Raw genomic sequence first — 57,671 nt, 5'->3', positions numbered from 1 at the left:
CGCTTCGCTCCCTTATTTAATGTCCTACAAGAATCTGCACTAAACTTTTGGTCGTTGGGCCCGGAGGAAAGATCACAAAGAGCATCAAGAACACGGCAAGACCGGTCAGGGCCGAGACAAACCAAAACGTTGCCGTCCATGGCGCTATTTTCTTGTGCTTGTTAAACCGAGCTCTTAAAGCCCAACGCAGGGTAATGACGCCCATGACTGCCGCGGCCGTCGCTAAGATAACGTGAAACTGCAAAAAAACTTGATATGGAGCATTATATTTTTTAGGCCCTCCAAAATATGTGTCGCCAATGGTAAAAGTGCTCAACACATAACTGACAAAGAAAGCGGCACCCAAACTCGCGCCCGTTAACATAAACTTACGGTGCACATCGATGCGCTTGTGTCGAATAAAATACCATCCAAAGGCGACAACAACCGCACTCGTAATCATCAATAATTCATTAAAAAGGCCCCAATATCCCGCGATACCCATAACTTGTCTCCGCCTTTCTTTTACATCCTGTCTCATTCATCATGATCAGCCAGATTATCCTTGTCAACTAGCCCTTCTGGCCAATGTTTGTACGGGTTTTAGCTTAACCCATTTCAAAAATTCGAGGGATATCATGCTGAATACACATGATATACTATGACATGTTTCGCCTAGATCATTTTACACTTTACGTGTAGTGAGAAATTGACTGAGTCCGTCCACGTACACTTGTTGATTGTGATAGGTTCTCGTGGGAAATGGTAATACCAGCACATAAGGCGTGATGCCAGCATAAAGAATGGCCTGGGTCACGTGGTGTTCCAAACTTTTCATGACAACAATAATGGAACCAGGACGGTATTGTGCTAGCCGATCAGCTAAGGAAGGGATCCAGCGAATCCGCGCTTGTTGACGCTCAGGTTCCTTTAAATAGCCAATACTTTCACATGCCAAATTATCTAGGAAAAAACCGTGTTGTTGAAACCATAAAAAGAATTCCTGAGGCGTTTGACCAACTGTGTTGCCAAAAACACGTACAAATGCCTGGTACGTAAAACGAAATAATTGCGAATTCCCCAAATAAAAAAAGCGTTGACCCCTAGATGGTGATTCCGCAACAAATAGTGTCTTTATTTGTTGCGGACGATATGTTTCCCGAAGTCCTTGCCAAATCTCTGGTTCCATCAAAACACCTTCTTTACAAATCTCCCCTCATCTGTTCATTGTAAGCCATGAGTTGTCTTAGGCCAAAAGCTTGGCTAAACGCTCATTGAGATATTGAGATGATTACATGACTCGCTGAAAAAGCGCCGGGCCAATGGCTACTAAGCCGTATGCTTGGGCATCCAAAAGAGTTTCCGTGGCCCCAATAAAGAGAAGCCCTCCCATTTTCAGCGAACTCACCAAGTTTTCTAAGACACGGCGACGCGCCTCTTGAGAAAAATAAATCATGACATACCGGCTCATGACGAGCTCGAAGCTTTGTGGATATCCTTTATCGGTGAGTAAATCATGATGTGCCCAGTGAATATCACGGTGCGCCTCCTGGACTAACGAGAAGGTATCCTCTCCATCTAGATGCCACCACTCCCGGTAGGGATCCAGCAACGGCGTTAAGCTTTCTTTGGGAAATCGTAACAATTTCGCTTGCTCCAGGGTCATCACATCGGTATCGGTAGCCCAAATCTCCCACTGGTGAGCATGACTGCGTTCCATCAGCCAAAACGAAGCCGGCTCTGCTCCCCACGAGCATCCCGCGGACCACGCCCTTCCATGGGTGAAGCCCCTGTCGTGAAGAGCGGTGGCTAAGCGTTGCCAATATGGCGGATCACGAAAAAATTCGCTCACATGCACTGTTAAGAAATTTTTTAAGCGGGCTGCAATCCCGGGTTGATGACGCATCGCCTCGATGAGGCCTGGTAAATCCGCATAGCCTTCACGTAAGAGAAAGCCTTTGAGCCGTCGTTCCACTTGATCGCGTTTATAGTCCTGTAAGACCAACAAATTTTCGTGATCAATATACCGGACAAATTCATGCCAGTGGGCATCAGGAAATTCCAAAGCCAGGATGAATCACCTCATTTAGCCAGCTACCAATCTCATCGAGTGTGCCAACCATGTCACCCACTCCTTTGTTTAATGTGGCTTGGGGCATGCCCCAGACGACTGCTGTGGCCGGATCTTGAACGATGACCGTTCCGCCCGCCTTATGGCATTGATAAGCCGCTTCCGCACCGTCTTCGCCCATGCCGGTCAAAATGGTAAAACACAAATCTTGTCCAAAGGCTTTGACACCGTCAATGCCTGTCACATCGATGGCTGGAATGACCCCATGTAACCGGGGGCCTGGTTCACTCCAAAAAGCGTGTTCATCCAAGCGCAGATGATATCCTCCACGGGCCAAAATGATCTGGCCCGGTTCCCATGGCATTTTTTGGGGAGCCAAAGGGGATTCACGTACCGGTATTCCGGTAATTTGTCCAAGCCGGGCGGCCAAGGACGCGGTAAAACTCGCGGGCATGTGCTGAACAATCACGATGGGAATCGACCAAGGTGACTGAAAATATTTCACCACCCTAGCCAATGCTTTAGGACCTCCCGTGGAGGCGCCAACAATCAAAAGCCTGGCGTGAGTAGGTATTGGCTTCGGCCTCGAAGAAGGCATCACTTTAACCATCCGGTTGACATAAGGGGTCTTTAGGGCTTCATATTTCGCAATGATTTGGTCAATGATTTGATCGAGTGGCTGACTCGGAGCGGGTTTACCCACAAAGTCGGAGGCGCCCGCGTCCAAAGCTTGCCAGGTTAAATCTGCACCTCCTTGAGTTTGACTGGAAACCATAATAATAGGTCCATCCCATTTGGCGCGCAAGGCTTTGACTGTCTCAATGCCATTCATATGGGGCATGAGAACATCCATGGTAATCAAATCGGGGACGAAATTGGACACTTGGATCAAAGCCTCTTCGCCACTCCCGACAGTCAGTACATCCCATCCCCGGTGCTTAAACCGGTCCTTTAACACAAACCGGGCATAGGCCGAATCGTCCACGATCATTACGGCAGGCATAAAGACAAAGACTCCTTTTTTATCAATCCGCTAAACATGAATGAATAAATTAGGACAGGACTTTACTGAGTGAAGCCAATACACGTTCTGGCTCATAGGGCTTGACAATAAAATCCTTGGCACCATTTTGAATGGCTTGAATGACCATCGCTTGTTGACCCAAGGCCGAAACCATGATCACTTTGGCCGCGCTGTCCACATCTTTGATGGCTTTCAAGGCATCAAGACCACTCATCTCGGGCATCGTAATATCCATGAGCACACAATCCGGACGAATAGCCTGGTATTTTTCGACCGCTTCTCGGCCATTAGCGGCTTCTTCCACGTCATAACCTTGTTGAGTTAATAATTTTTTTAACCGAAGACGCATAAAGGCCGCGTCATCCACAATCAGTACCGTCATCCCCATTACCTTCCTTTCTGTAAACGTTCCGGCACGATCAAAATTTCCCCGGTTAATGTTTCGCCCGTCACGCGAAAGATAGCTTCAGTAATCAGCACACGCTGCTGGTTCGAAAACAATGGGAAAACATCGATTCCGTAACCCTGTTTCACTTCTGGAACGGTGGGCTCAAACACTGTGCCAAAAATATTGGCAAACACGTTCAAAAAAGCTGTCCCAACCACATTCCCAATCTCTGCGAGCGCCGAAAGGCCTACCTCATCAAGTGGCAACCCTGTGTCTTCCCCCATCATTGTGGAAACTAGACGCTGACCGTTTTCTGGCGAAAAAATCAACATAATCCTAGCGGTTAACAGTCCTGTAGCCCCTAAATGGACCACATAATATTCGGTATCATCCTGTTGGGTAAAACGCTTTAGCACATCCCCCCACGCGACTTCATTGACCGCTTTATCTTCCATGGTAAAATCCAGTCCGGTCATTTGACTTAAGGCACGTCCCGCTTCATCCAGTCCCGGTCCGCAAATTTTTCCCCAAATTGTAAGCACTTCATCGACGTGCGCCATATAATCCTCCCACCTCACTTCTCATGAGTTCTTGTTATCAAGGCCAGAGCCGTTCAGGATAAATTCCGGTAATCACTCGGGTCTGTTGGTCTGGGTCCCGTAAATCGATAATCAGACCAGCATCTTTACCATTTAACAATCCAATAATCGGGCGACTCGGCCAATCCGAAGGGACACGGCGCACCACGGCTACATCATGATTTCCCAACGACACGACTTGTCCGGTGGCATAAGGCGCTATGATACGCTGCAGTTTTTTCACGGTTTCCAAGGAAAAATCCATACCCGCTCCTCCAACAACCCATTCCAACGCCTCGTGAGCGGGCAGTGCGGGCTCATTCGTTTGAAATACCAAGGTTAAAAAGTTTTCGGCCAATCCCAAGATCATCGCTCCGCGATAAATTTCCTCGCCTTTGAGATTAGGGACACCACTGCCGTCATAACGTGCATGGTGTTGGAGGAGTGTCGTAATCGTGGGCGATGGCACCTGAAATTGCCTAAGTTCCTTCACGAGACTTAGGGCATGATGCGGATCTTCTTCTCTCACTTGACCGTCTTGTAGTCCCTTATGATGAAATCCCATTAACAAAGCCGCCAAAGCATAAGCCTCAGCCCATTCGGGGGCTAATTGGTACCCTAGACGCATCACCAGGCCGACAAGATTGACGTAATAACTCAAAAACGGCGTCCCTACTTGATAAACCGGGATTAATTCAAAAGCCGATCCGTGAGCATCCAGCTGTTCATCCCACATCTTGCGAAGAATGTGCTGTCCTTGATTAATCACATCCCAGGTTAAGGGGCCTGATTGAGAAGCCCATTTGACCATGTCATCGATTAACGGTGCAGAAAGAACCAAAGTGGTATCAATATCCTCAAAACCTGGCCATTCAACGGGCAAAGCCGGAATATTCCACCGGGTTAAGGTGCGCAACATCGATTCCGTGAGTTCCACGCCCGCCCTAAGCAAAATCCGTCCATCAGCACTTCTGAGGGTATCGGCAGTAATATCTCCAGGTTGTAATTGATTAATCGGCAATAAGCGCATGCGTCTTTTCTCCCTTATTATCCATGGTACCGTGATAGGCTAAATGGACAGAGTGGACGAGTTCAGCCACATCCCATTTGGTGAGGACAAAATCGGCTCCCAAGTCTTGACACCGTTCTTTGGATAATTTTCCATCTAAAGATGTGTGCACAATAACTGGAATGGCAGGAAATCCGCTTTTCATGGCTTGCAACACGTGATAGCCGTCCATTCGCGGCATTTCCATGTCAGTCACCACGACATGAGGATGAAGAGAAGCATCCTTAATCTCCTCAATCGCTGTCATCAAAGCTTGTCCGTCTTCAAAGGCCCGAACCAGAGCCCCTTGTTCCGTGAGCGCTGTCATTAATTTTTGTCGGGCCAAACGGGAATCATCGGCGACAAATACCCTCACACCATCTAGACGCGATGGACCCTCTTGAGCCGGAGGCAAAGAGGTATCGACAGGAAGAACGGCCGCCAAGGTGGCATCGAAATCCACCAGTTGGATCACACGGTCCCCCACTTCCGCCAATCCCATAATCACTTCCGTCTTTTGATAATGGGGTACCGCTTGAATACTTCGCCAGTTAATGGGAATAATCTCTTTCACCGCGTCTACCGACAAGACAAAACGGCGTTGACTCATATGAATAATGATGAAATATCCGCTCTCCCCATCCTGTGGACTATCCATCATTTTTCTCCCGGAAATCACCGGATAGGATTCTCCCCGGATCATGGTCACCCCTTCTAAGAAGGGATGTTGGCCCATAATGCGGGAAACGGGCTGGCGCACTAACACTTCTTGGACTTTTTCTACAGAAACTGCATAAGGTTGGGCGCCGAGCTCAAAGACCAGCCATGATGATAAGGCTTCTGGCGTGCTCCCCTCGGAAACCACCGTCTTCTGTTGCAAAGAGGTTTTCTCATCATAGCCAATGCGCTCAACCAGGCGTTTCACATCGACCATTAAGGCCACGCGCCCATCCCCTAACACGGCTGCCCCCGTCATCCAAGGCATAAACGGCATGACCCGATCAATGGGTTTAATCACCACATCTTGCTGTCCTAACACGGTATCGGCCACAAGCGCCATTTTGAGAGGACCATCTTGAACCCGAACGATCACCTGCGGGCGGCTTCCCGGGATTTTTAACCAGTCGGCAAGCACGGTCACCTTCAACGGGTGCCCATTATCATCGATCATCTCCGCTCCCAACGTGTGTTTGACGACATCTTGTTGCCAATGCTCAATCCGTTCCACATTTAATACCGGTATGCCTAAAACAACGGGTCCCACTTGAATTAATAAGGCCGATAAAATCGCCATGGTCATGGGCAATTCCATGATGAACCGGGTTCCTTGACCCGGTTCGGATTCCACCCGAATATCGCCATGAAGTGCAGTTAACGTTTCCTTCACGACATCCAGGCCTACTCCCCGCCCTGAAAGATCGCTCACTTGATCCTTGGTAGAAAATCCAGGAAGGAAAAGCATTGCCACAAGTTGATCGGGTAAAGCACTTTCGGCTTGTTCACGGGTCATAACTCCCCGTTTCACCGCTTTGTCCCGTAACCGGTCCCAATCGATGCCGTGCCCATCATCGGCCACAATAATTTGTACCCGGCCTTTTCGTGACGACGCTTTAAGGAAAATATGGCCCGTAGGGGATTTATGTTGGCGTAAGCGTTCTTCAGCACTTTCAATACCATGGTCGGCTGCATTACGAATCAGATGTAACAAGGGTTCATGCAACCGGTCCATAACCAGCCGATCTAACTGGGTTTCGCCTCCTTCGATGCTCAGGGTAATATCTTTAGAGAGTTGCGTGGCGATATCATGAACGGCCCGGGGATATTGATGAAAAAGCGTGGACAATGGTAACATTCTGGCCCGCAAAGTAATATCTTGCAAATTCATGGCAATGCGCTTAATGCCTTCTAAAGCTTCTTTGGCTGATGACGAGACATCAGGCAACCGGTGCGTCAATTCGGCGTGCCGCAGCAATAATTCCCCAAGCCCATCTAAAAGCCCCTCGAGGACGCCGGGATGAATGCGGATCATGTTTTCTTGACGGCTTGCACTTACCGTCGCCGGTGCGCCAGTCAAGGAGGCAGAACGGTCTGATTCTTTGGGAACAACCTTTTCCCAGCTCTCCACTTCCGGAACACTGTGAAATATCTCCGGCCAATTAACCGGGCCACCGGTTTTAATTTTCATTACCACCTCGACCGTCGTGTCATCAAATTGTTCCAACTCGGCAGGGTTCTCGAGCGATGGCTTGGACGAGATGATCTGAGCGACTTCTTGAATCCGGTTCAATAATTGAAAAGCCCTGGCGCCTTTCAGCGCACAAGCGGGATCTAACCTAATACGCCAGTGCTCACCGGGGGAGAGATTTGAGCTAGGAGAGGAAGGGGATAATTCGCCCCGGATAAAATCGACCAAATCTAGCACCTGTTTGCGCAGATCACTTTGATCCCATGTAATGTCTTGTCCCCTGACATGATCTAACGCATCCTCAAGTTGATGCGCTTTCGTCGACCATTCCACAAGCCCGACCATGGCTGCCGAACCTTTTATCGTATGGGCCGCACGAAACGCCGCAGCAATATCAGGCTCATCTGACAGCGCGGTATCTTCTAAGGTTTGTAGCAGATCTTGCAATTCGGCGACGAAGAGTTCTTTTTCTTCCGCTGAGTCCCATCTAAGATCGTGAAAAGTCATGATAACATCTCCCCGGCCTGATGCATCAAATCCCACAAAAAATAGGGACCATGAGAATGCCACACAAAGACAAATCCGCGCTCGGTTTGAAAATATCCGGAAATGAGTGGCTTTAGCCGCTCATCGACCATATCCGGCACGTCTTCATGCACTGCCGTCTCGATAATGCTGTCAACTTGTTCGACGGCGAGTCCCATCGATTCGCCTTCTCCCACCACGACCACCACGTGTTTTAATGGGTTTTCTGACTCAATGTGAAGCCAAAAACGGGGATCCACCACCGGTAGCATCCGCCCCCGCAAGTTCATCAAACCAAGAAGGCCCATTGGGGCTCCTGGGAGCCCCGTCAATGAAGGCATGCGGATGACTTCACCGACAACGGAGGTGGGCAGTCCGAATGTTGAGCCTTCTAACGAAAAGGTGAGTACTTGCATCCGTTTAGGCCCCCTCTACAACTGGTATTGGGAAACCAATTCGTCTAAGCGGCTCGCCACTAAAGACAGTTCTCGGGCTTTTTCTGCTAAAGCTCCGGCAGATTCCGCGACATGTTGACTCGTGCTGGCCACTTCTTCGGTGGATGCTGCCGTTTCTTCGGAAATGGCCGCTAATCCTTGAATCGTATCGGTCACTTCGGCAGATGCCGCAGCCATTTCATGGGCGGCCGCAGAATTGTCTTGAGCAATCTTGGAAATTTGCCGGATTCCCTGATCGACCCCTTCGCTTTGGATGTCAAAGGTTCGGATCGTCTCCGTCAACACACTAATCTCTCCGGCGACTTGGGTCACCGCTTTCTCCATTCCCTCAAGTGCTCCCCGGGTTTCCTCACCCAAGGCCTGCCCGGTCATGACTTCTTGCTGCCCTTTTTCCATGGATAAGACGGATTGTTGAACGGTTTCCTGAATCGTCCGGATCAGCTCACTCACATTTTTGGCTTCTTGAGAAGATTGCTCAGCCAATTTTCTGACCTCATCAGCCACGACCGCAAATCCCCGGCCATGTTCGCCAGCCCGGGCCGCTTCAATATTGGCATTTAATGCAAGTAAATTGGTTTGGGATGCAATTTCCGAAATCGTACCAGCAATGGCTCCAATGCGCTCGGAATGTTTGCCCAAAAGGGATATGGCTTCCGCTGTGTTTCGGGTCACATCGGCAATCCGGCTCATGGCTGATAAGGTTTCTTCGACTTGTTTTCGCCCTTCTTGCGCCGCCTGCCGGGATTGTGCCGCCAATTGTTCCATGCGACTGGCCGCTTCTTTGACCGACAATTGAGCCGTTTTCATGTTGTTTAAGGCATGTTCTCCGCCTTGCACTTGTTCCGCTTGCAGATTGGTTCCCGTCGCCACTTGCTCAACAGCCGCTTTCAACTGCTGCATGGATGCCGCAATTTGTTGCAATCCATGGGATGATTCGCCCGTCGCTTGCGCTGTTTGGGAAATGGCCATGGATATCTGTTGGGTTGCATCAGTCGTTTGGGAAGCCAGATCATTCAGTTCTGTCACGTTACCGTGAACCAGATGGCCCATGTCCTGCATGGCAGAGATGACCTCCCGAAGGCGTTGATGCATTGCCACAATAGCGTGGCCTAATACATCTTTGGGCCCTTTAGCGGCCGGATTAACCGTCAAATTCCCCTGCCCAATGGCTTCTGCTACCTTGCCCGCTTCGGCTAAATAAGACATCATGGCGCGAAATGACGTCGCCAAGTCGCCTAATTCATCACGGCTGGTGTAGGTCACTTGATCTTCAATATTGCCTTCGGCCAAATGCTCGGCCACCGTCTTTAAGGTTTTAATGGGACGCACAGCAAAATATTGAATGCCCCACAAGGCCAACGCCACAAAGAGTAACTGAATAACCGCGGCAATCCATGCAAAGGAGATGGCTGCACTTTGGTTATTGCGGACACTGGTTAAGGCATTGCTTAAGTTATTTTGTCCGATTTGTACCAGTTGGTTTAATAACGGCATAATCGCATTGGACGGGGCGTTGTTGCCAACCGTTTGCATCGAGATAGCCTGAGCAATTCGGTGATTTATGACATCTTGGTGAACGATTTGTGCATCGGTATTATAGGCATTGATTTGTTGAGACACGTCATTTAACAATTTGACGGCTTTAGCCGTCGTATTGACGTTTTGTGCCGTGGACAGTGCATTGACAAATTGCTTTTCGAAGCCCAGGGCTTGTGCGTAAGTTTCATTTGCTAACGCATTTTGATTCCCCAGTTTAGCTACCAAAACATACATATTCATTTGATCGTCATAGGCAAAAAACGAGGTTTCCATCGTATGAACGGCATTATTAAATAACGTATCGCGCTGGCTAATATGTTCGGTGTGACGCAGCGTATTTTCCGCACGGGATATGGTTAAATAGCTCTGAGTAACGGTCACAGCCATTAATAAGCCTGCCAAAATGGAGACTTTCGCAGTGAGTTTCATGATCTTTCGAGTCCTTTCGTCGACAGTCTCTTGTCGATTCCCTTCGACAATTGTTACGTCGTACAATGCCGCATTTCGACGTGAAGGCATAAAGTCCTTTTTTCTTAGACAAAAAAATAACCCGGTGCCAGGACCGGGTTATTCTACGGATCGCCTTGAATCGACTCCGCTAACGCGATTTGAAGGTATGACACGCCGTTTCGGTCATGGAATGGGCCGGGGTGCTTCCAATCGCTTGAATCAGGTTGCCTTCTTCCTCATTGCCAAAACTCATGCTGGGATGATCCTGAACCGCTTGGTCAGAGGTAATCAAAATACTGTCGGCCGAGCATACATTATCCTTGGCCCAAAAATAGCAATTGTTGACGGTGCATTTCACGTTGACAGATGCCAACACGAATCCCTCCTTTCGCCATGTCCATATAGCAACATGGTTCAGTAGGTTATGATGCCCCAAGTCTTCATCCCTTATCCGGTAACTTTATACAGTATGTCAATCAATTAAAGATGCACCTGGGCAATCTAAGCGTAATCCCGAATCCAGCATTGCATAATTTCCGCCATTAAGAGCATGCCAAAACCGGTTGCGCCATTCTTGTCGTTAATCGCCATCCCAGCAATATCGATGTGGGCCCAAGGAACCCCTTTCGCGAAATGCCCAATAAATAGCCCGGCCGAAATCGTGCCTCCGGCCCGTCCCCCACTATTTTTCAAGTCGGCCACCAAACTCTTGTTCATGTCTTGATAGGCCTTGTCATGCGGTAATTTCCACACCTTCTCCAAACTGCTTTCACCGGCTTGGAAAATACATTCGGCCCATCTCTCATCGTTGAAGACAAGACCGGCCCGCACGCCGCCCAAGGCGATAACATTAGTGCCGGTTAACGTGGCCATATCTATCACATGCGACACGTGGGATTCTAAAGCATAGGTCAAAGCATCCGCCAAAACCAAACGACCTTCGGCATCGGTACTGGCAATTTCGACAGTCGTCTTGTCCATCATAGTAATCACATCGCCAGGTCTATAGGCCGCCCCATCCGGTAAATTTTCGGCCAAGGGAGCCACAGCCAAAATATTTATTGGCCAATGCATTTCCGCAGCCAATTCCAGTGCTGCCATCATAACAGCGGAACCGGTCATATCCGCCTTAAGACGTCCCATATTTTCTGCAGGTTTTAGGGAAATTCCCCCCGAATCGAAGGTAATCCCTTTCCCGATTAATCCAAGCCATGGACTCCCCGGTTTGCCTTCATACCGTCCAGCCAATAATACCGGGGGATTCGCCGAACCTTGGCCCACCGCCAACATGCCACCAGCTTGCATCTGTATCAAATCCTCCAATTCGAGCCGGTGCCAGTTAATGGGCAGATTTTTTTCCCACGCCCTATTCTGAAAAAGGGTCGCTAATGCCTGGGGCGGTTTTAAATTGGGAGGCATATTAACAAGGTCTTTCACCCAAATGACAGAGTCAGCGAGGCGTTTGGCGTATTCCCATGACCTCTCCCCAGGACTCACATAGACCTTAAACTCCTTCGCCTGGTTCGGCACCGTATAAAGGGACTGGGCTACCGTCACCAAAATATGAGGCCACCAGGTATCGGGAGTTTCTGACATATCGCATAAAATATGCATAACATCCAAATCTTTGACAAAGTTTAACGCCGAGGTGATTTTGCGTTGCAATGCTTCCAAATCTTTGGCTTCGCAAACAATTTTAACCGGTTGTCTGGACGTATCCAGAACAATGCCTGCTGAGCTTAGAGATTCCCCTTGTGTGTGACTCCGCCGGCAAATCATTTCTACATCAAAGGCAACGTGTGCCGACTTGGTATGCCAGGAAATGGCCATTGATATCCCCCTAGGTAAGTTCCCTTATTACGCCGTGTTTTTGGGTTTACGTGATGTTCTTTCGCGTTGAGAACGCAAAATTCCTGCTGCAATACCAAGATACTCCACAAGACACAGCAAAAAACGCGCCTGTCACATTACAGGCGCGATGACGAATGTTTTTTATAATGATGGGAATGATATTCGAGACGTTCGTCTAGATGACGAAAACGCTTTTGCATCGCTGGAAATTGCTCGAGGTATTGCGCACCTCTTTGGGCCAATTCCCGGGTTAATTCGGGATCAACATCTTTCGCCAATTCTAAGGCCTCTTCCAAAAGGCCGATTAACGCCACCATATTATCATGGGCTTCACTGCGTTTAAGATACCAAGCATGGGATCGTAGTAGTAATAACCGCTGGTCATCATGAGCACTGATAAAATATTCTCCGGCCACATCTTGCAATTGTTCCACCGCTTTTTCAGCGACGGTTTCATTGGACACGGCCACAAGCACAACATGATCGTGATGTCCTGATTCGACTTTTTGCCGCACAATATCGATTTCGTCTTCCGTCGCTGAAGACATCGTAAACCAATACGCGTATTCCGTTCGCACCATGCCTCTATCTCCTTCAGGTTTTTTGATAATACTCCCTGACAGCTAACAACACCTAAGAATGGATGACCTATGTTTTTTGTACCGCGCTTAGAGGCGTCCATACCTAAATGGGCTTCGCTGTAAAGCCCACGGGAGGGGGTGTAGGTCTACGCGACTGCCTGTGTGATAATGACAAGGTCCTAAATAACTATTTTCTATCCATGGCTGTAACTATAACAAAATTCTTGATAAATGTCGGGATAATGAAAGTCATCCTCAATTTGTTTTGACAAAATTATTTCAGGACCCTAGCGGGAATTTGGTATGATGAAAGAGATAAGAACTAAGGATATCGGCGCTGAACGGCAAATCAGAAAGGCGGTTTCTCTATGGCCATTGCCTATTGGGTTGTTTTAGCGCTACTGGTTGTGCCAGCATTTTGGATATTAGCTGGGGTCATTTTGTGGATTATCTCTGGGGGACGTTCTGATCCGCCTAAGATATTTTAGATCTCCATGACTCAAGAACATGGGATCGGGGGCAAAAAAAGAGTATGGATCACCACAGGTCAGTTTACCCATGGGTTATTGCCACTTCCCTAGCCGTTCTTTGTGGGACGCTCGTGCAAATGCTTTTGCCCGGGTCTGCCCAGTGTGTTTCGACAGGGAACCAAAGATCCTGCCAGCAAGAATCCTTGCTGGCAGGATCTCCTTTGGCAGCGATAGGGCTTTTCATTGGCGGCGTGATCCTATCGGCCCTGTTGTTCAAGTGGGGTCAATCACGGTGGGTTTTACTCACTTATGGCAGTCTGACACTTTTCTTTATCATCCTCAGTTTTAGACTGGGATGGCCCTTTGGCATTTCTGCCCTGTTAGCACTCATTGCCGCTGGCTCTTAATTTCTTTGCATCCTCTTTGCAACCTCATTGAGTTTAATGGCGCAGCGGGTCTTCTTAACACGCATGCCCTGACCACAAATCTATGTGGGAGAACACGACGACGTAAGCACCCGCTGCTGGTTAAGCTTCGGACACCGAGTTAACGAGAGAACTCACCCCGGCTATAAGCCACCACCAATCAAACCTTGGGCGGTTATCAGGCCCGTATAAAAATCATGCACGTATTAATTCTTAGGAGGATATCGGGGGTTTTCTCCCCGGCCAATGGGTTGAAAACATCGAACCGGAAAGCGCAATCCCTTCAATAATCCATAGCCATGTGGAAGGAATAGGAACGCCTAAAAGCGTCAAAGACACCAAAAGGAGCACAATACTTCCGCCAGCCGCCAAGAGCTGTCTAGAGAATGGATGATTGAGACTGCCCCACTTGTATTGCAGTAAACTGCCAGAAATCGTTAGGACAAATCCAATCCCTACAGAGATTGTGGTCATCATCAATAAAGACGGATCAAACTGCCAGTGAACGTGAAATAGCCGTCCACTTTTTAATCCATAGAGGACCATCACCGAAATCAATATTCCCATTAATTGGGCGGGCCGGTATAGGCCTTGTAATTTCACAGGTAAAGACGTAGGCCATAAATTAGACGCTGTCCCTACCAGAATGAGCGCCGTAAAAATCCCTTGGTAGGGTAGTTCAATGGATTGCAGGGGACCCACTAACAGGGTAATTAACCACGCTGCCGGTAATAACAGCAGGTACACACGGGTTATTGTCCAGATTAAATAACGTGAGGGAGAAGATTGAGGAGACATAAGAGAAGCGGTTGTCACAACGCCGGCTCCACTGAAAGCCAAAATGCCGACTAACATTGCGGCACTAATATTGTCTAACCGACCCGATAAAACCATAGAGAGAAAATACCCGTCAATAAGCGGCAAAATTAAGAGGCGTAATAGATCACCTGGCGTTTTGGTTGATGGTAAAGCCATATCCATCCCTCATTACGATCGACTCCTTTCATATTGGCGAATCACGTGGGATATTGTACCTGTTCTTGCATCAAACAGCAATAACACCATCGTGAATTTTTTCTGTATTCTTGTCTGTCTATGGCCTTCATCATCCGCATATTTTAGGTTTCAATAGAATGGGTATCTCAGAGTTCTTTCAAAACCAATGAAATCCAAACATCGAAAAATGACATACCAAATCTCTATAACCAATACCGTATAATGGAAATCATTGACGGACTACGCTTTTTACTTCCTTGCCATAGGAGGGTGCTTTTGATGCAATGGCCTGTCCATGATAAGGCATGGCTCGCACAACAACTTCAACGCCCCCAAGACTGGGACATATATCCGCTTTTTGAGCTGTTGTGTCAGTTGTTAGAGAATCTTGCGAGTCCTGACCCTCTTTTACGCGATCAGTTATCCTATACCTGGATTGAACAACTTTTTATGTCCCCTGCGTTATCGCTGGACATCGTTGATCCATTTGTGAAACGGGCCTTAGACCAAGAGCATTTATTTTATCGCATTGGGGAAAAAGAGACGGACAGCATTTTTATGCGCGCTTTTTCTGTCTTAATTATTCCCCTCGCCATCAATTGGTATGAGACACATGGCCACCTCACACCACAGCGCCGAGATAGCCTACAACAAGCGCTTTTCACGTATATTCGACAAGAACAGGATTGGCGCGGTTATATTCCCCATAAAGGCTGGGCGCATGCTGCCGCACATAGTGCCGATGCCCTTTCGGCCTTAGGCACGTCCCCATTAAGCCGCCAGGAGGACCTTGTAGCCATCGTTCACAACATAGCCTATCTCGCCCATCTTGACACACCACTAGTGCATACCGAGGAAGATCGGTTGGCGATGGCGGCCTATCAAATTATGCGGGCACACGACAAAACGGCAACCGGTTCTGTTGTCATCAGTTCCTGGCTTAATGCCTTGACACCGGACCATTCCGGTGAAGCCATAGCCAATGGTAATACGCGTCGTTTTCTACGCAGTCTCTATTTTCGTTGGTATTTTGATGACCCAAGCTCACCATGGCTTTTTGCCATTGCTGAGGCTATCAAACGCTTTGATATCTTCGCTTAAATCCGTGTTCTCAGCGACCATGTCCCCGGCGCCAGCTTGCCTCTCGCTTAATGAAATTGCGGTTTAAAATCTTGGCCAATAGTAATAATCATATCGAGGTGCGCCACATCATGATAAGGACTATTGGAAATGATTGTGGCACTCGCGGGCCCCAATTCCAGAGCCAGTGACTTGGCAAATTGTTCGTCTCCCGTAAAATTGACAATTTCATTATGCTGGTGGTTGTGACGGTTGGACCAAATCACTTCATTAACCGTATATCCTTGTTTCTCCAGCCAATTCGCCACCTGCTGCGCTTGGGTTAAGGTATCCGTTCCACTGCGCACCACAAAATGAATACTTTTCTTCTGTTGAGCAGTCCACGGTTGTCCCATCATCTGATCGGCTAATAAACGTTCCCACTTGGTATTGTCGACCCAATAATCGAGGCGCACGTGCATGAATGGATCCATACGCTCCGTTGGGGTCCCCGGAATAGTCGCAAATTGGACCTGCGATAAGGAAACATGGCGTGCGACGAGCGCTAACGCGATCAGCTGGTTGTTGTGCAAATTGGTATACACAATGTCCTTGCGCAATTCCAAGGCAATACTGGGCAATTTCGGCAGATTTTGGGGTTCTAAGAGTTTGTGCATAATCGCCCGAATAATTTCTTGTTGCTGAAAGCTCCGGGCAATACTTCCCATCGGTTCATGTCGGAACCGCGCAAATTCCAAGACTTGTTGCCCGTTTAAATGCTGCCATCCCTGATTGAGGTTGATATCAAGATAATTACCCGTGCCACCATAATGCATAGGTTTAGGAACATATAATGTTAAACCACCAATTTGATTAATAATGTCTGCAAAATTCCACATCGTGGTTTCGAGGTAAAAATCCACAGGAATATGCAGCATATTTTCGACTTCTTGCACCGCGAGTTTGGGTCCGCCAAAATAGTTCGCTTCATTCAATTTGGTATAGCCGACATGGGGAATATCCACTAAGGAATCTCGCGGCACGGATAACACGCTAACTTGACCGGTTTTGGTATCCACACTCACGAGCATCATGGCATCAGTTCGGTCACGAACATAGGGATTGGTCACATCTTTGCCGTTAATAATGCTTAAGGCATTCCCTAATAACAGGATAGTCACCCGCTGTTGCCCCAGCGCAAAATTTTTATTTAAGGCACTCACGCGAGAGGTATTGAGTGCATGGGTCGGATCAAGTTTCCACCATGTTCCTACCGCTAGGGCGCCGACAACACCAAGACCTGCTACCCATGCCATCCATTTCTTTCGCCCGCGTTTTGGCCCTTTGGACTTACGCCGTGTGGGCAATTCATCCGGAAGACGATTGTGCACAGTGACCTCCTTATGGCTGTTTTCGTATTAAATTAATCGATTTCATGAAAATGAACCCTATGGATTAAAACCGCAGATATTGTAACATATTGCGTCAACGCACATCGGTCCAAACCGGATAGGTCGGTAAAACATCGTCAAAACTCCCTACTGTCCGACCAATTGTACCCAAAATTGACGCTGCCGGGGACCATCAAATTCACAAAAAAATATCCCTTGCCACTGGCCTAACATCAGCGCTCCCTGTTCAATAATTACCGTTGCCGATGAACCCATAAGATTCACCATGATATGACTGTCAGAATTACCTTCTTGATGGCGAAATCCGGGATACCGCGTAGGAATGGTTTGTCGCAAAAACAACAGCACATCATGAACCACATCGGCATCCCAATTTTCATTGACGGTAATCGCTGCCGTAGTATGGGGGGAATAGATGACCGCAATGCCCTCTTGTATTCCTTCTTGGGCCACAACCTGCCGTACCATTGGGGTAATGTCAAGCATTTCCATTTTTTGATGGGTATTGAGTGATAACCGGTGCATCAAACCTGTCGTCCTTTCTTCTCTCTTTTCTTCTTAATTGTCTCTTCGCGCACGTGCATCAAGAGGATGACGGAAATGAATCCGTTGACCGTGGTGACTTTAGATCAGTTTTCCCTACGCCTTATTGTTCCACAGCACAGGTTAATGGACGTCCCACCAGGCCAGAAAAATCTCTCGTTCCGCTTCTGACCAGCCGCCATGCCCTCCCATTAAAATCTTGGGCTCAGGTTCTGGCATCGCCACTTGCTGGTCCTTGGGAGGTAATAATGTCGTTTGCAACGTACGAAGTCTGAATGTCGAATCTTTGGGAAGGCCACCAAACCATCCTTCTTCCCACAACAGTTCGTTAGGAAGACTCACCGCATCGCTCCATTCTAACGCGGCCAGTTCCTGTTTTAATTCTTCGCAAGACCATGCCGTATAAAGTGCCCGGCGCTCTCCAGCATAAAGCCGAGATAACAGGTGATCTGTAGCGTGCTTCGGTGCGGTGAGCGCAATGCTCCCGTGGTCTGCTGTCATGACAAAACGCACATGAGCCTGGGAAAACATCTGTTCTTGGGTTTTCGATATAATCCAATCCAATAATTGTAGTTCTATAGGAGCACTGGACGACGTAGGTCCGTGCACATGACTAATGGCATCGAACCCAGGCCAGTACACGGTCACCAAACGGGATTCGTTAGAAATAGCTTGCTGAACAAGATAGGGAATTTCGGCCGGCGTATGATACCCTAAATATTGTGCCCCATGATAAAACCACGCAGATAAGGCGCTATGCCGAAAGATTTCTGGAGATATGACCGTACCCTTTACCTGATGCCGACGCAACCGATCATAAAGAGTTGGCCGCTGTTGGTAGAGAGAACTCTGGCAGACCCGGCCCGTGAGATCTTTCGACGTTAAAAGATTAATGGTTCTCAGGATTTCCGGATCCCACAGCGTGTACCCGAGTGCCCCATGTTCGCTCGGCGGTTCAGCAAAATGTAAGGTCGCCAAAGCCGTGACCGTGGTGGATGGAAAAACACTGCTTAATTTTAATAACGAACGCGACGAACCTCTCTCGATTTGTGTTTGACAAAATGGGAGATCATGATTTTGTAAAGCTGTCGTAATATGATTCCAACCTAACCCATCGACAATCCATAACACAATAATATCGGTATCGGCCCAGGCAATGCTTAAAGGTTCGTGCACTGGATCACAACCCAAATCCGTCAAAATTCGGTTGGCTAACGCCAATAATGAACGGGAAAAATCCGGACGAGAGAGCGATGTCATTTTGGCCTTCTCCCTTCTTTTTTAGATGTTTAGAGGAAACATCCTCGAAAGCACCACAGCACCGTCGCAGTCATCATGAACCGACAACCATCCTCACGGAAATATCCGCGCGTAGACATCAACTCAAATCACGAACCGATATAATGGAGTCAAGAAACTTTTGGTCGGTACCTGGGCCCGGCTCAGGGTTAAGCAAGGAGGTCTATGGTGGATTCACCGTTTCGGCTCTCTCGAGGTGCATTATGGCTCCTGCTCACATTTTCTGGCGCCCAAACCGCCAATGCCATTGCTAATGTCTTCGTTAATTTATTCATGCTGGTTGTGGCACATAATTTATCGGGTTTGATTACCTTTAATATAGGCTATTTTGTCTCATTAACCATAACTTTTTATACGGCCGCCAAAATCTTTCATGACAAGCCGCCCTTGCTCCCGTACCGCGTGGGGCTGTTATTCACCATGCTGTTTTACGCCGCCCTTTTGGTATTGTCGCACTCCGCACAACATTTGATCTTCGCGTTAGGCTTTACTTATGGCATAGCGCAAGGATTTTATTGGTTTGGCTTTAACTTAATGACATTTGATACTATTGATCCACAATTGCGCATGCGTTTTTTTGGACTCTCAGGAGCCGTCAACAGCGTTATGGGGATTTTGGCCCCTTTGTTTTCTGGCTTTATCATCAGCACAATTCAAGGAATTGGCGGGTATTTAGTGGTATTTGCAGCGGCTTTGATTTTATATACGCTCGCCTTTGTTTTAAGTCAAGGTGTGCCCGAAGGTCCTCCTATGCATTTGCAGCCCATCATGGATAGTTGGCGGGTCATGGTCGAACATCGTAATTGGGCCGCCATTATTAAAACGATTGTTGTACGCGGCACCCGCGAAGGCATTACCAATTTAGCAGGGTTATTCCTGATTTTTCTCGCAACCCATAGCGCAGCCATTGTGGGCATTTATACCGCGTTAAACGCCCTAGCCCGGATGACAGCCTCGCTCTTGGTTACCCGGCACGTTCACTATGGACGGCAAATTGCTTTTATGACGGTGGGCGTTATCGGCATGAGTGGTGCAGGCCTGTTGTTGATACTGGGCCGCTCTTGGCCCTGGCTCTTGGCGTATGGGATTCTCTTTGGATTATCCCTCCCGTTTTACATGATTCCATCAGAAAATATTCCCTTAACGATTATGGACCAAGATCCCCTCATTACAGAGCGCCGCGTTAGCTATACTTTAAGCCGTGAAGTCGCCCTCAATATTGGCCGCCTGTTTACGATTTTCTTGCTTGCCGTCAGCATTCGGTGGTTTAGCCAAGCTGGTACCATTATCGCCTTGATCATACTGACATCCCTATCTCAATTTTGGAATATCTCGGTCATGGCCACCATGGTGCCATTGCCTTCCCCAGTCATCTCATCAAAAAAATGAGCCTGATGGGCTCATTTTTTAAAGCGTTGCGCCATTTCTTTATTCACATGGTTCCGGTCAAAGGCCCACGGGTCAAAAGATCCCCCTGCCCAGTCAAGCAAATGGTTGGCTTCGGGATCTTCGCTATCGTAAATCGTCTGCAAAAACTGTTCATAGCCATAGGGCCCGCCCACATCCTCAGGAGGACACGCGCCTTCGCCACCGGTACAGCGCACACTCAATTCACGATGTTCTAAGGGCCTTATCCCTTTAACATGAATCAAGTGCACCCAATTATCTCCAAAATCATACAAATAGGACATAACATCAGATGTTGACAGGTTCAGGGATGATAATTTTTTCCACCGAGCATCAAAATGGAACTCATCCACGAGAAAATCTTCGTCGGGTATTGAAATCGCAATGGGACCGTAACGGAATTCAAACAGGTGATAATTTTGCCATCCCATCGCAATCTGAATGGCTTCATGAAACTTTTTAAAGGTGATGGTGCTTGGAACCAATAGTCGTCGCCATACCGGCCACGGCATGTCTAATAAGGTGACTTGAATATCATAAAGAAACGAACGCGTAGCCATGAGACCCATCCAGCTCCTCTTTTACCCGTAAAAGTCGTGGCACATACTAATGACTATCATAACTTTATGCGATCTTTGCGACAAGTTCTGTTTACGATCATCTTTTTCATGGCATGATGGACAATCTTATTTATATCAGGATGACTTGTGATTGGACATCGCATGTGTGATGATAGGTCAAAAGATTTCAAGAGATTTAAGATATTATCAATAATACATACTCCTAAATCCACAAAATTTCGTTTTGTCTTATGCGAGGAGGAACATCCGTTGCCTTTATCCGTGTTATTAGTCCGACATGGGGAGAGCGAAGCCAACATCCACAACGTGATTGTATCAGATCGCTTCGACCCGGCTCTGACAGATTATGGTCGCCAAGAAACTCAAAGTCTAGCCCCAAAATGGCAAGGGCAGCCTGTTTCAACCATTTACTCAAGTCCTTTACGCCGGACGATGGAAACAGCCCAAATTTGGGCTGAAACGCTGAATGTCCCAACTGTTTATCCTGATCCCCGCCTTCATGAAATTCATCTTGGAGCCTTCGACGGGCAAGTGATTGACGATATCCTGCGTACTAATCCCGAGGATTATAATCAATGGAAGCATAATCCTGAATCCCCACCTCAGGGCGGGGAAAAACTTAGTGCGGTCGGCGCACGAATGAATGCGTTTTTAGATATGATCGCATCCCAATATCATGAAGGACTTGTCATCGGCGTCACCCACGCGGATTGTCTGAAAGCGGTTACCTTGAGTATTTTAGAGGCGCCATGGACCAGTGCTCAATTTTTGCATTACGGCAATGTTGCAGGGGTTTTTCTGGAATATCACGATAACCGGTTTCAAATTCATGCCCTTCCCGTCATTCCCATATAACGTCACGCTTTGCACGAGACGCTCCTTTGTGACGGCCCGGTCGCCAGCCACCAGCAACTTTCGCAAAAGGAGCGTCCCGCAAAAAGGGTTTAGGACTTGGGATATTCCACCGTGACATGTTCGCCGTCACTTTCAATGACGGCATAGGCCATGTCAATAAATAACCCGGTTTCCACAACACCTGGTAATGCTTTTAACGCGTTATGCAACAAAGGCGGATCAACAATTTCCCCAAAATCACAGTCCAAGATGTAATTGTGATTGTCCGTAATAAAGGGTTCCCCATTATCTTGCCGCCGCCTTGTCGCTCGGCAGCCTAACTGTTCAATCCGGTAATGAGTCAGTTCCCAGGCAAATGGTACAACTTCTACGGGCAACAAAAATTTTCCTAAATGATGAACCCGCTTGGTATGATCAACAATCACGAGAAAACGGCGCGCAGCGGAAGCCACCAATTTTTCTCGCAATAATGCCCCGCCTCCACCTTTCGTCAGGGAATAGTCATGCGCCACTTCATCGGCTCCGTCAATTGCCAGGTCAAGTTCTTTCACGTCAGAAAAAGTGATGAGAGGGATATGAACAGCTTGAGCCAATTCTTCGGTCCGTTTGGATGTGCCAATGGCTCGAATACGAAGACCTTCTGCCACGCGTTCTCCTAAACGTTGAATCGCAAAGTAGGATGTTGACCCCGTTCCTAACCCAATAGTCATTCCATCTTCCACAAAATCTACTGCTCGCTCAGCCGCCATTTTCTTGGCTTGGGCTATCTTATCCACTGTCCGTCCCTCCGTCAGTCATCGATCAGCACATACTCTGTGCTATAAAAGAGTTAATATTCACACATATTGAAGAGTTTATCACGATTCTGCCATTTTGTGTGTACAGCATCATTTAACCCGTTTAAGGAAAATCTTTAACCTGATCCTTTGACTGACACATGTTCGAGGCGATATAACCAAGCTAATGTCTCTACCGATGCTGCGGCATCTCGCAGGAGGATCCCCGAAGAATTTTCAGAAGAAGGCAGAACAAGAGGCTCGGAGGTGTTTTCAAAACGCTCCCATGCATCGATCATCGCGTGGCGATAGGCATCTATAACTTGGCTAACATCTCCTAAATGCTGTGTGTGGACATAAACTAGCGCGCGCAGCAACACCACATTAAACCAGGGGGTCGGCGGCAAAGTCTTGTCGTGGAGCAAATAGGGCAAGCTCTTTACGATATCAAAGACCATATCCTGGTACAAAGGCTTAGGCATAATCTCAGTTATTGTGGCGAGGGCATGCAGCGGAGTTCCCGTATTATAGGTATAAATCGCTTTATCGATACGTCCTGTTTGAAATTCTTCATGGTCTTGGAATAAGCCTTGATCATTGCGCATGTGCCAACACCATGCCAGCATTTTCGTCAAATCTGCCTCCGCAATAGAGCAGCCGAATTGTTTGAGTTGCACACCCAATAACAGGGTTGGTCCCGTTGAACAAACATGCAAAGAACTTCTTGGAGATTCTCGCCAAAAGACCCCACCTGTTTTGGGCTCAAATCCATTTTGCATAATAAACTGGTAGATGTGATAGGCCATATCGAGCCAGAATTCTTCCTCGGTATGACGAAAAATCTCAAGAGCCGCCAGTGCAAGCCAGGCATTGTCATCATAATAGATATCGCCCTGCCCTTGTCCTTTGCCTGTTGTGCTCAAAAACCCCTGATGCCGATTCGTCTTGTATCTATAAAGAGCGTTTTTCAATGCTGGCAAGTCTTGAAGCAATTCCGGTTTTAAGGCGGGAATGCCTAAACACGCTGCATACGCACTGAATAAAGCGCCAAAACTCCAGTTAAAAGCCGTGCGGGCCTTTTTGCGTCCTGGCGGAAAAACTTCGAAAAAGTCTTCAGATCGGTGATTAAAAAAAGTGTGAAAACAACGGTGCCAGGCTTGTCCCACATTGTGTGCCTCATCCCACGGTTTAGACATCATGGTCTACCTTCTAACTCCTTTATGGGTTGAAGAATTAACCGGATCACCAATAAATTTGCCACAGTGCTACATCCTCTTGCAGAAAAGAGAATCCCGCTCGTTGGTAAACCCGCCCGGCCACCGGGTTTTGCCAAAACAAAATGGGCCGTTTATTTCTTTGCCTAATCAAGAACGTTAATGCCTCCGTTATTTTGAGCGCATATCCCCGTCTACGGTATGATTCAAGGGTAAAGATCCCCGCAATGACACCCGTATTTCCTTTGTCCCCGTCAACGAGTCCAGCGGCCACAAACATACCATCTTGCTTGATGGCAACCACAAGCCCACGCGCAATCTGGTGCCGGAGAACGTCTGGCTCTCTTGGAAAAGGCGAGGCATCATAGAAATCCTTAATGGCGGCATAATCCTCATCCTGAACAATAGTGACGCAAGAGGGCCAATTCGCTGGTGCCTTGTCTTTTGCCATAACATAAAATTTTCGTACGGTGCTGATGCCTTTGTTCTTCATATAAGGGTTAAGCACTGAAGCTCTTGCCATTACAACACCGTGCTCAGGCAATATCTCAACTAATGATTTCATCACATTCGGATTTCGACCTGGCACGATCCATCGATGACGCCCCTCATCATTCCATTCGTCAACAACTAACTCCCCCTTTATGGACCGGCAAAGGGTTCGTTGGGGTTTATAACTGATCTTCGCCAGAGCATAATCCCTTAACCAATCTGGTTTCATAAGCCAAGCCGTCTCTTCGTCCTTTCTATTTTGCTGATAAAATTGTCTTCATCATACAAAACCTCGTCGCAAGAAAAAGAATAACGTGCCAAAATGGCCAACAAAAATGTCTTAACCCCACGTTTGTGTCCTGCCTATGCTAAAATTTTTCACAATCGAAAAGGAGGTAGACGTGATGGGATTCTTTAAATCGCTGCGAAATGCCATGGAAGGCACATCTTCTGCACAAAACTTGCCGGATCATATGTGCCAAAGTTGTCAAATTGCCATGGAATACCGGGGTCCCCATGCACTGCGCACGGGCGGTTTGAACCGGGGATGGGGTGTAGCCGCTGATGTGTTGTTGGGCGCACGTGATGAAGCGTTCTTCGATCAGTTAACAGAAAAAAATATTATTGTCCATGTCTTTGTCTGCCCGGATTGCGGCCGCATTGAGATGATTAATGATCCACGGCGCGGATTTTAATGCCCTTGCCCAGATTGCCGCACGGGCGTACCATGCCGGAAGTATCGGCCATCCGTCTTTGGAAACGGTAAAACGCTATGTCAAGCCTTAAGGGAGAAAGAAAACCCCCGCAAGGCGGGCAAACGGCCGCCGCCCGCTTGACCTTTTCTGGCCTGACCTAGGAAAGGGAATGCGCAGGCTTTATATGCAATTGGGGTTCTATTCTTCGACTATTGGGATATAATATTATCACAAGGTCATAATTTTTTAGGAGGAATAGTATGTCTCCCGAACAAATCGAGAAAATGAGACAACACCTGATTGCTCAATATGCGGAAATCCGTCCGATTCACCTGAATGATTCCTTGCCGCAAGGCGTCTACCAGCGCCAATTAATCGCCTTTCATACTGGATTATTTCATGGTCTTGTCTCCCTGGCCAAGACGGAAGAAGATTTTGAGCAAGTTCAGCAGCAACTGAACATTATTAAAAGTCTACTCCCATATTATGATCAAAAGCGTCCGGTCGAAGTCTAAATCTCTTAGGGAGCTATGCGCCCATTATGCAAATCATCTTCCAAAAAGGGAAAGACAATGTCCGGATCCGGATGAAGGATCTCATGCTTTTTACCGGGATACTCCAGTTGCATAAGAAAATGTTGGATAAGATTCATCCGCGCTAACTTTTTGTTATCAGCCTTGACGATAATCCACGGGCTTTCAGGGCTCGAGGTGCGAAGAAACATTTGATTGCGGGCCAATGAGTAATCATCCCAATGGGCTAAAGCCACCCCATCCATCGCACTCATCTTCCACTGTTTTAACGGGTTATCCCGCCGCGCCTCCAACCTCGTTTCTTGTTCGTGACGATCAATATCCAAATAATACTTAAACAGGTGAATTCCTGCATGGCGTAGCATTTGTTCAAAATAGGGAACCGTGGTCATAAACTCTTCATATTCGTCGTCAGAACAAAAACCCATCACTTTTTCGACGCCAGCGCGGTTATACCAACTCCGGTTGAAGAAAACCATTTCCCCAGCCGATGGCAAGTGCTTTACATAACGCTGAAAATACCACTGGCTGAGTTCCTGTACAGAGGGCTTGGCTAAGGCCACGACCCGGGTTTCGCGGGGATTAAGATATTTCACAAATCGCCTGATGGTGCCATCTTTCCCAGCGGTATCGCGGCCTTCAAATACGATGAGGATTTTTGATCCCGTCTCCACAACGTGACGTTGGACTTTAACGAGTTCAATTTGAAGATGTCGGATTGCCTCTTTATAGTGTTTGGTGTCGGCGATACCGGAATAGGACGCTTGCCCATTCTTCTCATAATTCCTCTCATTTTTTGCCATCCCCGTACACGTCCTTTCCATTTTGCCATTGCGGCCTTTTACCCGTACATTCATCTTACCGTAGATTGCCAAAGACATGCGCTAATACAAGCGCGCTTAGTGGTACAATAGCCAATGAAAATTTAATAAATGGCCACGTCAACGTCACTAGCTATCATCAGGATCACCGTGAGCACGGGAGGAATTTCCATGACTCGGATTTTGGCATTACGCCCCATCGCAATTGTTCCCGTGATTTTATCGACCGTTTTAACGGCGTGTGGAAGTATTTCTGCCGCCAACGTGGATGTCAGCCCCGCCAGCTTTCCTGCCGCTACGTCCTGGGTGCAACAACACGTCGGAGGATCTCACGTCACCTTTATTGGCTCAGGGGAAGGTCCACAGCACCAACTCCTTAGTGTGTGGATGATTACGGTACCCACCACGCTAAAATCCGGCGCATACACCCGGCATTTTTCGTCCAATACGTTTCTAGGTTTAAGTATTGAGGCCACACACCCCAATTTTCTGGGGTCGATTTTTTACCGGCAAGGCGACGTCGGCCCATGGAAAAAGTTGCCGGTTCATCAATAGCGCGGGATGCAGACAACAAAAAACAAATTGGGGGAGAATATCCCCCAATCTTTAACGTGTTGCTTTGATTTCGGTTCGAATCAAGTTTTGCAGGTAGGGCGGCAACGCAAAAGCAAGGCGGTGAATATCTGGCGTATACCACTGGGTTTCACAGGGTAATGCGCGAATGGGTTGTGATAAGTCGGGACCTAAAGATCCCGCGGTGAAAGTAAAAATGCCTCCGGGATAGGTTGGAACGGTCGCCCAATACGTTTGGCAAAGGGGAAATTTTTTGCCCACATCTTCGGTGACCATACCTAGCACTTCCGGGTTATAAAATGGGGCACCGGTATGTTGCACATAAATACCGCCAGGATTCAATGCATTCTTGACATCGGCATGGAAGGCAGAGGTATAAAGAAACTGGCCGGGCCCATCTCCTTCGGGATCGGTCGAATCAACGAGAATCACATCGAATTTCTCAGGTGTGTGGGCTTGAGACTTCAAAAATGCGGCGCCATCTTCAAACACAATGTGAAGTCTCGGATCATTCAACGATTCCGTGTGATGGGGAAAATACCGCTTAGCCACGTCCACGACGATGGGATCGATTTCGACCATAACAACATGTTCGACACCGGGCACCTTCAGGACCTCCCGGGATAGCCCGCCGTCGCCACCTCCGATAATCAGAACCCGTTTGGGAGCGGGATGCGATAACAAGGGCACAAACGCTAACATTTCATGATAGATAAATTCATCTCCCATGGTTGTTTGCATAATCCCGTCAAGAATCAAAGCCATCCCAAATTGTTCGGTTTCAACCACCCGAATATGTTGAAAGGCCGACTGGGTGGAATAGACTTCGCGGCGAATCTTCCATTCCAACTTGTGACCTGACGAGGCCGATTCGACAAACCATAGAGACATGTTAAACCCCTCCTGTCTGTTTCATGTTATAGACCATACATCAGGTCCGCTACGATTGTATACAACATCTCCCGTGCTCAACAATCCCCGGCATTATCCCCCTAACCTTCTCTTCGTCCCCAGAGGGTCGCGCCAATTAACAACGCGGCTCCCAAATATCCAGCCAGAGACAAGTGCTCATGTCCCCAAATTATTCCCACCAATAAAGCCCATAACGGTTCTGTTCCCAGCAATAAAGCCACTTTTGCTGGGCTGCTACGTTTAATAGCTTGCCATTGCATCAAAAACGCAAAAACGGTTCCAAGCAAGACTAAATAAAGAATCAATTCGTCGACCGACGACGGTATTTGAAGAAGTTGGCTCCATGATAAGGGATAGTAGAGTTTAGCAATCAAAAAGGTGACTACAGCCACCACCGAAAACTCGATAAAACTCAAAATCTTGGGATCCCAGTCATGTCCCCCGACCAACTTTTTGCTGAAAGACACCTGTACCGCTCTTAACCCTGAAGCTCCTAGAATCCAGAGAGATCCTAAGGTGAGCGACAGACTTTGGGATCCTGTTATTAATACTGTTCCCAGAAGACCCACGGCCAAAATCCCCACCACTCGCCAATGGAGGCGATGGGTTCGAATCATGGCATCAACAAACGGGGTCAAAATCACGTTCAACGCAATGAGAAGCCCAGCATCAACGGCGGATGTTTGCGAGATACCGATTGTTTCCAAAACATAGATTCCAGAAATAAACAATCCCAATATCATACCCGAACGCCACAGCTGCCACGAAGTGTGCCGTAACGATTTATAGGATAAGACCAACAAAATCAATGCCGTGAGAGAAAACCTGAAGGCCAGAAACCAAAAGACGGGAAGGATGGCCACAATCGTTTTGGTCGCTAAATAACTCGTCCCCCAGATCATGGCCACCAATAGCAGGCCACCTTCATAAACCAAAGCCCCAATCCATGGTCTCTCAAGGATGCGCCCTTTTGTCGTTGACAACCATGAAGACGGCTGCCACCACCAGCGTAAAACCCCTGTCAACATGTCTCTTCTCCTTATCTGTCTTTTTCTGCCTGCAACGGTAGTTCCATGCGCACATACTCTAATCCTCGGTCATCTTTTGCATGATGGGTGATGCAAAATCCCGCTTTGGTAAATACACGTAGACTCGCTGCGTTATAGACATAGATTTTATGTGCCACTAAAGACGACCATTTTAAGTGTTCTTGTGCATAACGGATTAATAAGGATATCACGCGAAAACCAAGGCCCTGTCCCCGAAAGTTCTTGTCACCAATTACTATCGGCATCATATCTTGGGCCAACGTCACATCCCCAATGGGCCGCCAATCATTGTGGTGAAAAGTTTCGATAATGTATAACTGACCGTGATGGTGAAGATACCGATACATTTTCCAAAGTCGTTCCGTGTTAAAGGGTTGACACCCTGGCCCTTCAGAAAAATAGAGAACATCCGGGTCTTGATACCACGGCTCGGCAAATTGCACGCCCATGGATTCGTCCCAGCGGACAAGCCTAAGGTCATTGTCGTTTAAATCGTTACCCGTAGCCTCAAACCTCCCTCGAATTGAATAATCTCGAACACAGCGTTACCCCTACGCCACCTCTTTTGAAAACAGGCCCTATAAAAGAATGGTGTGGATGGGCCTTGGTATCCAGGTATCAGCCCGTTTTTCATCCGGCTTGCCATGACGGTAAACGTATAAAATGACATACCTCGATAGTCACACAAACGAGATGAGAAAAAACAAGCAAAAAGAAAGAAAAAAGATAGGAAAGATACCCTATCTTTTTTCTTACCACATATTGTTTTGTTTGGCATCTGGTTATGACGAAGTAGAAGGCACCTCCCGCTTCGCGTAATGACGGAAAAGAACGACCCCAATGCCAGCAAAAAGAAGAACTTGGAATAACGGGTTAAAGTACCAAGGATTTTTGATTTCCGGAATCACCACTAAAATTCCTAAGCCGCCCCCGATAAGAACCATCAAGGATCCCAAAAGAATTCGCAACCCAGCATAATGGACTAACCAACTTTTATTGGCGGCAAACAACGCCGGTGCCAATGTCGGCATAAAGATTAGCCCCAGTCCTAAGGCAGCATGCACAATGGCACCGGCAAGAACACTCGACGCCAGACCAAAGGCTGTCCCGGTTAACGCTGTCTGAATCAAAATTAGACTCGACAAGAGAGCCCCTACAGTTAAAGCCGTGACTGGGGTTTTCCTAGGCGATAACTGAGCCAATGGCTTAGGAACCCAGCCATCTTTGGCAAAGGCTAACAACATGCGGGATTGTCCCATCATCCCGGGCAACATGGTCTTAAAAACAATAAAGGCCACACCAAAACTTAATGTGACAGCAAGCCAGTTGGGTAAAAATAATCCGGCTAACGCGGTCGCATTCGCCAAGGATTTGTGCCCAGTTGATATTAGCCCCGCAACAACTGGCCACGGTGCCATGTGATACAACGCCAGAGCAAAGCTGACATACAAGACCGCAACCAAGGCCAAGACAATCAGAATGCTCCGCCCGACCACCATTTTGGCATTAGGTGTTTCGCCTCCCGCATAGGTTGCGCTTCTTAGCCCCGCATAAGCAAAATATAGGACAGGCAACGCTTCAAAAAAGGCCAGCCACGAAGGATGAGCAGTAGCATGGGCACTTAGATAGGACGCAGATAATTGATCGTGGGTTGCCAGCTTTTGCGCTAATTCCGTACCATTATGAGTAAAACCGATAATAATCACGCTCAATGCAGCCAGGAAAATAACCACCATGGCAATTTTCACGAGGGTTCCCACATGTTTGATTCCGCGCACATGAATTCCCCAAGCAAGCCAAATCAAAAAGAGCCCCGTCACCAGCGTCCCAATTGTGGAACTCATCCACAGCCCAGCCCCTTTTTGCACCAACATCAAGGCCTGAGCAATAAATGATGGGGCCGTATACGCCAAAAATCCAATGCTCGCCGTGGCTCCAAACCACGACACCACATGAATCACAAATCCGACTTGAGGACCCAGACTGCGCGAAACAAAAAGATACTCACCGCCAGCTCCCGCAATAGAATGAGAAAAAAACCAATAGGTAACCGCTAACACGGCAGCCAATATGGCATCCACTATCAACACGAGAGGAACATGAGGCCCAATCCCGGGTACCACGCCTTGAACCTGGGCGGTTAGATAAAAGACCCCAGCCCCCACTTCACTGGAAACGCCTAATCCGATGACCGATAACCAAGTTAGATCTTTGGCGAGTCCTTCATTTGGGCTTTGGTGACGTTGCAAATCTGACGCCAATGTCTCAGCCATCCACATCTCTCCCTTTGCTATTGAACATCTCACAACCACTTAATGAACGTGTCATATTTTTCTCGATATATCACAAAATAATCATAGCATTATCCTCAATTTATCTGATTCTTTGTCATGTTTTTTTGTCATTTATGACAAAATAGGAATAGATGTTGAGACAACAAAGACATTCGACTTGCTTAGGATGCATGCCGAATGTCTCAAAGTGTCAGATCTCGTCACAAGAATATTCGTCGTATCATCCCGACAACATCCTATGAGGATCGTGATGAATATAAGAGATTTTGGCGGTCAATATTTCCTGACTCAGGTAAGGCAAGAGCCTATCCAGCACAAAGAGCCCCACAACACATCCGAATAGGGGACCAATCCAATAAACCCACCACCCGCTAAAGTCATGGGCGATGATTTCGGGTCCGAGCGTGCGGGCAGGATTCGTGCTTGTTCCAGACAATGGAGCCTCGATGTAAACCAAAAAGGCATAGAGAAGAGGAAAAAGCCCAGGAGTGAAACGCCTTAAGGGTTTGTGCCCTAAAAACACAAAGAGACCGACAATTAAGCAAAAGGTCGCTCCCAGTTCTCCCAGGGCCGCAATAATTGGCCCTAGGCGTCCTGGCACTGTGATAGCATCTTGAGTCATCTTGGCCCAAGCACCCCAAATTCTTAGGGTCCACGCTCCCCCGATCGCGCCTGCACATTGCGCCACAATATAGATGAGCGCCGTGGGCCAGGCTATTTTTTTACGCCACCAAAATGCCACCGTAACCACGGGATTAATATGAGCCCCACTCCATTTACCCACCCAGGACAGCGCAATCAGGCCACCAGTGCATCCAAACAAAAATCCGGTCAGGGCACGCCGCAAGCCCGCATCAGGAATCCAGTGAACCACAGGGCTAGAGGCAGCAAAGTCGACAACAACAAACGAACAGCCCACGGCAATTAACAGAAAGGTCCCAACAAATTCTGAAAAACCCAAGAATAAGACCTTCAAGAGCAGACTCCTCAAGAGAATGCCTTAAGCGGCCGCCATGTGAATGCCCCATCCATCAACCGGTTTTGTCCTGCAGGTCCCTCAGAACCCGCAGGATATTCCTCCGGCTTTTGATTAGCCCATGTCTGTAACACCGGATCGACAATCCGCCATGCTTCTTCTACCTCATCAAAGCGCGGAAACGCGCTTTGGTCGCCTCTTAGCACATCAAGGAGCAATTGTTCATAAGCCGAATAATCACTTTCCTGGCTTTTTTTATAGGGTGCGGTCAGAATAAGTTGCTCGGTGTCTACATCCATTCCCGGTTTTTTGGCCCACATGACCAAATCAATTGCTTCTTCCGGTTTCATGCGAAATACTAACCAATTGGATAATCCTGCACCAAAGAGTTTGGCTGGAACGGATTTTAACTGCACCGCAATTTCCGCATAGTCCGCCGCCATACGTTTACCACTGCGTAAATAGAAGGGAACTCCATGCCAACGCCAATTATCCACATATAGTTTCAAGGCCGCATAGGTTTCGGTCATCGAGTCCGCGCGAATACCGTCCTCCTGACGATATCCCGGCACTGCCTGGGAATTGACTTTTCCCGCTGTATATTGTCCAGCCACGGCAAAATCGGCTACCTGGTCGAGGGGAATCGATCGTACCGCTCGCAAAACTTCGGCTTTGTGATTATGTAAAATATCAGCATCCCATTCACTGGGCGGTTCCATAGCCACAAGAGTGAATAGCTGCATCAAATGATTTTGCAACATGTCCCGCAGTGCTCCCGCCTTGTCATAATACTGCCAACGCCCTTCTAAACCTAATGTTTCCGCATAGGTAATTTGCACTTGGGCTATGTGTTGGCTGTCCCAGATCGAGGCGAGCAAGCGGTTGATAAAGCGAAAGACAAGCACGTTTTGCACGGTGTCTTTTCCTAAAAAGTGATCAATGCGAAAGACTTGACTTTCCGCCCACCACGGCGCTAAGGCGCTTCCCAATTGCTTGGCGGATGCTAGATCCCAACCAAAGGGCTTTTCGATCACAAGCCGCCTAAACCCAGTCGATGAGGGCGGCTGATGAAGTCCTGCTTGACCTAGACCCTGTGCCGCTTCGGCAAAAAGCTGTGGGGGAAGCCCTAAGTAAAAGATCGCGTCCTGAGTCACATAGGTTTTCAATGCAGACAAACTTTTGGCCGTTAAATCTCCTGACTGATACGCAATTCGCGTTTGCAACTTTGCCCACTGTTCGGGATCAAAATCTGCTACAAAGGTCTTTAAATTGGTTTCGAGATGTTGCAGAAATCGGTTCCGGTCCCAATTTTCCATGGCATAGCCCACAATCTGTCCCGCATTCCATTCTCCTTGGACAAATAACCGGTAAATCGCCGGGAATAATAATCGCCGGGTTAAATCTCCGGTCGCCCCTAAAATCACAAAGGTCGATCCTGTCTGATTCATTGGTCGTCCTCCTATTCGTTATCGTTTATCTTCCCATGAATTTTGATAGCTGACACGGTGATATCTCACAAGATTACGATGATGGCGTCATGGCTTGCGGGTGTTGACCCGGGGATATTACGTCTTCACTGAGCCTTTGGCGCTCAATCAGTGTGGTGATCAGTGCAGCATGAGGAAACAGTTGAGGAAAATTGCCATGAGGTTCGAATGTTTTCGGATCAACATGTTCCGCAAATAATCCCAAATCCGTAGCACATTGCAGTTGCTGCGCGATCAATTCATCAGCTCGCTTGAGATTGCCTAACCGCAGATAAACCCGCGCTAACCAGAATCCTGCTAAGGTAAAAGGATATCGTGCGGTTCCCATATTGTCTTCACGATAACGGTAGACAAAATCGTTTTCTACTAACACGGCTTCAATCCGTTCCAAAGTTTTCGCAAATACCGGATGATTAGGCTCAACAAATCCATATAATGGTAATGTTAATAAAGCCGCATCCACCTGCCGGTGGCGACGACCTTGCGTTAAATAAGGCAAGTCACTCTCTTTTTGGTCGTCCCAGATATGTTGGGCAATAATATCCGCGACATTCTTCCATGACTGGGCTAAACGGTCGAGATGCATAACCTCTTCGGCAAGAATATAGCCCACGTGTAACGAAACCCAGCACATGACCTGAGAATGTAAGTAAATATCATTATCCTCTCGAAATTCCCATAAGGATGCGTCGGGCGTATTCCAATTCTCGGCAACCCATGAGACTAATGTATCAATGGCCCACCAATATTCTTTAATAAAGGTATCATCATGCGTTGTTTGCCAGTACAAGAGAACAACCCACAATAAGTCTCCTTCAATATCCATTTGCGTTTGATCACTGGCTGCATTGCCAACGCGAACAGGGCGAGAATTTTTATAGCCGGCAAGCCATAATAATTCTCTTTCGCCAGAACTTTGTGTCCCGTCCACTTTGTAAAAGGGAGATGCATAAGGTTTTCCGGCTAAATCCACGGTATTCAGCATAAATTCGATGAAGCGCCGGCAGGCCACAGGGTCACCGGCCAGTAACAAAGCTTCTGCTGCATAGGATGCATCACGCACCCAGACAAAACGGTAGTCCCACTGTCTGGTTTCTCCCACCACTTCGGGTAATGAGGTTGTCGCCGCTGCCAGTAAAGCACCATTGGTCCGGTACGTCAAGCCCCGAATAACCAACATGCTCCGGTTAAAAGCGTCTTGATAAGGGCCCTCATACGGTAGAAGGCTGCGCTGCCAAAAATGACGGGTTCCTTCTTCCACGCAATGGGGATCTGTCAGTGGCTCATCTAACATCTGTTGTTCGCTTTGGTAATCACGGGCATAACGCAAGACGACTGTAACCTCTCCGGGACCAATTTCCCAGTGATCCCGGTGCTCGAGTTTTCTCATCGGGCCATGAATAATTAATTTGACGGCTTCTCCTCCACCGGGATGAGAAAAAAGGGCTCCATCATCCGTGATATTATAAGCAGCACCGGCCGCACCAAACGAAAACGTTGGACGGCAGACTAATTCGAGTGGAATTTCGGTTTTAACCCGTCTCCAAATGGCCACTCGACCAATGGGTAAAAAATCTTTAACTTCGGCGATACCGTGCTCGGTTTGGAAAGTCGTAATGACAATGTTTGTATTGTCATCGTAAGTTTGGCGGCTGTGAAAGGGTATAGAAGGTTGAATACTAAAAAATCCCCCTCGTGACTGGTCGAGTAGCCGACAAAAAATAGCATGACTATCAAATCGAGGACAGGGAAACCATTCAATCACGCCATCAGGTGAAACCAGGGCAGACGTATAACTGTTCGATAAAAATCCGTAAAACGAAGGATGTGCCATCGGTTCATCTCCTTCTCCTGTTGTCAGACATTCTTCACACAACATAGAGCTTATGCCATCTCCTTCTTTTACCTTATCGCATTGTGTACCGTCACGATACGGAAGTCAGAAAATGAATGCCTTTTAATACGGGTAAAATTTCACCAATTGCTAATGCCCACTGTGATATCAAACTGAAAGACTCATGCTATACTAAACCCAATCTGATAGTGGAGACGTTAGGGAGGATAGACGCAGTGCCGGATTTCAGCGTGAAGTTTTTGAAAGGGATTCATTCCCCCTTCCTATTTGTTAAGCATCCATGATGAATGTCCCGGCATGGGCACAAGGCCCGTTACGCGCCATAATCAATCCCTACGCAGGAAGAGACCGGGCCAGCAAAAAATGGTATAATTTAGTGCATTTTGTAACGTCATGGGGATTCTCTATAGAAAATTGGGTCACCACCTCCCCTAAAGATGCGGAAAATTTGGCGCGCCAGGCCGTCGACGAACATGCTTCGGCTGTATTTGTGGTGGGCGGGGATGGCACCCTCAATGAAGTGGTTAATGGCCTTCTTCGCACACAAGGTCCTTTGCCTCTAATCATTCTCGTTCCGCTCGGCACGGGAAGCGATTTTAACCGAACAGTCAATGTCTTAACCCCATTTCACTTTGCGCCCGAAAAATTTTGGTCGCAAGTCTTTTCCATGCAGCCTGTCATGATGGATGTAGGTTATCTGCAATTAGTCACACCACAAAGTGCTATTTCGCGATATTTTATCAATGTTGCCGATTGCGGTTTAGGGCGATTAACGGCACGACTGGTGAATAATCGCTCCAAATACCTTGGAGGCCGCATGTCATTTATTGCTGGGTCTCTCGAAGCCTATACGCTTTTTCAACCTCGGCCCGTCACCTTAACCATTGATGGTCACTCGCAAAGCCTATCTCCCCTCGTCATCGCGATGGCTAATGGAGCCTATTTTGGAGGCGGAATGAAAATTGCTCCGCAAGCAAGTCCCACAGATGGTTTCCTCGATGTGGTTATTGTGGATCAGGTAGCGCGTTCCTTTTTCTTGCGTCATTTTGTGGAAGTATACCAAGGCCGTCACATTCATCTTCAAGGAGTCCATGTGATCCGGGCTCAACAAATTACCATGGCGTGTGAGAATATCATGGATATCGACATTGATGGGGAAGACTATCAAGCCCAAATGCTGGATTGCCAGGTGATTCCCCAAAAACTCCCCATGTTAAAACCATTGCCTTAATTAAGATGACGACTCTCAAAATCATCTGGATAAAAATCTTAGAAGACGAAACTTTTTCCCTTGGGGAGCGTTATACCAAGAAAAAGAACGAATCTGCATCCAGTATAGCCCAGCGTCCCTTTATGTAACGGTTCTTGATAGCAGGAGGCACGTCTATGGTTTTATCTCGTTGGATAACATCATCACGGGCGACGCATAGTGCACGGCCATTGTCGTTTATTCACTTTTTCTCCGCTACGTTATCGCTAGGCCTGATTATGAAATGGTCCTTTCCCGGCCATCCCCTTGAACTTTTAACTGATTTATCGTTCTGGATCTATTCTTTATTGCGCTAAGGGATGTGTTGACGCGTTTGTATTCCCTGGTGGCAAATGGATCCTGTCACGCCCATTTAGATGCCCCCCTAGAGTTTGCTGACGGATCATCAATAATTCGCTCACAATACTAATAGCCACTTCCTCTGGAGTTTCTGCCCCTAAATCCAGTCCCACTGGGGCAAAGATGGGCAAATCCTCTACATGAGTCTTTTGTATATTTTTCAGCATGTCCTGGGTTCTCGCTAAAGGCCCCAGAACGCCAATATAGCGAGGGTAACTTTGCATCGCCTGGAATAAAGCAGCCTCATCACGTGCTTGATGATGATTCATAATTAGCCAGTAGGCGCCGTATAATTCACGACGATTAGACAGCCCACTCTCATCGACAATCCATTCAGAGGCCCAAGGAAACTCCCGCGCATTATTAAACAGGGCACGGCGATCAAGAATATACACATCAAATCCCACGCGCTTGGCCAGTTCAACAACAGGCTTCGCATCATGTCCCGCCCCCGCTACAATGAGCTTCGGAGGGGGCATAAGGTAATCCAAAAGTACACCATCTTTCACAATGGTGCGCGCGGAATAGCTAAATTCGGGGACCCAGGTCTTGGACTGAGAAGACAGTGAGCTCGCCTTCTCACCTGAAGCACTGTGGTAAAACCGCTCGCCTTGGGGCAGTTGCAAGCCCAGAAGAAGAGGTTCTTCTTGATTGATCGCTTGAAAAAATTCTAGCCAAAAAGAAGAGTTTACCCAAATGGGTTCGATTAACACATCAATTTCGCCCTTGCAGCCAATTCCCAATCCCCACATTTCATCCTCTACTAAGTTGTAATGATGCATCGTTGGAACCTGGGTCTTCATCACTTTCTCCGCATAGTGGTACAAATCTCCTTCAAGACATCCTCCGCTCAAGGTTCCGACCATGCGCCCATCATCCGCCATCATCATTTTTGCTCCCGGCCTTCGATATGCGGACCCTTGGACCGTTGTAATCATGAGAAGACAACTGCGATGTCCCTCATTTTCGGCACGAAAGATGGCCTCAAAAATCTTTTGAGCCTCACGAATCGAGGACATTTCTCTTCTCCTTTCTCTCCGCGACTAGGACACCATATCCCGTTCGGCTTCTTTAGCGATGGCCGTGAAAAATTGGTTAACCAGGTAATTAGCCACACCATGAATCATGCGTTGGCCCATAGAGGCAATAGTACCGCCCACATTGGCTTCTCCCTCATATCGAACAAGCGTGCCGTTCTCATGAGGTTCAAATGCCACTGTCATATTTACCGACACAAATCCCCCAGGCCCCTGTCCGTCAAGCACTAACCGGTACGATTCTGGCACAACCTCATCGTGAATCTGCATGTGGCCCTGGTACTTTCCTTTGATCGCAGCGACACCCATTTCCATCTCCGCAGCATAACCGCCTGACTCTGAGGGCGTTAGGCGTTTTAAGCCTGGCATCGTGCGCATCAATATCTCAGGATTAGTCAATAAGGCATAAGCTTTATCGGGTGATGCGGGAATGATTTTGCTTCCTGATAATTGCATAGATATCGGTCCTTTCGATGGAGTTTCTCCAAAGACATAGGGATATTAGGCCAAGCGGTTCCAGGCGTTAAAACAATCAAGGAGAGAACCCGCGCGCTCTAAGTGACAATACTGCTCAAGAATCCGGCCCGCTTTACTGACAATTTCATATTGAGGGTCGGCAAGCCATGGATTCCACCAAGTAAGCCGGTGTGTAAGACGTTTAAGCCGAGCAATAAGCCCCTCTAAATGCTTACATTCCCCGGCCTCATACCCGTCCGTTATAAGAATCAAGTCCATGTGATGCCGAAGATAGGGCTTGATTTTCATCGTTAAGGTGGAAAGCGTTTCTTCTAACCGCGTACCCCCACCCAGATCGGGGATCTGATGAAATAAAGCGCGGTATGCACCATCCACATTACACCCATTAAACAGGGGATTCACAAAGGTCAGCCGCGTGCTAAATGTCCATATCTCAACACATTCGGACGAATTTATCAATCCGTACAAGAACTGAAAAAACACTGGTATGAAAGGAGCCATGGATTGACTGATATCCCAGAACACTACCGTTTTGCGTCTTGTCGGGCGATTTGTATGATAAAACCACTGGATCAATTCACCCGAGCTTAGGCTTTTTCTGAGCGTCTTGGATAAATCCCAAGCCCGTCCTCTTGTTGTCGACATCTTGCGGTAACCATGGCGATGATGATGCGGCATTTTGAGAAACTGATTACGCAAATCCCGAAGTTCATGCGCTGTAGGCGGTTCCTTCACGGAAATCCGTTCAGTGTCGCTCGCGGTATGAATGTGAAGTCTCACAATCTCAGGCGCCATGAGTCTCAAACGAGCCATTTGTTGCGACAGCCACGTGACCTGTTTGGTTGGTGGGGCCGCGGGCAAATGGGAAAACCATGAGGGTGTCTCAGTTGTGGGAGCCAAATCCCATAGTGCTTGGATCCATAACATGTAAGCCTGATCGAAAACCTGTTTCTGCCATGGGGATTTTACCCATAAATGTTCTATAACATCATGCAGTCCCCTTACCGAAAAATCCTGAGTCACCGATAGGGCTATTTCCACATCTTTCAGATCCGTCACATTTAAGGAAAATCCCAAGCGTCGTAAGGCCCGGGCCAATGCCCATAAATTATGTGCTAGCGCCGTCATGATCCTCTATCTCCCTGAGAATGCGTTCCATAAGATTCAAAGAATTCCCCGATTGCAGCATCATGAGATCGTCTCGGTCTTTTAATAAACATCCGATGGTCTCCTCAATCAGCTGAGCGTTTAACTGATTGACTAACAAGACCTCTAGCGCTTTGGCCCAGTCCAAAGTTTCTGCAAGTCCGGGCCGCTTATCAAAAGGATGTTGGCGAAGGCCCTCAACATAGCGGACGATATCCTCAGCTAAGCGGGCATCGAGTCCGGGTACTTTCATCCGCACAATGGCCAGTTCACGTTCAAAGCTCGGATAGTCTAACCAATGGTAGATACACCGGCGTTTTAAGGCATCGTGCACATCGCGCGTCCTATTGGACGTGAGAACCACAAAGGGTTTCTCTTTTGCTTTAATGGTTCCTAATTCGGGAATGGTTATTTGAAACTCGGACAAAATTTCCAGCAAAAACGCTTCGAATTCATCATCGCTGCGATCAATTTCATCAATCAACAAAACGGGGGCGGGTCCCCTTGGACGTAGCGCATCAAATAAGGGCCGTCTTAGTAAAAACTCCTCTTGATATAACGATAACTCCATTGTCTCATGAGATCGCCAAGAATTTTCCTGCATCCGAATGGTCAACAGTTGCTTCGGATAATTCCATTCATACAAGGCACTTTCCCGGTCGATGCCTTCATAACATTGTAGCCGAATCAGAGGCACATCGAATATCTTAGCCAACGCCTGAGCCACGGCTGTCTTCCCCACTCCCGGTTCCCCTTCAATAAGTAAAGGGCGTTCCAATTTGATGCAGAGAAAGATAGCGGTGGCTAAAGACCTATCGGCTAAATACTGCTGTTCCTCAAGACGTGTTAAGACCTCATCAATACTGTTACACTGTCCCATCATGTCACTCGTTTAGTGATGACTGAAGTAACTGCCAAAAGGCACGCTCTACATAGACCTGCAAGAGATAGCTTTTGTATCCATCCTCATCCTCTTCCAGAACCGCATCTTCTTGGGCCAATGCACTGGCTCTTGCTATTGTTTGGGCATCCAATTTCTGACCTTGCACATATTCTTCTACCTTAAAAGCCCGGAAAGGTAACATCGCAATCCCCGTAATGGCAAGATGACATTGCCTGACGACGACTCCGTCCATCTTTAACCACAGGGCGACGCCAATGACGGGATAACCGGATGCGGGATGAGGACGTTTCAAATAGGTGCTTAACACGGGGATTGGCATTTTGGGAATGCGTATCGCTGTGAGCATTTCGTCTGCCGCTAATGAGGTCATAAAAGGCGCTTGAAAAAACTCGTTTGCCGATTCAACGCGCTGACCCCGAGGACTTTCCATAACCAGCTCAGCATCTAAAGCTAAAGCCGCTGCGGGCATGTCAGCTTGTGGATCAGCATGACACAAGCTCCCCCCAATGGTTCCCCGATTTCTCACCTGGACATCCCCAATGGTCGCAGCCACTTGCGCCAACAAGGGACAAAACCGGGTAATCTCCTGATTGTGTACAATTTCTGCATACGTCGTATAGGCGCCGATACGAAGCCCATGATCCTCCATCCAAATCCCCTGCAGGGAACTAATACGCCCAATATCAATAAGAACTTGAGGTTGGGCTAACATGAGTTTCATCAACGGCAATAAGCTATGACCTCCCGCCAAAATCTTGCTGTTTTCGGGATCCGCTTGTAACCAATGTAATGCTTCATCAACAGAATGTGCTCGCCGGTATTCGAATGATGCCGTGTACACGTGTATTAACCTCCCATCATTGCGTGATAATGGCGATATTATGAAGACAACTGTGCTTGACGAATCGCATTCCAAACCTTGCGAGACGTCAAAGGCATCGGCAAATCGAGAATGTTAAAGGGTCTCAGCGCATCCATGACCGCATTGACGATCGCTGGCGTGGACGCGATGGCTCCGGTTTCTCCGACACCTTTAACCCCTAGTGGATTATGAGGTGAGAGTGTCTCAGTGTGTGCGGTCTCGAAATTCGGGAAGAACCGAGCTTTCGGTACGGTATAGTCCAAAAATGATCCGGTGATTAATTGACCCTGGTTATCATATTCCGCACCTTCCCATAAGGCTTGGCCAATTCCCTGAACGAGTCCTCCATGCACTTGGCCTTCGACGATCATGGGATTAATAATTTTGCCAACGTCATCGACCGCTATATAACGCATGAGAGTAATGTCACCGGTATCGGTATCGACGGATACGACTGCGATATGGACTCCAAACGGATAGGTAAAGTTTTTGGGATTATAAAAAGCTGTTCCTTCTAATGCGGGTTCGATTCCAGGAGGCAAATTCCAAGCCAGATACGCCTCCAATGCCACCTCTTGAAACCGAATGCTCCTTGCTGGCAATCCCTTGACCATAAACACACCTTTGTCAAAAACCACGTCATCATCATTGACTTCGAGTTTATGAGCCGCAATCTTGCGTGCTTTCTCAATCACTTTTTGGTTCGCCATATGAATCGCCGCACCACCCACAGCAGTAGTACGCGATCCATAAGTTCCCCATCCCATCGCAATTTGTGCTGTATCGCCATGAATCACTTCAATATCGTCAATGGCAATCCCGAGTTCCTCCGCAACAATTTGGGCAAAGGTCGTTTCCTCACCTTGTCCATGAGGCGACGCTCCTGTAAATACACTCACCTTGCCAGTAGGATGAACCCGTACGGTCGCACTCTCCCACAATCCTCCCTGAAATCCCACAGCCCCCGCCACTTCCGACGGGCCTAAGCCACACATCTCTACATATGTGCTGAAACCGACACCAATATATTTCCCTTGCTTTCGCAAATTTTCTTGATCCCGCCGAAACTCCTCATAGTTAAAGATTTGCAAAGCCTTGTCCAGTGTCGCTTGATAATTGCCGCTATCATATTCGAGACCAAAAGGATTGGTAAAGGGAAATTCGTCAGGCTGAATGAGATTCTTTTTTCGGACGTCAAGAGGATCCCGTTGAATGGCTAAAGCATAAAGGTCGACCATACGTTCAATCAAAAACGTCGCTTCAGGACGTCCTGCCCCCCGGTAAGCATCTACCGGTGTGGTATGCGTCAAGACACCAAAGACTTCTGACGATGCATGAGCGATCTTATAGGCACCATTAATAATCAAACCAAATAAGATGGTTGGCACCCCTGGGGCAGCTGTCGACAGATAAGCCCCCATATTGGCATAAACTTTCACCCGAATGGCTTGGATTTGGCCATCTCGCGTTCCCGCCAATTCCACTTCCTCAACATGATCGCGGCCATGAGTGGTGACAAGAAAATTTTCCTGTCGAGTTTCTGTCCATTTTACTGGCCGGTGTAATTTCTTACTGGCCCACGATACAATCACTTCATCGGGGTAACAGGAAATCTTGCTACCAAATGCTCCCCCCACGTCAATGGCGATGACGCGCAATTTATGTTCTGGGATGCCTAAAATGCCAGACATTAGAAGCCGGTGGATATGAGGATTTTGGGTGGTAGCCCATAGCGTCAGTTCACCTGTTGCCCCATGATAGTCAGCGACAGCACAACGGGGTTCCATAGCACTAGGAATCAAACGTTGCTGGCGAAATTGTTGCTTTATCACGACGTCTGCTTGGGCAAAAATATCATCCAGATTATCCCCCACTTTCCAATGAAATGCGATATTATGGGCAATTTCGGGATGTACTAAGGGCGCTTGATCTTGCACCGCGTCACGAGGATCGGTGACAACTGGCAAGGGTTGATACTGGACAGAAATGTTGAAGGCCGCATCTTGTGCTTGATAGGGACTTTCTGCAATGACAACGGCGACTCCATCTCCTTGATAATGCACTTCGTCATATGCCAAGGCTGGATGCGGTGGGACTTGCAAATCAGAATCCGGTGGAATCCAGGCTGTAGGAATCAATCCGACTTCGTCTTTTAAATCATTTCCCGTAAAGAGGGCCACGACGCCCGGCATTGTCTTGGCCACTGTCGTATCGATGGACAGAATCTTCGCATGCGCATAAGGACTTCTGAGAATATACGCATAAAGCATACCGGGCAATTTGATGTCATCAGTATATTGGCCTTGACCACGAATCAACCGAATATCTTCTTGCCGTTTTAGGGGTTGTCCAATCACTTGAGCCATTTCAGTCACCTCTTTTTCATCATTCAAGACAGAAGACAGAAGGCAATCGTCGTATTTGGAAATTATGACGTGTCTGTTCTTAGCCCCGAGTACTTTGAGCAGTCTCTTGGGATCGCTCTTCGTCGTGCTCGTCGATAATCTCTTTGGCACGTTTGATGGCCCGTACAATATTTTCATACCCTGTGCAGCGGCAGAGTAGCCCATCCAGTTGATGACGAATGGATTCGTCCGTTAACGGTTCTGCTTGGTTAAGTAAATAAGCGGCCAGCATCATGGCTCCAGGTGTACAAAACCCACACTGTAATCCATGTTTTTCCCAAAACGCTTGTTGAACGGGATGTAAGTTGTCTTGTTCCAATCCTTCCACGGTGACAATCTCAGCACCATCGGCTTGGACAGCTAAAATGGTACAAGATTTGACGGCCCGATTATTCAATAGAATCGTGCAGGTACCACACTGGGACGTGTCACACCCCACATGGGTCCCGGTCAAATCTAGATCATCTCGCAAAAAATGAACCAAAAGTGTTCGAGGCTCGACATCTCGAACAATCTTTTGGCCATTTATCGTGAGAGTCACAGGAAATCGCTCAGATGCCATAGGACTCTCCTCCTCGTATAAAGAAATTGATTCTGCTACCCTGAGGCTTTATCTTGAGGCCTGCCTCGCGGCCAGCAGCAATCGGCATTCGGGATGATCAGGCTTGCCAGATCGGGTTTCGTCGGCGATGCTCGAAGAAGATCGGGACGATTCAAGACTGCATTCCTCCTGCCGGATTGACGGCTTCGAAAGTCTGTGAGTCGGCGACGCCGCTTCGTCACAGTTAACGCGCGGGATGCCGCTCCCCCCGTGGCACCGGTCTATCGCACACCGCGGGTGGCGATGACGGCTTATAAGCGAGGTTGCGGCGAAGGCGTCGGCGCGTCGGCGAAATCCCGTTCCCGATGCATTCCTCCGCGAAGGGAGGTGAAATCCCATGGATAGCGTGTTGTACGTCGGTATTGACACCAGTCTCGGGGCTCACGTCGTCTGCGCGATGGCGGCGGATGGCCAGGTCGTCGCGCGGACGACCGTCCCCAACGATCAGGCGGGGGCCGAGCAATTCGTCGCCTGGCTGCACCCCCACGCCGCGCCGTACGCGCGGCTGGCCATTGGCGTCGAGGCCACGTCCGTGTACCATGTGCCGCTGATGGAATGGCTGACGCAAACCCCCGACTTGCAGCGGTGGCAACCCACCTGGTACGTCCTCAATCCGAAAGTCGTCCAGAAATTCCGAGAGACCTATGTGGATCGGGGCAAAACCGACCGAGCGGATGCCGCCCTGATTGCGGATGTCATGCGGTTTGGGCGCGTCACGCCCTGGACCCCGCCGGATCCGCGCTATGCGGCGTTGCAGGTCTTGACCCGCCATCGTCGGCAGCTGAGCCACCTCATCACCCAAGAAAAAAATCGCGCGTTGGTGCAATTGTTTGTGTCTGGGGGCAGTATGCCCATACGGAGGAGCCGTTTTTCTCGAACGTCTTTGGGGTAGCGTCGCAAACCGTGTTGGAACGCTACACGCCCGATACGCTGGCAGCCATCCCGCTGGCGGATCTGGTGGCGGAAATCGCGGCGGCCGGTCGCCAACGGCTGAAAGCGCCCGATGACATTGCGCAGACCTTGCACCGCTTGGCGCGGCGCGCCTTTCGGTTGCATCCGGACGAGCAGGACGCGCGGCACCAAAGCTTGGTCCTGCATTTGGACACCATCCGGGCCTTGGAACATCAACAACAGGCGCTGGACAAAGTGATTGCCCGTGACATGCAGGCGTTTCGCCAAACCCTGACCACGATTCCGGGGATTGGTCCGGTCTATGGCGCGGGCCTCTTGGCCGAAATCGGTCCCATCGAACGATTTCCGTCGGAAAATGCCTTGGCCAAATATGCGGGGCTGACCTGGCGCCCGCATCAATCGGGGAATTTTGATGCCGACATCCGTCCGCTGACGCGGACGGGGAACGTCTATTTGCGGTACTACTTCATCGAAGCGGCGGAGAGGGTCCGGGTGCGGGACCCGCAGTTCAAAACCTTTTACGAGAAGAAGTACCACGAAGCCACGCACCACGCACATAAGCGGGCGTTGGTCTTGACGGCACGCAAGTTGGTCGGCGTGGTCTACGGGATGCTGACCCGGGGCCAAATCTACGACGAAAGGAAGTTGATGCCGCACTAAAGGGATTGACAACTGATTTGCCATTATCTACCACCTCCTTTTAGGCAGGTTTATGTTGCCCTGGCCCTGTTCGTCGTTGTCCTAAGCTGATCGGTTCTTGACATTTAACCGCGGGACTTTGAGCTTCATACCTGATATTTCTTGTAAATTAGACTATTTAAAACATAACAAATTTATTGTAGCACTATGGTAAATTTTGGACAACAAGTCATCACGAACATTTTTCTTGACGAAAGCATTTACTAATAGCAAATGGCTCTCTTTTTCCTATTCGTGATAATTCCCATATATTACCATAACGTTGGTAGAAATTTGGTAGAAGAAAGCTGGTATCGTCGTAAAATGGTTTTTCTGAAACCTGCGGTTCAATAGGAGTGAGTCTTGGTGCAATATTTATAGGTCAAGTCCATAGAGAACCCTGCTGAAAGAAATTTAGGGTGCAATAAGGCGATAGTGGATCCCATCTTCTAATAAGATGATTTCTTGCTCTTCCACAAGATATTGCAAATGAGACAAAATCATTCGTTCTCCCAAAATTTGTAAAGTTCCTGGATAGAGTTCTTGAGCCAGTTCCTGGGCAGATAATGGGCCAGCCTTTAAAGCATGCCGAATTTGGGCTAGACGTTCTGCGCGGTGACGGCGGTACAGTGTGATATAACGCGCTGGATTGGTGATGACATCACCATGGGCTGGAAGCACGACTTGCGCGTCATATTGTTCTAACCGATCAAGAGTTCGCAAATACGTGCGCAGGTGTCCATAGGGCGGTGTAATGACACTCGTACTATTGCCTAACAGGTTATCTCCAGCAAATAAAAGCCGATGTTTCGGTAAAAACAGGTTGATTTGTCCAGGAGTATGTCCAGGGGCATCAATGAGTTCCATCCCCCAGAATTCTTTAGAACGTATGGTCCCAAGATCTTGCCAGTAAGAAGCAGATTGCAAAACCTCGGGCAAAAGCTCCCAATCCTTAAAATTCAGCCAGATAGGAGTCCGCCACTGATCATAAGCCCAATTTGCCCCGCCGACATGGTCATGATGTCCATGAGTCATTATCACAGCCTGCATAGGTGGCTTCCCTAAAGCCACATAGGCTTCGTAAAGCTGTTGGGTACCTAATACCCCATCTCCCGTGTCTATTAAGATAAAACCTTGACCGGTGTCTATCCAATAACAATGGGTGTGGTCGTACGGCGGCAACGTCTTGGAGGCTACAGGAGTTTGCCAGACACCTTCTGCCACTAAAATCAGTGTGGTGTTCACGATTCGCCTCTCCACCTTTGTGCCAATTGCATCAAAATGTACCGAGTTGGAATGGCTAATAAGCCATTGAACCGTGTTAATGCGGCTTGGGGACCAACCCACTCAACTTGAGTCACCTCAGAAGCCGTGAGCCTGGGAGATTGATGCAGATCCCGTGCTAAAAAGAACGCCGTATCAAACCGTCTCACCTGTTCGCCAAAATTGGGTGTGGTAATCCGTCCAATGGCGGTGAATGCTTGAACGTCTAGGCCATAATGATATCGGGCCATCAATTGATGGAGTGATTCACCTTCTAACAACGCAGATTGAACGGCATGTCGAACACCGTCCGTCAGCCAAGGAAGACTATATGCCAATCCGGTTTCTTCCCACAACTCCCTGAGTCCTGTCACTAACAGGCTCAGCCATTCTAAGGACTGAAAGCTCTTTGGCTTCTCTTGTGTAGGAATCACACCGATCGATTTTAGAAAATAGTCGCCCATGGATTGTTGAAATTCCTCTTGATCAATAAATAAGTCCATTTGGACGGCTTTGTGAAGAGTGGCTGCAATCAAACGATCTTCCGCACTTTCTTTACCTCCAGGAAAGACCCAATACCCGGGAAAAGATGTCACGTGGCTAGAGCGCTTTGTCATGAGCACTTCATAGCCGTTTAATGTGTGGCGATAGACAATCACAGTGGAAGCGCGTCCAATGACAGCCATAATGACTCCTTTTTTTACTGCGTGATGACGGATCATTACCTGATGACGGGTTAGTGTTGATAGGCCATTTCCGGATCAATCACAATGCCTATTTTACCCACGCTATGCCCACTTTGACTTAATACATGGGCAGCTTGAATGTCACGTAATGCAAAAACATTCCCGACCGTCGGTTTCATCTTGCCTTCGGCAAATAGTTGGCCAAGCGCTTGCAATTTCTTCCCATCGGGTTCGAGAAAGAACCAGACCGCTTTTACGTGATGCTCTTCGGCTTGCTTTTGATCTGGCGGTTGCGCAATCGACACCAGAATACCGCCCGGTCTTAGCACACCAAAACTTTTTTCTTGAACGGTTCCCCCGATAGTATCCAGGACTACATCAACATCCTCAACAACTCGTTCAAACGCTTGTGACTCATAATCAATCACATCATCCGCACCTAAAGCTGTCACATACTCGGTATTAACCTTTCGGGTCGTGGTCAACACATATAGTCCCATGGCCTTGGCTAATTGGATAGCAAAACCTCCAACACCTCCTGCACCCCCGTGAATCAAGATACGTTGCCCAGAACGGATATGGGCGTGTTCCACTAGGGCTTCCCATGCCGTCAGGCCCGCTAGCGGAACACACGCCGCCTCAAGAAAGTTTAAAGATGTTGGCTTTTCCGCCACCAGATTTTCATTGACTACAACATACTCCGCGTAGGTTCCGGGTCTGTCTATGGCTGGGCGGGTAAATACTTTGTCGCCAACCTGAAAACGGCTTACGCCAGCACCGACCTGTTCGATGACCCCTGCCGCGTCCCATCCTAGGATAGCGGGAAATTTAAGTGACAGTCTGGCTTGCAAAAATCCTTGCCGCACTTTCCAGTCGACAGGGTTTACAGACGTTGCATAATTCTTGATAAGCACATCAAAAGGTCCTAGAGATGTTACCTTAATCGATGCTCCATGCAACACCTCTGGCGGACCGTAGCGATCAATAACCATAGCGAACATTTTCATTGGTTCCTGCCTTTCATCACATATGAATCAGGTAGTCGTCTTACCGTCATCTCAACATCCTTTCTTCTATTTTACCAATTCGACGGGAATACCCCTATTGCAATGGCGAAGGAATCGCTCCGCAAAAAAACCTAAGACCATCTAGCACTTAACGTACTCTCCAGCTAGCCAACGAAGGGAAAAGCGCACGTCTTGCATTCGAGGTATACTGTGAAACACCCTATTGTGATACCATGATTTTTAGAAACTCATGCGAAAATCGGCATGGCCATTAAATAACCGTATCATGAGGAAGCGATAAAATAATGAAACGATGGCTCGCCATCATTCGGTTTACCTTAGGTAGCGTCTTTGGCATTTTAGGATTTGGCACCATCTCCACCGCTATTTTCCCATTCCGCGCCAAGATTATGGGCTTAGGCATCCTCTTTCTTGTTATCGGAACATTTATCGCCTTAGGCACCTTATCTCCACTGAGAAAACCCAAACCTCCCAAGTCGCGCCAGTAACCGCCATATCTGTGAATAGATTCTTTATTGCGCAAAATCCGTCGGAGAATGTCGGACGAAAATTCGTAGGGACTAAAGGAATATGACTGCCAACTACGAATTCTTCCTATTGGAACTTCGAACTGAGAATTCAGATAGCATGGCAAACCCTATTAACTCGCGGTCTTTTTAACTCTATAACACGATATCGGCGTCGAACAATTCAGATAGGAGGTTTCGTCATGAGACAACGCCAAATCTTGATGCTGTCTTCAGCGACTATGGCAAGCGTTTTACTCTTTGCATCCACAACCCTTGCCGCGTCTAAGCCGACTCTCTCGGTAATGCATCACAATGTTGCTCATCAGCTCCTGCAACAATCGACTCTACAAGGACCAGTGTCATCTTCGGTCACGACAACCTTTGAGGTAGCCCTTAATTGGCAACATGTCAATCAACTCAAAAACTTCATTCGAACTCTCTATTCACCCTCGTCTCCAAATTATCGCCATTTTCTGAGCCCAGCCCAGTTCACCCAAGAATTTGGACCCACAACGAATCAAATCCACCAAGTCACACAATATTTTGCGCAGTTTGGCATAGCTTTGCAGTCTGTTTCTTCCAATCACAATACCTTAACGTTTCGTGGAACCTATGGCCAAATCGAACAAGCTTTGCATGTGCAGATGATGCGCTACCGCCATGGCAAGCAAGTCTTTGCAGCAAATACTCAAGACCCCAGTTTGCCCGCTAATGTGGCCAATGTTATCGCGGGGTTCATTGGACTGACCACTTATCATGCATTTCATCCTGCACTCAGCACCATTTCTAATCTGACTCACTCATCCTCGTCCCAGACTTCGACCACTACCCCAGAAGGATACAGCCCCCAACAAATTGCTCAAGCGTATCAGATCACCCCACTCTATCAAAAGAAAGCACTGGGGCAACACGAGACAATTGCTATTGCCACTTTGGCCACATTCCAGCTATCCGACGCACAGTATTTTTGGAAGTACTATCACATTAACCGGGGGCAAGCGACCGTAAACATTGTGCCGGTTGATGGAGGATTTCCATCTGGGGATAGTGGTCCAGGTTCTGGAAGAATCGAAACCACATTGGATGTGGAACGCTCGGGCTCTTTGGCTCCTCGGGCTAATATCTTAGTCTATGAAGCCCCGAACACCTCGCAAGGATTTTATGATCTCTTCAATGCCGTGGTCAGCCAGGACCAGGCACAAATCATGTCCTGCAGTTGGGGTGAGGACGAATTATTGGCTACTCCGGCGTATGATTTTTCTATAAACAATATCTTTATGGAAGGGGCTGCCCAAGGACAATCCTTGTTCTGCGCATCAGGAGATTATGGGGCTTATGACGGCTATCCGATTATCAGTGCCCCTTCAGTGGATTTTCCAGCCTCGTCACCTTATATTACGGCAGCCGGTGGGACCACCTTGCCCATTAATGGCCAAGTGCCCATTCCTGGCGGTTCCATTCCCATGCGAACAGAGCACGGGTGGGGTTGGTCCTACTTATTGCCGTATTACGCGAATTTCGGATACACTACCGAGGCCCAATTCTTTCAAGCCGTTTTCCCCATAGGATCAGGCGGGGGAACATCCGATGTTTTCCGTCGTCCCTTTTATCAATACGGACCCTTATTCCCCGACACGGTAGGACGCAATGTACCAGATGTCGCTCTTAACGCCGATCCCTTTACAGGGTATGCCGTCTATGACACAAGTCCTGGAACACCTTATGGCGAAGGGTGGATAAATGGAGCAGGTGGAACATCCTTTGCGTCTCCACAATGGGCAGGGATTGTTGCCGTAATGGACAGCGCACTACATGCCCAAATTGGATTCGCTAACCCTCTTTTCTATGCCGTCTTCCAAAGCCCTGAAAACACTTTATATCCAGCTTTTCACGCGATTACCAAAGGAAACAACTGGTTCTACTATGATCAGTTAGGATATAACCGAGTTACGGGATTGGGAAGTCCTGATGTGGCAAACTTGACGCAAGATATTGAAGCCTTAACTCACTAAGCATCGAATTGCTGCAATGCCCATTTCGCTGTTCATCCATGAGTTTGGAGCCAAGCCCATTTCCCATAGTGGAAATAACTTGGCTCCATGTCTTAATGACCAACGTCGGTTATAGATAAACAGCCAAAAGTCGACAGAATCTTATGCCACAATATGATAAGCTTAATTTGTTGTTTTATTAACATTCTGAAACACGAATTTCCAAGTTCAAACACTTCAGATTTAACTCCTAGTGGGCGAAGCTTATTCTCGCCTTTACACTCACCACAACATATAGTCAAAGGAGATCCAGATACCGCATGCGTTGGACATCATCGACTTTGCTTTCATCGACGTTAATGTTGAGTCTTATCATGGCCGGTTGTGGCAACTCAACATCTGCCACTCATCCGACAGGTTCAGCTAAGCTTACATCCACTAAGGGTGGAACGGCGGTGATAGCGTTAACAACTCAGCAATCACCAACATGGTTTTTCCCTCTCCGTTCTCAAGTAACTGACACAGTCACCAACGAAGAATTAGAATTAATGATGTACAAGCCCTTAATTACGGTCAATGGTCACGATCAATTGGATTATGCACGGTCCTTGGCTCGGTCCATTACTACCAATGCGGCTGGCGACATATACACAATCCATTTAAATCCGAAATGGCACTGGTCTAATGGACAGCCCGTAACAGCCCAAGATGTCGTGTTCACATGGCAAATTATGAAAGCCGCTAGTCAAAGTTCGGCTCCTTGGACGTTTTGGGGCGAAGGATTTGGCGGTTTCCCCACTTTATGGCAAAGCGTAACAGCCAAAGGACCTTATACTGTCATCGTAAAAATTTCTTCACCAAGAAACCCCGCATGGTTCATTCGCAATGGATTGGGGCAAATTATCCCAGCTCCCAAATCCGTCTGGGATAGGTATCCTCATAATATGAATAAAGAACTTCAGTACATCCAGAGTATTGCCAACTCTCCAACAAATGCAGCGTTTGATGTCGTTGATGGTCCATATCATTTTAGTCGTTATGCGCCCAACAACTATTGGTCGTTTGTTCCCAATTTGCATTACGACGGACATCAATCGTCCTTAAGCAAGGTGATATATCAATATGAGTCCTCTGCCTCCAACGAATTTACTGCGTTAAAAACAGGGACCTTAAATGCTGGTTCTCTTCCTCCATCCTTATTGTCAGCTAAAAGCCAATTAACTGGTGATACCGTCATACCTGAATATGTTATCGGATTTAATTACATCGTTCCCAACCAAAATCCTCACGCTCCAGGTGGCATCGGTCAAGCTTTTCAGAGTCTTGCTGTACGTCAGGCCCTACAAATGGGCATTGATCAACCAGCGATTATCAAAGATTTTTATCACGGTTATGCTGTGATGGATGATACAACCCTAGCACCCTTACCTAAAACACCATTTTTTGACCCAGCGTTAAATACCAATCCCTACCCATTTAATCCTCAAAAAGGCAAGACCTTGCTCGAGCAACACGGATGGCATGAACAAAATGGTGTCATGACTAAAAACGGCATTAAACTGCAGTTCACTTTGATATATGCATCAGGAAGTACAGCTGGGACTGATTTAGCAGAACTCCTAAAGAACGACTGGGCGCAAGAAGGCATCAAAGTCAATTTAGTCTCCGAGCCTTTTAATGAGGTCGTTAGCCACGGGGCTTCCAACGCTTCCTCATGGGCCATGATTGATTGGGATCAATCCGTCGGAGGATGGACATACGGCACAGGATATCCCAGTGGTGGTGGTCTCTTTAGCTCCACGGGTTCGGAAAATATGGGGAGTTATTCCAGCCTCCAGATGAATCAGTTGATCCAAGGTACCTATGAACCCGGCACCACGGCACAAACACTACAAAGAATGTATAGCTATGAAAATTTCGCAGCCCATCAGTTACCAGTTTTATTTATTCCCGACCCGGCACAAATCATTGTTCACAGTAAAAATCTCCATGGTGTTGCGAAGAGCTTCGATCCCGCAGGTGCAGTATTTTTGCCAAATCATTGGTGGTTTTCCTCACACTAGACAAAAGAAACATCGATGTCGAAATTAAAAAGAGCCGACTTTCTCGGCTCTTTTCTCTCTGTCAACGTCCCCGGCCTCAAGACCAGAATATGCATCGTGCTATATTTTGATAAACTTAACTTGCCCAAGTACTATTCATCACTGAATTAGGGGCCATTTAGGCGTTTATGCGCCATTTTAGCCTGGTTACATAAATGTTATTTTCATATAAACATTATTCCGATATATTGTGCCCACTTCATTAGTTAACATGGCATTGAATTCTTATCCTGATGGCGTCAACTGTAAGTCATTACTGTAAAACTCTTCATTCTTGTTCAACAGGCCTCGAACAATTTCCCAAAAAATAAAGAAACTTGTTAAGTCTTTAGGCTTAGAATCCCTAAATCCTAGCAGATCCGATTCAACAAAGTGATAAAATAATCGATGTCTCGCTTTCTCACTGGATGGGGTTTAGTGAACTTTCGCGGAATCGATGAACCCTCAACATATGGCATGGCGATATGGGTTCATAACATAGTGACGACGATAGTCCAAGCTAGCTGTTATGTGACAATACTTTAGGTGTTTTTCCTGTGGTTGAAAAACCAGAAAGGACAAATGTCGTGCGCGTTTTTTTGGATCTGATGTGGTTCTTCCGCCGTCATCCGACTCGCTATATTGTGGGCATTTTGCTTCTTATGATGGTTGCCCTATTATCCTTGATTCCTCCGCGTATTGTTGGACTGATCATTAACAATTTAACGCATCATACACTCACGCGCGGAAAACTTTACGATGACCTGCTCATTATTTTGATCACGGCTTTGGTCACCTATGTCATTCGGTATTTGTGGCGCATTTTGCTATTTGGGGGAGCCATTCAATTAGGCGCGGAGCTTCGGACCAGACTCTATGATCATTTCACTCTGATGTCTCCGGAATTTTACCACCATAAACGCATCGGCGATCTGATGGCCCACTCAACCAATGATGTACAAGCGATTCAAGACACAGCTTCTGAAGGCGTACTCACATTGGTGGATTCCATTACGACCGGCACTGTCGTCATTACGACCATGGCTTTTATTAATTGGAAACTCACGATAATTTCATTGCTTCCGATGCCCCTCATGGCCTATGCTGTCACCCGCTATGGCAAGATGCTTCACAACCGTTTCTATCTGGCGCAAGCCGCGTTCTCTGACATCAATGACCGGGTTCAAGAATATGTATCGGGAATTCGCGTGGTGCGTGCATTTGGTCAAGAACAGTGGGAACGGGAGAATTTCGTGGCTCTTTCCCGTGATGTTGTCAACAAAAGTGTGGCCGTAGCCCGCATCGACTCCCTCTTCGACCCAACCATTTCGGTCATTGTGGGACTCTCGTACTTTTTGTCTATTGCGGTTGGGGCATGGTTTGTCGTGCATGGATCATTAAATTTAGGGAGCCTAACAACTTTTACACTCTATCTCGGTCAATTAATCTGGCCTATGTTGGCTTTCGGTTTCTTATTTAATATCGTCGAACGGGGAAGTGCATCATATGAACGCGTTAAACATTTGTTAGCAATCGCACCAGCAGTGACAAATCGTCCACACGCGGTGGATGTCGTGCCGACGGGCCGGGTTGCCTTTGATATCCATCACTTTTGTTATCCAGAAAATGATCGTCCCGTTCTTAAAGACATCGTCTTAGAGATTGAGAAAGGACAAACGCTCGGCATTGTCGGCCGTACCGGATCAGGGAAAACCACATTGATGCGCTTACTCCTGCGCGAATTTGATCTGAAGACTGGCGAAGGCGATATTCTCATAGGCAATGTATCGATTTATGACGTCACATTAGATGCCTTACGCCAAAGCATTGCGTATGCGCCCCAAGATGCATTCATTTTTTCAGAAACTGTGGCTCAAAACATTGCCTTTGGTAAACCCGATGCGACCCATGATGAGATTGTGAATGCGGCCTATCTCGCCAGTATTCTTGAGGATGTTCAACAATTTCCTCAAGGATTTGAAACAGTAGTAGGCGAACGCGGAACGAATTTATCGGGGGGACAAAAGCAGCGGATATCCATTGCGCGAGCCCTGCTCCAAAATGCTGAAATCTTGTTGCTTGATGACACTCTTTCAGCGGTCGATGCCCGCACAGAGACCCACATTTTAGACAGTATTAAAAAGAATCGGCAAGGACGAACCACGATTATCGCCACCCACCGCTTGCGAACGGTAGAGCACGCAGACCAAATCATTGTGCTCGAAAATGGCACCATTGTCGAACGCGGAACGCATGAAAGTTTATGGGCTCTTGGGGGTCGGTATTGGGACATGTACCGGCGCCAGCAACTTGAAACTCAAGTCGAGCAAGGAGGCATTGAGGTATGATCCTCGAACGTGATCAATCTTCACCCATAACGGTGCCGATAGGAACGTTTCGTCGGTTGCTAGGGTATTTGCTTCCCTACCGTCAAAAATTGCTTATCGCGTTTTCCGTGTTGTTGGCAGCCACCGCGACCGATGTGGTGCAGCCCATTTTGATTAAGATTTTCCTTGATCAATATCTGATTCCCCGGCATTTTCCCCGGGTCGTATTAGCAGAGTTGGGGGCATTATATCTGAGCCTTGTCATCGTCACCGCTGTCCTTAACATCATCCAGTTACAACTGTTTCAAATTCTCGCCCTCGATATTATCCAACGTTTGCGTATTGAATTATTTGATAAGGCGCAAGATATTGCCCTGTCATTTTTTGACCGCACGCCCGTTGGGGTCATTGTATCTCGGATTACGAATGATACCCAAGCCATTTTGGACATGTTCATGACGGTGCTGTCGACCTTTGTCCAAAACATCACAGTCTTAGGCGGCATTCTGATCGCCATGTTTTCCTTAAATGCCCATTTAGCATTGTACTGTCTCATCTTAGTGCCTGTCTTGATGGGGGTTATGGCCCTATACCGGAAATTTAGTTCGCCAGTCTTTCATCGTGCACGCCAGCAACTCGCCTTACTTAACGCCAAACTGAATGAGTCATTGCAAGGGATGGCAATTATTCAATCCATGCGCCAGGAGCATAGGATGCGCCGGGAATTTGGACAAATCAATGATGCTTACCGCAGGGCACGATTTCGTAACATGCAATTAAATAGCTTGTTGTTGCGTCCCCTCAATGACGTCATCTACTCCTTAACTCTCATTTTCATTCTCTGGTATTTTGGCATCACCTCTTTTGCACACGCTGTCAATATCGGTGTGCTTTATGCATTTGTGGCATATTTAAGCCGATTTTTTGAACCCATTAATAACATGATGCAACGGTTGAATTTCTTTCAACAGGCGATGGTATCAGCTGAACGTGTTTTTCAAATTCTCGACCACGACGAATTAGCTCCTCGAAAAATCGGTCAAGACCAGCCCCAGATTACTCAGGGTGAAGTCGTCTTTGACGATGTATCTTTCTCTTATGACGGCCAAACTGATGTGCTAAAGCATATCAGTTTTACTGCCCATCCCGGTCAAACGGTGGCGATTGTAGGGCATACCGGGAGTGGCAAAAGTTCTATCATCAATTTACTCATGCGATTTTATCCCGTGGAACGGGGCCACATTTATATTGATGGTGTCGATTTACGCCACTACTCTTCGCAGGAATTACGGCGAAAGATTGGTTTGGTCTTACAAGAACCCTTTCTCTTCTTCGGGGATATTACGTCCAATATTCGTTTAGGCAATCACTTCATTTCAGATGATGATGTCGTCCAAGCAGCACAATTTGTCCAAGCCGATAGATTTATTCGCCAGCTCCCAGAAGGATATCATGCGCCCATTGGAGAGCGGGGGGCCACTTTATCAACCGGCCAGCGCCAATTACTTTCATTTGCCCGAACGATGGCGATGAGTCCGATCATCTTGGCCCTTGATGAAGCGACGGCCAATGTCGATACCGAAACAGAAGATGCCATACAACAAGCACTAACACAAATGCGTCATGGACGCACTACCATCGCTATTGCCCATCGGCTGTCAACAATCCAAGATGCCGATCTTATCATCGTGTTACATCATGGGGAAATCGTGGAACAAGGAACACACCAGGAGTTACTCGCCCGCCAAGGCCTTTAT

General features: G+C 47.8%; 55 protein-coding genes (1 of these 55 only partly in view). 16 read left to right on the top strand and 39 right to left on the bottom strand.

All coding sequences use genetic code 11. The features are described from left to right. Window positions 1-16: 16 nt before the first annotated feature. The 13 genes from B8987_RS10355 to B8987_RS10295 all read right to left on the bottom strand — a co-directional run bounded on the left by B8987_RS10355 (window position 17) and on the right by B8987_RS10295 (window position 12,674). Entirely contained in the window at window positions 17-484 is a 468-nt protein-coding gene (locus tag B8987_RS10355) for a DUF420 domain-containing protein (RefSeq protein ID WP_028963205.1), read from the bottom strand. Between the two features lie 180 nt (window positions 485-664). Continuing rightward, on the bottom strand, window positions 665-1,168 hold the full coding sequence (locus tag B8987_RS10350) for a hypothetical protein (RefSeq protein ID WP_084661470.1): 504 nt from the start codon (window positions 1,166-1,168) through the stop codon (window positions 665-667). A 102-nt stretch (window positions 1,169-1,270) separates the two neighbouring features. Next, on the bottom strand, window positions 1,271-2,044 hold the full coding sequence (locus tag B8987_RS10345) for a CheR family methyltransferase (RefSeq protein WP_084661469.1): 774 nt from the start codon (window positions 2,042-2,044) through the stop codon (window positions 1,271-1,273). Continuing rightward, on the bottom strand, window positions 2,031-3,053 hold the full coding sequence (locus B8987_RS10340; protein WP_084661468.1) for a chemotaxis protein CheB: 1,023 nt from the start codon (window positions 3,051-3,053) through the stop codon (window positions 2,031-2,033). The genes B8987_RS10345 and B8987_RS10340 overlap by 14 nt, the downstream gene beginning before the upstream one ends. Before the next feature lie 49 nt (window positions 3,054-3,102). Further along, complete coding sequence (locus B8987_RS10335) at window positions 3,103-3,462, bottom strand: response regulator (RefSeq protein WP_026040761.1); 360 nt, start codon at window positions 3,460-3,462, stop codon at window positions 3,103-3,105. Continuing rightward, window positions 3,462-4,022 carry a chemotaxis protein CheC gene (locus tag B8987_RS10330; protein WP_084661467.1) on the bottom strand — a complete coding sequence of 187 codons (561 nt, stop codon included), beginning with the start codon at window positions 4,020-4,022 and terminating at the stop codon, window positions 3,462-3,464. The genes B8987_RS10335 and B8987_RS10330 overlap by 1 nt, the downstream gene beginning before the upstream one ends. Before the next feature lie 37 nt (window positions 4,023-4,059). Next, entirely contained in the window at window positions 4,060-5,070 is a 1,011-nt protein-coding gene (locus B8987_RS10325; protein ID WP_084661466.1) for an HD domain-containing phosphohydrolase, read from the bottom strand. Then, window positions 5,051-7,780 carry a hybrid sensor histidine kinase/response regulator gene (locus B8987_RS10320; RefSeq protein ID WP_084661465.1) on the bottom strand — a complete coding sequence of 910 codons (2,730 nt, stop codon included), beginning with the start codon at window positions 7,778-7,780 and terminating at the stop codon, window positions 5,051-5,053. Before B8987_RS10320 ends, B8987_RS10325 begins: the two co-directional genes overlap by 20 nt. After that, window positions 7,777-8,214 (bottom strand): chemotaxis protein CheW, encoded by a 438-nt coding sequence (locus B8987_RS10315; RefSeq protein ID WP_084661464.1) that lies wholly within the window; start codon window positions 8,212-8,214, stop codon window positions 7,777-7,779. The genes B8987_RS10320 and B8987_RS10315 overlap by 4 nt, the downstream gene beginning before the upstream one ends. A gap of 15 nt (window positions 8,215-8,229) precedes the next feature. Then, window positions 8,230-10,221 carry a methyl-accepting chemotaxis protein gene (locus tag B8987_RS10310; protein WP_084661463.1) on the bottom strand — a complete coding sequence of 664 codons (1,992 nt, stop codon included), beginning with the start codon at window positions 10,219-10,221 and terminating at the stop codon, window positions 8,230-8,232. A 169-nt stretch (window positions 10,222-10,390) separates the two neighbouring features. After that, the gene (locus tag B8987_RS10305; RefSeq protein WP_037913789.1) at window positions 10,391-10,615 is read right to left on the bottom strand and encodes a DUF1540 domain-containing protein; all 225 of its coding nucleotides are present in this window, start codon (window positions 10,613-10,615) and stop codon (window positions 10,391-10,393) included. A gap of 128 nt (window positions 10,616-10,743) precedes the next feature. Beyond that, window positions 10,744-12,072, bottom strand: a complete 1,329-nt coding sequence (locus tag B8987_RS10300; protein ID WP_084661462.1) for a leucyl aminopeptidase family protein — start codon at window positions 12,070-12,072, stop codon at window positions 10,744-10,746. 137 nt (window positions 12,073-12,209) lie between these two features. After that, window positions 12,210-12,674 carry a hypothetical protein gene (locus B8987_RS10295; RefSeq protein WP_084661461.1) on the bottom strand — a complete coding sequence of 155 codons (465 nt, stop codon included), beginning with the start codon at window positions 12,672-12,674 and terminating at the stop codon, window positions 12,210-12,212. 607 nt (window positions 12,675-13,281) lie between these two features. Here B8987_RS10295 and B8987_RS10290 point away from each other — a divergent pair. Beyond that, entirely contained in the window at window positions 13,282-13,551 is a 270-nt protein-coding gene (locus B8987_RS10290; protein WP_084661460.1) for a hypothetical protein, read from the top strand. Between the two features lie 231 nt (window positions 13,552-13,782). Here the strand turns inward: B8987_RS10290 and B8987_RS10285 are convergent, their stop codons facing one another. After that, a complete protein-coding gene (locus tag B8987_RS10285) occupies window positions 13,783-14,544 on the bottom strand; it encodes a hypothetical protein (protein WP_076006165.1) in 762 nt (253 codons plus the stop codon). A 300-nt stretch (window positions 14,545-14,844) separates the two neighbouring features. On the opposite strand from B8987_RS10285, the gene B8987_RS10280 reads away from it, so the two are divergent. Next, entirely contained in the window at window positions 14,845-15,666 is an 822-nt protein-coding gene (locus tag B8987_RS10280; protein WP_176213222.1) for a DUF2785 domain-containing protein, read from the top strand. A gap of 47 nt (window positions 15,667-15,713) precedes the next feature. On the opposite strand, the gene B8987_RS10275 is transcribed toward B8987_RS10280, so the two are convergent. From B8987_RS10275 to B8987_RS10265, 3 genes are all read right to left on the bottom strand, one after another. Next, window positions 15,714-17,015 (bottom strand): LCP family protein, encoded by a 1,302-nt coding sequence (locus B8987_RS10275; RefSeq protein WP_084661458.1) that lies wholly within the window; start codon window positions 17,013-17,015, stop codon window positions 15,714-15,716. A 147-nt stretch (window positions 17,016-17,162) separates the two neighbouring features. Beyond that, a complete protein-coding gene (locus tag B8987_RS10270; protein WP_084661457.1) occupies window positions 17,163-17,561 on the bottom strand; it encodes a secondary thiamine-phosphate synthase enzyme YjbQ in 399 nt (132 codons plus the stop codon). Between the two features lie 141 nt (window positions 17,562-17,702). After that, window positions 17,703-18,839: an alkaline phosphatase family protein gene (locus B8987_RS10265; protein WP_084661456.1), complete on the bottom strand. Its 1,137-nt coding sequence runs from the start codon at window positions 18,837-18,839 to the stop codon at window positions 17,703-17,705. A gap of 204 nt (window positions 18,840-19,043) precedes the next feature. On the opposite strand from B8987_RS10265, the gene B8987_RS10260 reads away from it, so the two are divergent. Beyond that, window positions 19,044-20,267 (top strand): MFS transporter, encoded by a 1,224-nt coding sequence (locus B8987_RS10260; RefSeq protein WP_139793523.1) that lies wholly within the window; start codon window positions 19,044-19,046, stop codon window positions 20,265-20,267. Window positions 20,268-20,278: 11 nt separating this feature from the next. Here the strand turns inward: B8987_RS10260 and B8987_RS10255 are convergent, their stop codons facing one another. Next, the gene (locus tag B8987_RS10255; RefSeq protein WP_037913799.1) at window positions 20,279-20,845 is read right to left on the bottom strand and encodes a plasmid pRiA4b ORF-3 family protein; all 567 of its coding nucleotides are present in this window, start codon (window positions 20,843-20,845) and stop codon (window positions 20,279-20,281) included. A gap of 270 nt (window positions 20,846-21,115) precedes the next feature. Here B8987_RS10255 and B8987_RS10250 point away from each other — a divergent pair, with 270 nt between their 5' ends. Further along, the gene (locus B8987_RS10250) at window positions 21,116-21,721 is read left to right on the top strand and encodes a histidine phosphatase family protein (RefSeq protein ID WP_176213221.1); all 606 of its coding nucleotides are present in this window, start codon (window positions 21,116-21,118) and stop codon (window positions 21,719-21,721) included. A gap of 89 nt (window positions 21,722-21,810) precedes the next feature. Here B8987_RS10250 and rpiA read toward each other — a convergent pair whose 3' ends face one another. From rpiA to B8987_RS10235, 3 genes are all read right to left on the bottom strand, one after another. Beyond that, window positions 21,811-22,497 carry a ribose-5-phosphate isomerase RpiA gene (gene rpiA / locus B8987_RS10245; protein WP_084661453.1) on the bottom strand — a complete coding sequence of 229 codons (687 nt, stop codon included), beginning with the start codon at window positions 22,495-22,497 and terminating at the stop codon, window positions 21,811-21,813. Window positions 22,498-22,634: 137 nt separating this feature from the next. Then, on the bottom strand, window positions 22,635-23,696 hold the full coding sequence (locus B8987_RS10240) for a glycoside hydrolase family 76 protein (protein ID WP_084661452.1): 1,062 nt from the start codon (window positions 23,694-23,696) through the stop codon (window positions 22,635-22,637). Between the two features lie 43 nt (window positions 23,697-23,739). Continuing rightward, window positions 23,740-24,432 (bottom strand): GNAT family N-acetyltransferase, encoded by a 693-nt coding sequence (locus tag B8987_RS10235; RefSeq protein WP_084661451.1) that lies wholly within the window; start codon window positions 24,430-24,432, stop codon window positions 23,740-23,742. Between the two features lie 175 nt (window positions 24,433-24,607). Between B8987_RS10235 and B8987_RS10230 the strand changes: the two genes are divergently transcribed. Together B8987_RS10230 and B8987_RS10225 are read left to right on the top strand one after the other, a co-directional pair. Continuing rightward, the gene (locus tag B8987_RS10230; RefSeq protein ID WP_084661450.1) at window positions 24,608-24,898 is read left to right on the top strand and encodes a hypothetical protein; all 291 of its coding nucleotides are present in this window, start codon (window positions 24,608-24,610) and stop codon (window positions 24,896-24,898) included. A gap of 260 nt (window positions 24,899-25,158) precedes the next feature. After that, window positions 25,159-25,413 carry a hypothetical protein gene (locus B8987_RS10225; protein ID WP_020376046.1) on the top strand — a complete coding sequence of 85 codons (255 nt, stop codon included), beginning with the start codon at window positions 25,159-25,161 and terminating at the stop codon, window positions 25,411-25,413. Window positions 25,414-25,418: 5 nt separating this feature from the next. Here the strand turns inward: B8987_RS10225 and ppk2 are convergent, their stop codons facing one another. After that, window positions 25,419-26,234, bottom strand: a complete 816-nt coding sequence (ppk2, locus tag B8987_RS10220) for a polyphosphate kinase 2 (RefSeq protein WP_242940660.1) — start codon at window positions 26,232-26,234, stop codon at window positions 25,419-25,421. Window positions 26,235-26,423: 189 nt separating this feature from the next. Here ppk2 and B8987_RS10215 point away from each other — a divergent pair, with 189 nt between their 5' ends. Further along, window positions 26,424-26,807: a hypothetical protein gene (locus tag B8987_RS10215; protein ID WP_084661448.1), complete on the top strand. Its 384-nt coding sequence runs from the start codon at window positions 26,424-26,426 to the stop codon at window positions 26,805-26,807. 51 nt (window positions 26,808-26,858) lie between these two features. On the opposite strand, the gene speE is transcribed toward B8987_RS10215, so the two are convergent. The 7 genes from speE to B8987_RS10180 form a co-directional block, all read right to left on the bottom strand. After that, complete coding sequence (speE, locus tag B8987_RS10210; protein WP_084661447.1) at window positions 26,859-27,716, bottom strand: polyamine aminopropyltransferase; 858 nt, start codon at window positions 27,714-27,716, stop codon at window positions 26,859-26,861. A gap of 101 nt (window positions 27,717-27,817) precedes the next feature. Continuing rightward, a complete protein-coding gene (locus tag B8987_RS10205) occupies window positions 27,818-28,765 on the bottom strand; it encodes a DMT family transporter (RefSeq protein WP_084661446.1) in 948 nt (315 codons plus the stop codon). Window positions 28,766-28,776: 11 nt separating this feature from the next. Continuing rightward, a complete protein-coding gene (locus B8987_RS10200; RefSeq protein ID WP_278281302.1) occupies window positions 28,777-29,310 on the bottom strand; it encodes a GNAT family N-acetyltransferase in 534 nt (177 codons plus the stop codon). A 258-nt stretch (window positions 29,311-29,568) separates the two neighbouring features. Next, window positions 29,569-31,059 (bottom strand): APC family permease, encoded by a 1,491-nt coding sequence (locus tag B8987_RS10195; RefSeq protein ID WP_176213220.1) that lies wholly within the window; start codon window positions 31,057-31,059, stop codon window positions 29,569-29,571. 241 nt (window positions 31,060-31,300) lie between these two features. Beyond that, window positions 31,301-32,056 (bottom strand): MIP/aquaporin family protein, encoded by a 756-nt coding sequence (locus B8987_RS10190; protein WP_176213219.1) that lies wholly within the window; start codon window positions 32,054-32,056, stop codon window positions 31,301-31,303. Window positions 32,057-32,067: 11 nt separating this feature from the next. After that, window positions 32,068-33,504 (bottom strand): glucose-6-phosphate dehydrogenase, encoded by a 1,437-nt coding sequence (gene zwf, locus B8987_RS10185; protein WP_084661442.1) that lies wholly within the window; start codon window positions 33,502-33,504, stop codon window positions 32,068-32,070. A gap of 73 nt (window positions 33,505-33,577) precedes the next feature. After that, window positions 33,578-35,377, bottom strand: coding sequence for a glycoside hydrolase family 15 protein (locus tag B8987_RS10180; RefSeq protein ID WP_084661923.1), 1,800 nt, complete (start codon window positions 35,375-35,377; stop codon window positions 33,578-33,580). A gap of 301 nt (window positions 35,378-35,678) precedes the next feature. Between B8987_RS10180 and B8987_RS10175 the strand changes: the two genes are divergently transcribed. Both B8987_RS10175 and B8987_RS10170 read left to right on the top strand, forming a co-directional pair. Next, window positions 35,679-36,629, top strand: a complete 951-nt coding sequence (locus B8987_RS10175) for a diacylglycerol/lipid kinase family protein (protein ID WP_084661441.1) — start codon at window positions 35,679-35,681, stop codon at window positions 36,627-36,629. 155 nt (window positions 36,630-36,784) lie between these two features. Further along, window positions 36,785-36,964 carry a hypothetical protein gene (locus tag B8987_RS10170; protein WP_084661440.1) on the top strand — a complete coding sequence of 60 codons (180 nt, stop codon included), beginning with the start codon at window positions 36,785-36,787 and terminating at the stop codon, window positions 36,962-36,964. Here the strand turns inward: B8987_RS10170 and B8987_RS10165 are convergent. The 7 genes from B8987_RS10165 to B8987_RS10135 form a co-directional block, all read right to left on the bottom strand. Beyond that, entirely contained in the window at window positions 36,953-38,026 is a 1,074-nt protein-coding gene (locus tag B8987_RS10165) for an XdhC family protein (RefSeq protein WP_084661439.1), read from the bottom strand. The genes B8987_RS10170 and B8987_RS10165 overlap by 12 nt on opposite strands. 24 nt (window positions 38,027-38,050) lie before the next feature. Next, window positions 38,051-38,500, bottom strand: a complete 450-nt coding sequence (locus B8987_RS10160) for an SRPBCC family protein (RefSeq protein WP_084661438.1) — start codon at window positions 38,498-38,500, stop codon at window positions 38,051-38,053. 45 nt (window positions 38,501-38,545) lie between these two features. Next, window positions 38,546-39,649 carry a VWA domain-containing protein gene (locus B8987_RS10155; RefSeq protein WP_084661437.1) on the bottom strand — a complete coding sequence of 368 codons (1,104 nt, stop codon included), beginning with the start codon at window positions 39,647-39,649 and terminating at the stop codon, window positions 38,546-38,548. Next, a complete protein-coding gene (locus B8987_RS10150; RefSeq protein WP_242940659.1) occupies window positions 39,630-40,550 on the bottom strand; it encodes an AAA family ATPase in 921 nt (306 codons plus the stop codon). Before B8987_RS10150 ends, B8987_RS10155 begins: the two co-directional genes overlap by 20 nt. A 1-nt stretch (window position 40,551) precedes the next feature. Beyond that, the gene (locus tag B8987_RS10145) at window positions 40,552-41,412 is read right to left on the bottom strand and encodes an FAD binding domain-containing protein (protein ID WP_176213218.1); all 861 of its coding nucleotides are present in this window, start codon (window positions 41,410-41,412) and stop codon (window positions 40,552-40,554) included. 38 nt (window positions 41,413-41,450) lie between these two features. Then, on the bottom strand, window positions 41,451-43,799 hold the full coding sequence (locus B8987_RS10140; RefSeq protein ID WP_084661434.1) for a xanthine dehydrogenase family protein molybdopterin-binding subunit: 2,349 nt from the start codon (window positions 43,797-43,799) through the stop codon (window positions 41,451-41,453). A gap of 79 nt (window positions 43,800-43,878) precedes the next feature. Beyond that, window positions 43,879-44,400: a (2Fe-2S)-binding protein gene (locus tag B8987_RS10135; protein WP_020376023.1), complete on the bottom strand. Its 522-nt coding sequence runs from the start codon at window positions 44,398-44,400 to the stop codon at window positions 43,879-43,881. Window positions 44,401-44,785: 385 nt separating this feature from the next. On the opposite strand from B8987_RS10135, the gene B8987_RS10130 reads away from it, so the two are divergent. Beyond that, complete coding sequence (locus B8987_RS10130; protein WP_242940658.1) at window positions 44,786-45,331, top strand: IS110 family transposase; 546 nt, start codon at window positions 44,786-44,788, stop codon at window positions 45,329-45,331. A gap of 65 nt (window positions 45,332-45,396) precedes the next feature. Continuing rightward, on the top strand, window positions 45,397-46,011 hold the full coding sequence (locus B8987_RS19645; protein WP_176213217.1) for an IS110 family RNA-guided transposase: 615 nt from the start codon (window positions 45,397-45,399) through the stop codon (window positions 46,009-46,011). Window positions 46,012-46,443: 432 nt separating this feature from the next. Here the strand turns inward: B8987_RS19645 and B8987_RS10120 are convergent, their stop codons facing one another. From B8987_RS10120 to B8987_RS10110, 3 genes are read right to left on the bottom strand one after another with little or no spacing between them, the layout of a single operon-like run. Further along, entirely contained in the window at window positions 46,444-47,274 is an 831-nt protein-coding gene (locus tag B8987_RS10120) for an MBL fold metallo-hydrolase (protein ID WP_020376022.1), read from the bottom strand. Then, a complete protein-coding gene (locus B8987_RS10115) occupies window positions 47,271-47,978 on the bottom strand; it encodes an NUDIX hydrolase (protein WP_084661431.1) in 708 nt (235 codons plus the stop codon). Before B8987_RS10115 ends, B8987_RS10120 begins: the two co-directional genes overlap by 4 nt. A 50-nt stretch (window positions 47,979-48,028) precedes the next feature. Next, the gene (locus B8987_RS10110; protein WP_242940657.1) at window positions 48,029-48,985 is read right to left on the bottom strand and encodes an NADP-dependent oxidoreductase; all 957 of its coding nucleotides are present in this window, start codon (window positions 48,983-48,985) and stop codon (window positions 48,029-48,031) included. Window positions 48,986-49,290: 305 nt separating this feature from the next. On the opposite strand from B8987_RS10110, the gene B8987_RS10105 reads away from it, so the two are divergent. The 5 genes from B8987_RS10105 to B8987_RS10085 all read left to right on the top strand — a co-directional run. Continuing rightward, window positions 49,291-49,494, top strand: coding sequence for a hypothetical protein (locus B8987_RS10105; RefSeq protein WP_020376019.1), 204 nt, complete (start codon window positions 49,291-49,293; stop codon window positions 49,492-49,494). 221 nt (window positions 49,495-49,715) lie between these two features. Then, entirely contained in the window at window positions 49,716-51,527 is a 1,812-nt protein-coding gene (locus B8987_RS10100; RefSeq protein WP_084661429.1) for a S53 family peptidase, read from the top strand. Between the two features lie 299 nt (window positions 51,528-51,826). Then, window positions 51,827-53,569 (top strand): peptide ABC transporter substrate-binding protein, encoded by a 1,743-nt coding sequence (locus B8987_RS10095; RefSeq protein WP_084661428.1) that lies wholly within the window; start codon window positions 51,827-51,829, stop codon window positions 53,567-53,569. Between the two features lie 605 nt (window positions 53,570-54,174). After that, window positions 54,175-55,935, top strand: a complete 1,761-nt coding sequence (locus tag B8987_RS10090; protein WP_026040755.1) for an ABC transporter transmembrane domain-containing protein — start codon at window positions 54,175-54,177, stop codon at window positions 55,933-55,935. Continuing rightward, window positions 55,932-57,671, top strand: partial view of an ABC transporter ATP-binding protein gene (locus B8987_RS10085; protein WP_084661427.1) — the 5' portion only. 39 nt of this gene lie beyond the right edge of the window; 1,740 of the gene's 1,779 nt are visible here — the first part of the coding sequence; its start codon is at window positions 55,932-55,934; its stop codon lies off the right edge, out of view. The genes B8987_RS10090 and B8987_RS10085 overlap by 4 nt, the downstream gene beginning before the upstream one ends.

The sequence above is a fragment of the Sulfobacillus thermosulfidooxidans DSM 9293 genome (genome assembly GCF_900176145.1).
Classification (GTDB): domain Bacteria; phylum Bacillota; class Sulfobacillia; order Sulfobacillales; family Sulfobacillaceae; genus Sulfobacillus; species Sulfobacillus thermosulfidooxidans.
This window is presented reverse-complemented; position numbering and strand designations above follow the sequence as displayed.

What these genes read in the sequence shown, in the direction of transcription:
- B8987_RS10355 (WP_028963205.1), bottom strand. Translation starts at nt 484, where the DNA reads ATGGGTATCGCGGGATATTGGGGCCTTTTTAATGAATTATTGATGATT.
- B8987_RS10350 (WP_084661470.1), bottom strand. Translation starts at nt 1,168, where the DNA reads ATGGAACCAGAGATTTGGCAAGGACTTCGGGAAACATATCGTCCGCAA.
- B8987_RS10340 (WP_084661468.1), bottom strand. Translation starts at nt 3,053, where the DNA reads ATGCCTGCCGTAATGATCGTGGACGATTCGGCCTATGCCCGGTTTGTG.
- B8987_RS10335 (WP_026040761.1), bottom strand. Translation starts at nt 3,462, where the DNA reads ATGGGGATGACGGTACTGATTGTGGATGACGCGGCCTTTATGCGTCTT.
- B8987_RS10330 (WP_084661467.1), bottom strand. Translation starts at nt 4,022, where the DNA reads ATGGCGCACGTCGATGAAGTGCTTACAATTTGGGGAAAAATTTGCGGA.
- B8987_RS10325 (WP_084661466.1), bottom strand. Translation starts at nt 5,070, where the DNA reads ATGCGCTTATTGCCGATTAATCAATTACAACCTGGAGATATTACTGCC.
- B8987_RS10320 (WP_084661465.1), bottom strand. Translation starts at nt 7,780, where the DNA reads ATGACTTTTCACGATCTTAGATGGGACTCAGCGGAAGAAAAAGAACTC.
- B8987_RS10315 (WP_084661464.1), bottom strand. Translation starts at nt 8,214, where the DNA reads ATGCAAGTACTCACCTTTTCGTTAGAAGGCTCAACATTCGGACTGCCC.
- B8987_RS10310 (WP_084661463.1), bottom strand. Translation starts at nt 10,221, where the DNA reads ATGAAACTCACTGCGAAAGTCTCCATTTTGGCAGGCTTATTAATGGCT.
- B8987_RS10300 (WP_084661462.1), bottom strand. Translation starts at nt 12,072, where the DNA reads ATGGCCATTTCCTGGCATACCAAGTCGGCACACGTTGCCTTTGATGTA.
- B8987_RS10295 (WP_084661461.1), bottom strand. Translation starts at nt 12,674, where the DNA reads ATGGTGCGAACGGAATACGCGTATTGGTTTACGATGTCTTCAGCGACG.
- B8987_RS10290 (WP_084661460.1), top strand. Translation starts at nt 13,282, where the DNA reads ATGCTTTTGCCCGGGTCTGCCCAGTGTGTTTCGACAGGGAACCAAAGA.
- B8987_RS10285 (WP_076006165.1), bottom strand. Translation starts at nt 14,544, where the DNA reads ATGGCTTTACCATCAACCAAAACGCCAGGTGATCTATTACGCCTCTTA.
- B8987_RS10280 (WP_176213222.1), top strand. Translation starts at nt 14,845, where the DNA reads ATGCAATGGCCTGTCCATGATAAGGCATGGCTCGCACAACAACTTCAA.
- B8987_RS10270 (WP_084661457.1), bottom strand. Translation starts at nt 17,561, where the DNA reads ATGCACCGGTTATCACTCAATACCCATCAAAAAATGGAAATGCTTGAC.
- B8987_RS10265 (WP_084661456.1), bottom strand. Translation starts at nt 18,839, where the DNA reads ATGACATCGCTCTCTCGTCCGGATTTTTCCCGTTCATTATTGGCGTTA.
- B8987_RS10260 (WP_139793523.1), top strand. Translation starts at nt 19,044, where the DNA reads ATGGTGGATTCACCGTTTCGGCTCTCTCGAGGTGCATTATGGCTCCTG.
- B8987_RS10255 (WP_037913799.1), bottom strand. Translation starts at nt 20,845, where the DNA reads ATGGCTACGCGTTCGTTTCTTTATGATATTCAAGTCACCTTATTAGAC.
- B8987_RS10240 (WP_084661452.1), bottom strand. Translation starts at nt 23,696, where the DNA reads ATGATGTCTAAACCGTGGGATGAGGCACACAATGTGGGACAAGCCTGG.
- B8987_RS10235 (WP_084661451.1), bottom strand. Translation starts at nt 24,432, where the DNA reads ATGAAACCAGATTGGTTAAGGGATTATGCTCTGGCGAAGATCAGTTAT.
- B8987_RS10230 (WP_084661450.1), top strand. Translation starts at nt 24,608, where the DNA reads ATGGGATTCTTTAAATCGCTGCGAAATGCCATGGAAGGCACATCTTCT.
- B8987_RS10225 (WP_020376046.1), top strand. Translation starts at nt 25,159, where the DNA reads ATGTCTCCCGAACAAATCGAGAAAATGAGACAACACCTGATTGCTCAA.
- ppk2 (WP_242940660.1), bottom strand. Translation starts at nt 26,234, where the DNA reads ATGGCAAAAAATGAGAGGAATTATGAGAAGAATGGGCAAGCGTCCTAT.
- B8987_RS10215 (WP_084661448.1), top strand. Translation starts at nt 26,424, where the DNA reads ATGACTCGGATTTTGGCATTACGCCCCATCGCAATTGTTCCCGTGATT.
- speE (WP_084661447.1), bottom strand. Translation starts at nt 27,716, where the DNA reads ATGTCTCTATGGTTTGTCGAATCGGCCTCGTCAGGTCACAAGTTGGAA.
- B8987_RS10205 (WP_084661446.1), bottom strand. Translation starts at nt 28,765, where the DNA reads ATGTTGACAGGGGTTTTACGCTGGTGGTGGCAGCCGTCTTCATGGTTG.
- B8987_RS10195 (WP_176213220.1), bottom strand. Translation starts at nt 31,059, where the DNA reads ATGGCTGAGACATTGGCGTCAGATTTGCAACGTCACCAAAGCCCAAAT.
- zwf (WP_084661442.1), bottom strand. Translation starts at nt 33,504, where the DNA reads ATGAATCAGACAGGATCGACCTTTGTGATTTTAGGGGCGACCGGAGAT.
- B8987_RS10180 (WP_084661923.1), bottom strand. Translation starts at nt 35,377, where the DNA reads ATGGCACATCCTTCGTTTTACGGATTTTTATCGAACAGTTATACGTCT.
- B8987_RS10175 (WP_084661441.1), top strand. Translation starts at nt 35,679, where the DNA reads ATGATGAATGTCCCGGCATGGGCACAAGGCCCGTTACGCGCCATAATC.
- B8987_RS10170 (WP_084661440.1), top strand. Translation starts at nt 36,785, where the DNA reads ATGGTTTTATCTCGTTGGATAACATCATCACGGGCGACGCATAGTGCA.
- B8987_RS10165 (WP_084661439.1), bottom strand. Translation starts at nt 38,026, where the DNA reads ATGTCCTCGATTCGTGAGGCTCAAAAGATTTTTGAGGCCATCTTTCGT.
- B8987_RS10160 (WP_084661438.1), bottom strand. Translation starts at nt 38,500, where the DNA reads ATGCAATTATCAGGAAGCAAAATCATTCCCGCATCACCCGATAAAGCT.
- B8987_RS10155 (WP_084661437.1), bottom strand. Translation starts at nt 39,649, where the DNA reads ATGACGGCGCTAGCACATAATTTATGGGCATTGGCCCGGGCCTTACGA.
- B8987_RS10150 (WP_242940659.1), bottom strand. Translation starts at nt 40,550, where the DNA reads ATGATGGGACAGTGTAACAGTATTGATGAGGTCTTAACACGTCTTGAG.
- B8987_RS10140 (WP_084661434.1), bottom strand. Translation starts at nt 43,799, where the DNA reads ATGGCTCAAGTGATTGGACAACCCCTAAAACGGCAAGAAGATATTCGG.
- B8987_RS10135 (WP_020376023.1), bottom strand. Translation starts at nt 44,400, where the DNA reads ATGGCATCTGAGCGATTTCCTGTGACTCTCACGATAAATGGCCAAAAG.
- B8987_RS10115 (WP_084661431.1), bottom strand. Translation starts at nt 47,978, where the DNA reads ATGGCTGTCATTGGACGCGCTTCCACTGTGATTGTCTATCGCCACACA.
- B8987_RS10110 (WP_242940657.1), bottom strand. Translation starts at nt 48,985, where the DNA reads ATGAAAATGTTCGCTATGGTTATTGATCGCTACGGTCCGCCAGAGGTG.
- B8987_RS10105 (WP_020376019.1), top strand. Translation starts at nt 49,291, where the DNA reads ATGAAACGATGGCTCGCCATCATTCGGTTTACCTTAGGTAGCGTCTTT.
- B8987_RS10100 (WP_084661429.1), top strand. Translation starts at nt 49,716, where the DNA reads ATGAGACAACGCCAAATCTTGATGCTGTCTTCAGCGACTATGGCAAGC.
- B8987_RS10095 (WP_084661428.1), top strand. Translation starts at nt 51,827, where the DNA reads ATGCGTTGGACATCATCGACTTTGCTTTCATCGACGTTAATGTTGAGT.